Annotated in this window: 57 protein-coding genes and 1 pseudogene (2 of these 58 running past the window's edge); 24 read left to right on the top strand and 34 right to left on the bottom strand. The window is 54.0% G+C overall.

The window, feature by feature from the left end; all coding sequences use genetic code 11:
- From RT52_RS01420 to RT52_RS01410, 3 genes are all read right to left on the bottom strand, one after another.
- Window positions 1-933: the 5' portion of a FecCD family ABC transporter permease gene (locus RT52_RS01420; RefSeq protein ID WP_051690236.1), read on the bottom strand. Its footprint begins 87 nt before the window's first position; 933 of the gene's 1,020 nt are visible here — the first part of the coding sequence; its start codon is at window positions 931-933; the stop codon falls past the left edge of the window.
- A 4-nt stretch (window positions 934-937) separates the two neighbouring features.
- A complete protein-coding gene (locus RT52_RS01415) occupies window positions 938-1,954 on the bottom strand; it encodes an iron-siderophore ABC transporter substrate-binding protein (RefSeq protein ID WP_034805758.1) in 1,017 nt (338 codons plus the stop codon).
- A gap of 174 nt (window positions 1,955-2,128) precedes the next feature.
- Window positions 2,129-2,722: an FMN-binding negative transcriptional regulator gene (locus tag RT52_RS01410; protein ID WP_034814591.1), complete on the bottom strand. Its 594-nt coding sequence runs from the start codon at window positions 2,720-2,722 to the stop codon at window positions 2,129-2,131.
- An 89-nt stretch (window positions 2,723-2,811) separates the two neighbouring features.
- Between RT52_RS01410 and RT52_RS01405 the strand changes: the two genes are divergently transcribed.
- Window positions 2,812-3,498, top strand: coding sequence for a haloacid dehalogenase type II (locus tag RT52_RS01405; protein ID WP_034814590.1), 687 nt, complete (start codon window positions 2,812-2,814; stop codon window positions 3,496-3,498).
- Here RT52_RS01405 and paiA read toward each other — a convergent pair.
- Together paiA and RT52_RS01395 are read right to left on the bottom strand one after the other, a co-directional pair.
- The gene (paiA, locus tag RT52_RS01400) at window positions 3,473-3,991 is read right to left on the bottom strand and encodes a spermidine/spermine N(1)-acetyltransferase (RefSeq protein ID WP_034814589.1); all 519 of its coding nucleotides are present in this window, start codon (window positions 3,989-3,991) and stop codon (window positions 3,473-3,475) included. The genes RT52_RS01405 and paiA overlap by 26 nt on opposite strands.
- A 13-nt stretch (window positions 3,992-4,004) precedes the next feature.
- Entirely contained in the window at window positions 4,005-4,457 is a 453-nt protein-coding gene (locus RT52_RS01395; protein ID WP_034814588.1) for a MarR family transcriptional regulator, read from the bottom strand.
- Window positions 4,458-4,600: 143 nt separating this feature from the next.
- On the opposite strand from RT52_RS01395, the gene RT52_RS01390 reads away from it, so the two are divergent.
- Together RT52_RS01390 and RT52_RS01385 are read left to right on the top strand one after the other, a co-directional pair.
- Window positions 4,601-4,957, top strand: a complete 357-nt coding sequence (locus tag RT52_RS01390; RefSeq protein ID WP_034814587.1) for a DUF2200 domain-containing protein — start codon at window positions 4,601-4,603, stop codon at window positions 4,955-4,957.
- The gene (locus tag RT52_RS01385) at window positions 4,957-5,379 is read left to right on the top strand and encodes a DUF1801 domain-containing protein (protein WP_034814586.1); all 423 of its coding nucleotides are present in this window, start codon (window positions 4,957-4,959) and stop codon (window positions 5,377-5,379) included. The genes RT52_RS01390 and RT52_RS01385 overlap by 1 nt, the downstream gene beginning before the upstream one ends.
- A 32-nt stretch (window positions 5,380-5,411) precedes the next feature.
- Here RT52_RS01385 and RT52_RS01380 read toward each other — a convergent pair whose 3' ends face one another.
- Window positions 5,412-7,121, bottom strand: a complete 1,710-nt coding sequence (locus RT52_RS01380; protein WP_034814585.1) for a methyl-accepting chemotaxis protein — start codon at window positions 7,119-7,121, stop codon at window positions 5,412-5,414.
- A 207-nt stretch (window positions 7,122-7,328) separates the two neighbouring features.
- On the opposite strand from RT52_RS01380, the gene RT52_RS01375 reads away from it, so the two are divergent.
- From RT52_RS01375 to RT52_RS01365, 3 genes are all read left to right on the top strand, one after another.
- Window positions 7,329-7,970 (top strand): TVP38/TMEM64 family protein, encoded by a 642-nt coding sequence (locus RT52_RS01375; RefSeq protein ID WP_034814584.1) that lies wholly within the window; start codon window positions 7,329-7,331, stop codon window positions 7,968-7,970.
- Window positions 7,971-8,075: 105 nt separating this feature from the next.
- The gene (locus tag RT52_RS01370) at window positions 8,076-8,804 is read left to right on the top strand and encodes a polysaccharide deacetylase family protein (RefSeq protein WP_034814583.1); all 729 of its coding nucleotides are present in this window, start codon (window positions 8,076-8,078) and stop codon (window positions 8,802-8,804) included.
- 133 nt (window positions 8,805-8,937) lie between these two features.
- Window positions 8,938-10,467 (top strand): methyl-accepting chemotaxis protein, encoded by a 1,530-nt coding sequence (locus RT52_RS01365; RefSeq protein ID WP_034814581.1) that lies wholly within the window; start codon window positions 8,938-8,940, stop codon window positions 10,465-10,467.
- A gap of 33 nt (window positions 10,468-10,500) precedes the next feature.
- On the opposite strand, the gene RT52_RS01360 is transcribed toward RT52_RS01365, so the two are convergent.
- A complete protein-coding gene (locus RT52_RS01360; protein ID WP_034814579.1) occupies window positions 10,501-11,361 on the bottom strand; it encodes an SDR family oxidoreductase in 861 nt (286 codons plus the stop codon).
- A gap of 147 nt (window positions 11,362-11,508) precedes the next feature.
- Between RT52_RS01360 and RT52_RS01355 the strand changes: the two genes are divergently transcribed.
- Window positions 11,509-11,943 (top strand): Rrf2 family transcriptional regulator, encoded by a 435-nt coding sequence (locus RT52_RS01355; RefSeq protein ID WP_034814578.1) that lies wholly within the window; start codon window positions 11,509-11,511, stop codon window positions 11,941-11,943.
- Between the two features lie 21 nt (window positions 11,944-11,964).
- On the opposite strand, the gene RT52_RS01350 is transcribed toward RT52_RS01355, so the two are convergent.
- On the bottom strand, window positions 11,965-12,801 hold the full coding sequence (locus RT52_RS01350) for a Cof-type HAD-IIB family hydrolase (RefSeq protein WP_034814576.1): 837 nt from the start codon (window positions 12,799-12,801) through the stop codon (window positions 11,965-11,967).
- Window positions 12,802-13,123: 322 nt separating this feature from the next.
- Between RT52_RS01350 and RT52_RS01345 the strand changes: the two genes are divergently transcribed.
- Both RT52_RS01345 and RT52_RS16300 read left to right on the top strand, forming a co-directional pair.
- Window positions 13,124-14,056, top strand: coding sequence for a TerC family protein (locus RT52_RS01345; protein WP_034814574.1), 933 nt, complete (start codon window positions 13,124-13,126; stop codon window positions 14,054-14,056).
- A gap of 45 nt (window positions 14,057-14,101) precedes the next feature.
- Entirely contained in the window at window positions 14,102-14,275 is a 174-nt protein-coding gene (locus RT52_RS16300; protein WP_156028760.1) for a hypothetical protein, read from the top strand.
- A 107-nt stretch (window positions 14,276-14,382) separates the two neighbouring features.
- Here RT52_RS16300 and RT52_RS01340 read toward each other — a convergent pair whose 3' ends face one another.
- Window positions 14,383-14,886, bottom strand: coding sequence for a DUF305 domain-containing protein (locus tag RT52_RS01340; protein WP_156028759.1), 504 nt, complete (start codon window positions 14,884-14,886; stop codon window positions 14,383-14,385).
- 156 nt (window positions 14,887-15,042) lie between these two features.
- Between RT52_RS01340 and RT52_RS01335 the strand changes: the two genes are divergently transcribed.
- Genes RT52_RS01335 through RT52_RS01325 form a run of 3 tightly spaced genes read left to right on the top strand, consistent with a single transcriptional unit; the run spans window position 15,043 to window position 18,619 of the window.
- Window positions 15,043-16,527, top strand: coding sequence for a UDP-N-acetylmuramoyl-L-alanyl-D-glutamate--2,6-diaminopimelate ligase (locus tag RT52_RS01335; protein ID WP_051690234.1), 1,485 nt, complete (start codon window positions 15,043-15,045; stop codon window positions 16,525-16,527).
- A gap of 20 nt (window positions 16,528-16,547) precedes the next feature.
- Window positions 16,548-17,225: a response regulator transcription factor gene (locus RT52_RS01330; RefSeq protein ID WP_034814571.1), complete on the top strand. Its 678-nt coding sequence runs from the start codon at window positions 16,548-16,550 to the stop codon at window positions 17,223-17,225.
- Window positions 17,225-18,619, top strand: coding sequence for a sensor histidine kinase (locus RT52_RS01325; RefSeq protein WP_034814569.1), 1,395 nt, complete (start codon window positions 17,225-17,227; stop codon window positions 18,617-18,619). Before RT52_RS01330 ends, RT52_RS01325 begins: the two co-directional genes overlap by 1 nt.
- Window positions 18,620-18,652: 33 nt before the next feature.
- Here the strand turns inward: RT52_RS01325 and RT52_RS01320 are convergent, their stop codons facing one another.
- Genes RT52_RS01320 through RT52_RS01310 form a run of 3 tightly spaced genes read right to left on the bottom strand, consistent with a single transcriptional unit; the run spans window position 18,653 to window position 22,167 of the window.
- Window positions 18,653-19,075, bottom strand: coding sequence for a hypothetical protein (locus RT52_RS01320; RefSeq protein WP_156028758.1), 423 nt, complete (start codon window positions 19,073-19,075; stop codon window positions 18,653-18,655).
- A gap of 39 nt (window positions 19,076-19,114) precedes the next feature.
- Window positions 19,115-20,077 (bottom strand): F510_1955 family glycosylhydrolase, encoded by a 963-nt coding sequence (locus RT52_RS15960; protein ID WP_051690233.1) that lies wholly within the window; start codon window positions 20,075-20,077, stop codon window positions 19,115-19,117.
- Between the two features lie 59 nt (window positions 20,078-20,136).
- Window positions 20,137-22,167 carry a heavy metal translocating P-type ATPase gene (locus tag RT52_RS01310; RefSeq protein WP_051690232.1) on the bottom strand — a complete coding sequence of 677 codons (2,031 nt, stop codon included), beginning with the start codon at window positions 22,165-22,167 and terminating at the stop codon, window positions 20,137-20,139.
- A 108-nt stretch (window positions 22,168-22,275) separates the two neighbouring features.
- On the opposite strand from RT52_RS01310, the gene RT52_RS01305 reads away from it, so the two are divergent.
- From RT52_RS01305 to RT52_RS01290, 4 genes are all read left to right on the top strand, one after another.
- Complete coding sequence (locus RT52_RS01305) at window positions 22,276-23,775, top strand: multicopper oxidase family protein (protein WP_034814563.1); 1,500 nt, start codon at window positions 22,276-22,278, stop codon at window positions 23,773-23,775.
- Window positions 23,776-23,801: 26 nt separating this feature from the next.
- Entirely contained in the window at window positions 23,802-24,374 is a 573-nt protein-coding gene (locus RT52_RS01300; RefSeq protein WP_034814562.1) for a YdhK family protein, read from the top strand.
- A gap of 208 nt (window positions 24,375-24,582) precedes the next feature.
- Window positions 24,583-25,284, top strand: coding sequence for a peptidoglycan DD-metalloendopeptidase family protein (locus RT52_RS01295; RefSeq protein ID WP_245175443.1), 702 nt, complete (start codon window positions 24,583-24,585; stop codon window positions 25,282-25,284).
- 199 nt (window positions 25,285-25,483) lie between these two features.
- A complete protein-coding gene (locus tag RT52_RS01290) occupies window positions 25,484-26,644 on the top strand; it encodes a sensor histidine kinase (protein ID WP_081852630.1) in 1,161 nt (386 codons plus the stop codon).
- Window positions 26,645-26,685: 41 nt separating this feature from the next.
- On the opposite strand, the gene RT52_RS01285 is transcribed toward RT52_RS01290, so the two are convergent.
- Window positions 26,686-27,591: an AraC family transcriptional regulator gene (locus tag RT52_RS01285; protein WP_245175442.1), complete on the bottom strand. Its 906-nt coding sequence runs from the start codon at window positions 27,589-27,591 to the stop codon at window positions 26,686-26,688.
- Between the two features lie 229 nt (window positions 27,592-27,820).
- Between RT52_RS01285 and RT52_RS01280 the strand changes: the two genes are divergently transcribed.
- Window positions 27,821-28,900, top strand: coding sequence for a sensor histidine kinase (locus RT52_RS01280; protein ID WP_051690231.1), 1,080 nt, complete (start codon window positions 27,821-27,823; stop codon window positions 28,898-28,900).
- A 148-nt stretch (window positions 28,901-29,048) separates the two neighbouring features.
- Window positions 29,049-30,131, top strand: coding sequence for a GGDEF domain-containing protein (locus tag RT52_RS01275; protein ID WP_034814558.1), 1,083 nt, complete (start codon window positions 29,049-29,051; stop codon window positions 30,129-30,131).
- Window positions 30,132-30,183: 52 nt separating this feature from the next.
- Here RT52_RS01275 and RT52_RS01270 read toward each other — a convergent pair whose 3' ends face one another.
- The 7 genes from RT52_RS01270 to RT52_RS01240 form a co-directional block, all read right to left on the bottom strand.
- Window positions 30,184-30,864 carry a glycerophosphodiester phosphodiesterase gene (locus RT52_RS01270; RefSeq protein WP_034814556.1) on the bottom strand — a complete coding sequence of 227 codons (681 nt, stop codon included), beginning with the start codon at window positions 30,862-30,864 and terminating at the stop codon, window positions 30,184-30,186.
- 1 nt (window position 30,865) lies between these two features.
- Window positions 30,866-32,173, bottom strand: coding sequence for an ABC transporter substrate-binding protein (locus RT52_RS01265; protein WP_034814555.1), 1,308 nt, complete (start codon window positions 32,171-32,173; stop codon window positions 30,866-30,868).
- A 15-nt stretch (window positions 32,174-32,188) separates the two neighbouring features.
- Window positions 32,189-32,998, bottom strand: a complete 810-nt coding sequence (locus tag RT52_RS01260) for a carbohydrate ABC transporter permease (RefSeq protein WP_034807295.1) — start codon at window positions 32,996-32,998, stop codon at window positions 32,189-32,191.
- Window positions 32,995-33,900: a carbohydrate ABC transporter permease gene (locus tag RT52_RS01255; RefSeq protein ID WP_034807297.1), complete on the bottom strand. Its 906-nt coding sequence runs from the start codon at window positions 33,898-33,900 to the stop codon at window positions 32,995-32,997. The genes RT52_RS01260 and RT52_RS01255 overlap by 4 nt, the downstream gene beginning before the upstream one ends.
- Window positions 33,897-34,988: an ABC transporter ATP-binding protein gene (locus RT52_RS01250; RefSeq protein ID WP_034814553.1), complete on the bottom strand. Its 1,092-nt coding sequence runs from the start codon at window positions 34,986-34,988 to the stop codon at window positions 33,897-33,899. The genes RT52_RS01255 and RT52_RS01250 overlap by 4 nt, the downstream gene beginning before the upstream one ends.
- Complete coding sequence (locus tag RT52_RS01245; RefSeq protein ID WP_245175441.1) at window positions 34,985-35,572, bottom strand: glycerol-3-phosphate responsive antiterminator; 588 nt, start codon at window positions 35,570-35,572, stop codon at window positions 34,985-34,987. Before RT52_RS01245 ends, RT52_RS01250 begins: the two co-directional genes overlap by 4 nt.
- Window positions 35,573-35,835: 263 nt before the next feature.
- A complete protein-coding gene (locus tag RT52_RS01240) occupies window positions 35,836-37,323 on the bottom strand; it encodes a cryptochrome/photolyase family protein (RefSeq protein WP_034814549.1) in 1,488 nt (495 codons plus the stop codon).
- A gap of 74 nt (window positions 37,324-37,397) precedes the next feature.
- On the opposite strand from RT52_RS01240, the gene RT52_RS01235 reads away from it, so the two are divergent.
- Window positions 37,398-38,021 carry a class I SAM-dependent methyltransferase gene (locus tag RT52_RS01235; protein WP_034814548.1) on the top strand — a complete coding sequence of 208 codons (624 nt, stop codon included), beginning with the start codon at window positions 37,398-37,400 and terminating at the stop codon, window positions 38,019-38,021.
- 114 nt (window positions 38,022-38,135) lie between these two features.
- Here the strand turns inward: RT52_RS01235 and RT52_RS01230 are convergent, their stop codons facing one another.
- From RT52_RS01230 to RT52_RS01205, 6 genes are all read right to left on the bottom strand, one after another.
- Window positions 38,136-41,447, bottom strand: coding sequence for an Ig-like domain-containing protein (locus RT52_RS01230; protein ID WP_034814546.1), 3,312 nt, complete (start codon window positions 41,445-41,447; stop codon window positions 38,136-38,138).
- 119 nt (window positions 41,448-41,566) lie between these two features.
- On the bottom strand, window positions 41,567-41,845 hold the full coding sequence (locus tag RT52_RS01225) for a hypothetical protein (protein WP_034814544.1): 279 nt from the start codon (window positions 41,843-41,845) through the stop codon (window positions 41,567-41,569).
- 57 nt (window positions 41,846-41,902) lie between these two features.
- A complete protein-coding gene (locus RT52_RS01220) occupies window positions 41,903-42,952 on the bottom strand; it encodes a C45 family autoproteolytic acyltransferase/hydrolase (RefSeq protein ID WP_034814543.1) in 1,050 nt (349 codons plus the stop codon).
- A 151-nt stretch (window positions 42,953-43,103) separates the two neighbouring features.
- Entirely contained in the window at window positions 43,104-43,556 is a 453-nt protein-coding gene (locus RT52_RS01215; protein ID WP_034814541.1) for a hypothetical protein, read from the bottom strand.
- Between the two features lie 11 nt (window positions 43,557-43,567).
- Window positions 43,568-43,990 carry a 3-hydroxyacyl-ACP dehydratase FabZ gene (gene fabZ, locus RT52_RS01210; RefSeq protein WP_034807311.1) on the bottom strand — a complete coding sequence of 141 codons (423 nt, stop codon included), beginning with the start codon at window positions 43,988-43,990 and terminating at the stop codon, window positions 43,568-43,570.
- 13 nt (window positions 43,991-44,003) lie between these two features.
- Window positions 44,004-44,255: a DNA-directed RNA polymerase subunit beta gene (locus RT52_RS01205; RefSeq protein ID WP_034807313.1), complete on the bottom strand. Its 252-nt coding sequence runs from the start codon at window positions 44,253-44,255 to the stop codon at window positions 44,004-44,006.
- 199 nt (window positions 44,256-44,454) lie between these two features.
- Here RT52_RS01205 and mscL point away from each other — a divergent pair, with 199 nt between their 5' ends.
- Window positions 44,455-44,832 carry a large conductance mechanosensitive channel protein MscL gene (gene mscL / locus RT52_RS01200; protein ID WP_024370817.1) on the top strand — a complete coding sequence of 126 codons (378 nt, stop codon included), beginning with the start codon at window positions 44,455-44,457 and terminating at the stop codon, window positions 44,830-44,832.
- 24 nt (window positions 44,833-44,856) lie between these two features.
- Here the strand turns inward: mscL and RT52_RS01195 are convergent, their stop codons facing one another.
- From RT52_RS01195 to RT52_RS01185, 3 genes are all read right to left on the bottom strand, one after another.
- Window positions 44,857-45,954 (bottom strand): glycerate kinase family protein, encoded by a 1,098-nt coding sequence (locus tag RT52_RS01195; RefSeq protein WP_034814539.1) that lies wholly within the window; start codon window positions 45,952-45,954, stop codon window positions 44,857-44,859.
- A gap of 63 nt (window positions 45,955-46,017) precedes the next feature.
- On the bottom strand, window positions 46,018-46,800 hold the full coding sequence (locus tag RT52_RS01190; RefSeq protein WP_034814537.1) for a flagellar hook-basal body protein: 783 nt from the start codon (window positions 46,798-46,800) through the stop codon (window positions 46,018-46,020).
- A gap of 11 nt (window positions 46,801-46,811) precedes the next feature.
- Window positions 46,812-47,585 (bottom strand): flagellar hook-basal body protein, encoded by a 774-nt coding sequence (locus RT52_RS01185; RefSeq protein ID WP_034814535.1) that lies wholly within the window; start codon window positions 47,583-47,585, stop codon window positions 46,812-46,814.
- 182 nt (window positions 47,586-47,767) lie between these two features.
- Between RT52_RS01185 and RT52_RS01180 the strand changes: the two genes are divergently transcribed.
- Both RT52_RS01180 and RT52_RS16105 read left to right on the top strand, forming a co-directional pair.
- Window positions 47,768-48,028: an AbrB/MazE/SpoVT family DNA-binding domain-containing protein gene (locus tag RT52_RS01180; protein ID WP_029334276.1), complete on the top strand. Its 261-nt coding sequence runs from the start codon at window positions 47,768-47,770 to the stop codon at window positions 48,026-48,028.
- Window positions 48,029-48,063: 35 nt separating this feature from the next.
- Entirely contained in the window at window positions 48,064-48,429 is a 366-nt protein-coding gene (locus tag RT52_RS16105; protein WP_081825854.1) for a type II toxin-antitoxin system PemK/MazF family toxin, read from the top strand.
- A gap of 55 nt (window positions 48,430-48,484) precedes the next feature.
- Here RT52_RS16105 and RT52_RS01175 read toward each other — a convergent pair whose 3' ends face one another.
- Window positions 48,485-50,419, bottom strand: a complete 1,935-nt coding sequence (locus RT52_RS01175) for a sensor histidine kinase (RefSeq protein ID WP_034814533.1) — start codon at window positions 50,417-50,419, stop codon at window positions 48,485-48,487.
- Window positions 50,420-50,610: 191 nt separating this feature from the next.
- Here RT52_RS01175 and RT52_RS01170 point away from each other — a divergent pair, with 191 nt between their 5' ends.
- Both RT52_RS01170 and RT52_RS01165 read left to right on the top strand, forming a co-directional pair.
- The gene (locus tag RT52_RS01170) at window positions 50,611-52,419 is read left to right on the top strand and encodes a sensor histidine kinase (protein ID WP_034814531.1); all 1,809 of its coding nucleotides are present in this window, start codon (window positions 50,611-50,613) and stop codon (window positions 52,417-52,419) included.
- Window positions 52,400-53,179 carry a response regulator gene (locus tag RT52_RS01165; protein WP_034814529.1) on the top strand — a complete coding sequence of 260 codons (780 nt, stop codon included), beginning with the start codon at window positions 52,400-52,402 and terminating at the stop codon, window positions 53,177-53,179. Before RT52_RS01170 ends, RT52_RS01165 begins: the two co-directional genes overlap by 20 nt.
- 37 nt (window positions 53,180-53,216) lie before the next feature.
- Here RT52_RS01165 and RT52_RS01160 read toward each other — a convergent pair whose 3' ends face one another.
- The 4 genes and pseudogenes from RT52_RS01160 to RT52_RS01145 form a co-directional block, all read right to left on the bottom strand.
- Entirely contained in the window at window positions 53,217-53,975 is a 759-nt protein-coding gene (locus tag RT52_RS01160; protein ID WP_034814527.1) for an SDR family oxidoreductase, read from the bottom strand.
- 160 nt (window positions 53,976-54,135) lie between these two features.
- Window positions 54,136-55,122, bottom strand: a complete 987-nt coding sequence (gene mreB, locus RT52_RS01155; RefSeq protein ID WP_034807334.1) for a rod shape-determining protein — start codon at window positions 55,120-55,122, stop codon at window positions 54,136-54,138.
- A gap of 75 nt (window positions 55,123-55,197) precedes the next feature.
- Window positions 55,198-56,500 (bottom strand): annotated as a pseudogene (murA, locus tag RT52_RS01150) (UDP-N-acetylglucosamine 1-carboxyvinyltransferase).
- 245 nt (window positions 56,501-56,745) lie between these two features.
- Window positions 56,746-56,825 carry the final stretch of a DUF1146 family protein gene (locus RT52_RS01145; RefSeq protein WP_034807340.1) on the bottom strand. Its footprint extends 139 nt past the window's final position, so only the last 80 of its 219 coding nucleotides appear in the window; the start codon falls outside the window, past its right edge; it ends in the stop codon at window positions 56,746-56,748.

Here is a 56,825-nt window from a genome sequence, read left to right as displayed (position 1 = left end):
GCCCGGGCTACCAAGCAGGCGTCCCGTCACGTCCGCGAACGTGAGCAGAATCGCCCCGGCGAGCGCTGACATCGGGATGACGAACCGTTCGTCTGGCCCGATCGTCAAGCGAATCAAGTGTGGCGCGAGCAGTCCGATGAAACCGATCGGTCCTGCAAGTGCCGTCGCAGCCCCACATAAAATCACACCGGCGAACGAGGCAATCAGTTTGAGCGTGCCGATGCGGACCCCGAGTCCTTTAGCGAGCTCTTCCCCGAGCCCTAAAATATTCAACGACGGGGCCGCGAGGATGGCGATGACGATTCCGACGATAAAGAACGGCAAAAACGTCATAATCGAATCCATATTGCCGGCACCGACGCTCCCGACTTGCCAGAACCGGAACTGGTCCATGACGTTCGAGCGCGGGATCATGATGGCCATGACGAGCGAGGACAAGGCCGCACTCGTCGCCGCCCCGGCGAGGACGAGCTTGAGCGGGGTCGCCCCGCCCCGACCGAGCGACCCGATGCCGAACACGAAGACGGCCGTCAGGAGCGCCCCGACGAGCGCGAACCAAATGTAGTCCGACGACGATGAGATATTAAAGAACGCGATCCCGACGACGACGAAGAGGGCCGCCCCCGTGTTCACCCCGAGGATGCTCGGGTCGGCAATCGGATTTCTCGTCACCGACTGCATCAAGGCGCCCGAGACGCCGAGCGCCGCCCCGCACATGAGACTAAAAATCGTCCGCACGACGCGCTGTCGGATGATGTCCGCTTCATACGACTGAACAGCCGGACGGAATAAACCGTCAAGCAGTTCATCCCATCCGACTGTCCGTGAGCCGAAAGCAAGTGAAGCGAGCATGCAGACGACGAGCAAGACGAGCGCCCCCATCAAGATGAGAGGAAACCGTTTCGGCGAATGCATCTTCTTCAGCTTATTCATTTGTTCACTCGACTTTCTCGAGTGCTTCCGAGACGAGTTTCACGTACTCATCGATCGTGTATTCAATCGAGAGCGGTGACGGTGTGCCGGCTGCCGCAAGCGGCGTGTTGTCTTCGATCAAGACGACCGACCCGCGTTCGATGGCCGGTACTTTGCTGTAGAGCGGGTCCGCTTGAAGTTCTTTGAGCGTCTCTTCGTTCCCGTAGACGACGAAGAGGTCAAGGTCGTTCAAGATGTCGGCGTTCTCTGAGCTGAGCTCGAGGTAAAAGCTACCTTCTTCGAGTTGATCTTTAATGTTTTGCGGGTACTCCATGCCGAGCTCTTCGATGAAGGCACCGCGCGGGTCACCTGTCGTGTAGATGTAGAACTTCGACAAATCGCCAGGGCTCAAGGCGACGAACGCCCCTTTCTTGCCTGCCATGTCCGGTACTTCCGCCGCTTTATCCGCGATGAGCTGTTCTGTGTCGGCAATCAACTGCTCGCCTTCTGCTTCCATGCCCATCGCCATCGCGTTGTAACGAACCGTGTCTTGCCATGAAGAGACCCAAGGCGTCTCTTGGTACGCGACGACCGGTGCGATTTGCGTCAACGTGTCGTAATCTTCTTGCGTGATGCCTGAGTAAGCCGCCAAGATGACGTCCGGCTGTGAGTCGGCGATCGCTTCAAAGTCGAGGCCGTCCGTGTCTTGATAGACGTTCGGGTTGTCTTCACCGAGTTCTTCTAGCTTTTCTGCTGTCCACGGTAAGACGCCGCTACCGTCTTGAACACCGTAGTTCGCAGCCGAGAAACCGACCGGCACGACGCCAAGCGCGAGTGCGACGTCTTGGTTCGACCAGCCGACCGTCGCGACGCGTTCTGGCTTCTCTTCGATGACCGTCTCACCGAGCGCGTGCTTGATTGTGATTGGGTAGCCTTCTGCTGACTCTTCATTCTCCCCCGTCGTCGCAGGTTCTTCTGTGTTCGAGCCGCAACCGGCGAGCACGAGCATGAACATTGAGACGAACAAGAACATATGTAACATCTTCTTATGCTTTTTCACGTTGTAATCCCCTTTTTCTCTTTTATGACGATGTATCACCGACACTGATAATCATTATCATTTATGAGTATAGGATGAATCCGGGACCGCTGTCAATCTGAACTTCAAGATATTCGACGTGAAACGAAAAACAGCCCATGTCAAATGACACAGGCCTTACCGTTTTTCGCGCATGACGTCCGCCATCGGACAGCCTTCCTGTTCGAGCTCGGAGACGATGCGCGCATAATCTTGATCGTTCCGATTTTGACTCAGCTTGAACGCCGCCTCGATTTCCGAGACGTCGATTCGAAAGCCGACGACACCGTATTTTTGACGCTTGACCGGTTCCGACAGCTCTTCCCAGACGACGGCGTCTTCCCGCTCACCTTCATGGTCTCGGAGCAGGCCGGCCAATTCGTCTTCGAGCTCCGCCTCGGTCATGATCGTCGCCTTCCCGTAGAGATGGACCGCCTGATAGTTCCACGTCGACACGTCCTCATGGCCGTACCACGACGCCGAGACATAGGCGTCCGGCCCTTGGACGATGACGAGCACCGTCTGTTGTTCAATCGTTTTCCATTGCGGATTATGTTTGGCGATATGCGTCGTGAACGACAGCTTTCCTTCGGCCTCATGCAGACGGAGCGGCACGTGCGTCGCAATCGGCTTCTGACCGTCAGACGTGACGATGGTGCCGAACGGATGGGCTTTTAGAAAGGCGTGGACTTCCTTCGGGTCGTTCACGGCGTACTGTTTTGGGACGTACATCGAATTCCTCCTATCTAGTTCCCACTCGTCTAAGCCACGTCAACTAGGGTAAAGAGTAGATGACGCTACATGACTTGAGGAGGGATATTATGAAACCACAGATTAAAGCATTCGTGTTCGATGTGTATGGGACCTTGTTCGACGTCCAGTCTGTCAAGGCGGCGTGTGACGAACAATTTCCCGGGAAAGGTGACCAGATCAGCCAGGCGTGGCGGACGAAACAACTCGACTACTTCTTCACCCGTCACATTATGGGGCGCTATGCCGACTTCTCGGTCGTCACGCGCGACGCCTTGCGGTACGCCCTGTCAACGGCCGACGTGACGTGGACGCCTGAAACCGAGGATACGTTGATTGCGAAGTACGCCGAGCTGTCACCGTACGATGAGGTCGCAGGTGTGTTGAACGAACTCCACGGAAAACAGACCGTCGTCCTGTCGAACGGGACGGACGCGATGCTCACGGCGCTCATCCATAACGCCGGGTTCACCGACCTGTTCGACGAACTCGTCAGCGTCGACGGTGTCAAACAAGCGAAACCGTCACCGGCCGCGTATATGCACTGGTTCAAAAATAGCGGACTGAAGCGGGACGAGGTATTGTTTCTATCCTCGAACGGTTGGGATATCGCCGGTGCGAAAAACTTTGGGTTCCACACGGCGTGGATCAACCGCGACGAGAAACCGCTCGACATGCCTGACCTGGCCCCGAACGCCGTCTATGAAGATCTATCCGGAGTATTGGAATGGGTCACGGACGAAGCGGCTTGGCCATAATCAAGTCGACTTGCGCGTCGTCCCCCATATAGAACGTGTGCGCTCCCGTCTGGACGAAGCCTTGCTTTCGATAGAAGGTGAGCGCCTTGTGGTTATGTTCCCACACACCGAGCCAAATCTCCCGTTTTTCCAGCTCGTTCGCGCACATGACGGCCTGGTCATACAACGCCTTGCCGACGCCACTTCCTTGGAACTTCCGTCGCACATAAATCCGTTCGAGTTCGAACGCCTCCTCGCCCATGGCCTCGGTCTGGGCGTTGTTGGCGTTCACTTTTAAATACCCTGCCACTTCCCCGTCGAGCATGGCGAAAAAGAACTGTGAGCCCGGATTTGAAAGCTCCTCTCGGAGTTGCGGCACGTTGTACGCCCGCTCGAGATACGCCGCGAGATGTGCCGGGTCGTTGTCGGCTTCGAACGTCTCCGTGAACGTCTCGATGCTGATGTCTCGGAGTGTGTCGACGTCTTCAAGTGTACAAGCTTTGATGGTGACCATCTGGCTTCCCCCTTTAGTATTCTCGTTTGTGACCTCGCTTGACCGCTTCCCAATCCCCTTCAATGTTATGACGGACCCGCCTCAACAAACGGAGGAGTTGCTCGGCTTCTTGATCCGAGAGACCAGCGAGCGCCACGTCCGTTGAATGGTCATGCTCGCGGAGGATGAACGGATAGACCGCCTGTCCTTTCTCGGTCGGATGCAGTCGCTTGATCTTCTTGTTGTGCGGGTCGTCGACTCGTCGAATGACCCCTTCCCGCTCAAGCTTTTGAATCGCGCGCGCCGCCGTCGAGCGGTCGACTTTAATCAGTTCGGCCAGCTTTTCTTGGATGATGCCCGGCTCTTCGCAGATTCGGACGACATAAAGATATTGCCCTTTCGTCAGCTCGAGCTCTTTGAACTCGATGTTGCTGATCGAGTCGAGCGCACGGGCAATCATCCCAATCTCTCGTAGATGGTCTCTCATACAATCCTCCCGAATGTTGTATTTACACTACATTATCTTCAGTTTAACTCACTTTATTGCATTTGCAATAAAATTATTTTCGTCTCTTATCGTGCACAATATGAGAAAATAGAGATATCATTCCACGAAACGAGGGGAAGCTTATGGCACACCGCATTTACACGACGAGCTTTGCGAGCGTCTATCCACATTACGTCGCGAAAGCCGAACGGAAAGGCCAAACGAAAGCAGAAGTCGACACGATCATCCGCTGGCTGACCGGCTATGACGAGGCCGGACTCGAGCAGCAACTCGCGGCCGAGGTCGACTTTGCCACGTTCTTCGCCGACGCCCCACACATGAACGAAAACCGCACGCTCATCAAAGGCATCGTCTGCGGCGTCCGTGTCGAGAACGTCGAGGAGCCGCTCATGCGCGAAATTCGCTACCTGGACAAACTCGTCGATGAGCTCGCCAAAGGCAAAGCGATGGCGAAGATTTTACGAGGAGGCGACGTCTGATGGATTATGCGACACTCGTCGACGACAAGCGGCTCGACGCCTTCATCCGCTTGATTGATGTCATCGACGCGAATCTGCCGGACGGTTTTGAAAAGACGACTGACGGCTCGGGTGTCCACTACGTCGTCCCGCTGTCGATGTATCCGTCCGGGTATCACGTCACCCCAGGCACCCCCCTCCCGTTCTTGAGTGTCATCGCCCAAAAGCGGCATCTCGCCGTCTATCATATGGGCGTCTACACGGACGAAGCGTTGCTTGATTGGTTCAAACGACGTTACGCCGAAGACGTGCCGACGAAGCTCGATATGGGCAAGAGTTGCATTCGTTTCAACAACGTGAAGCACATCCCGTACGAGCTGATCGGCGAGCTCGTCTCGAAGATGACCCCGGCGAAATGGATTGCTGCATACGAGTCACGCTAAACAGGCAGGTCGATGTCCGACCTGCCTGTTTGTTATACGGTGAATCGCTTCGTCATCTGGCGCATCTCGTCCGCCATGTTGGAAAGTTCTTGCGCCGAGGCCGTGATCTCTTCCATCGACGCCATCTGTTCTTCCGTCGCTGCCGACGTGTTCTCGGTCTCGCTTGCGGTCGTCTCGGTGATGCCTTGAATCTCATGCACCGAGGTCAAAATCTCGGTCGCACCGGCCGCCATCTCTTGAACGGCACTCGACACTTCCTCGACTTTCTGTCCGACTTCTTCAATCGCTCGCTTGATGTCTTCGAACGCGACACCTGCCTGTTGGACGTTCGTGACGCTATGGTCCATCTCACTCTCGACGACGTGCATCGTCTGGACGGCTTGTTTCGTCTCCGTCTGCGTGTCGCCGATCAAGCTCGAGATTCGTTTCGTCGCGACAGCTGATTCTTCAGCGAGCTTCCGAACTTCGGATGCGACGACGGCGAATCCGCGCCCGTGGTCGCCGGCCCGTGCCGCTTCGATGGCGGCGTTCAGGGCGAGCAAGTTCGTCTGTTCGGCGATGCCGGAGATGGTACTCGTGATGCCGCCAATTTCTTGCGAGCGGACGTCGAGTTGACCGATGACCGCCTGCAACGCCTTCACTTTCTCGTTCATCGCCTCGAGCTGTGACTCGAGCGTCTCAATCAATTCATTGCCGGTATCGACTTTTTGAAGCGCACCGTCTGACAGCTCGGTCATCTGTTGCGCACTGTTCGAGACGTGATGAATACCGCGCGTCAAGTCGGTGATCGTCCCGTTCGATTCTTTCACGCGTGTCAACTGACGCATCGATCCAGATGCGATTTCTTCCATCGTCACGGCTACCATCTCGGTCGCCTTCGTCGTCTCTTCGACGTTTGTCTTCAAATCGTCAGAGGACGTGGCCACGCGTGACGACGTCTCGGTCACTCGCTGAATCAATTCGCGTAAGTTGTCTTTCATTTGATTGAATGACGTAGCGAGCGAACCGAGTTCATCGCGTGACGAATAGGTGCTTTCAACCGTCAAATCGCCTGCACCAGCCCGCCCCATGAGTGTATTCAGTTCACGGACGGGACGGACGACGAGTCGCGTGATGTATACTCCGAGCGCGATCGAGGCCAAGGCACCGATTGCGACGAGGATCCAAAACAATCGAACCGACTCTTCCCGGCCCTGTTGCATCGCAACGCTCGCCGCTTCGGCCTCTTGATTGATGTCGTCCATGACGGCCGCGGCCGTCTCGACGAGGTTCATGCGGACCGGCCGCAACTCGCTCAAATACACGCGATAGGCCGCTTCATTCTCATTACGGAGCGCCGGTTGTAAAACAGCTTCCGTTCCTTCTAGATAGGCGGTAATCTCGTTGTTCAATTTTTCGACTTGCTCAATCACCGTCTTATCCGTCGAGGCGAACGTTTCATTGAACACTTGCAAGTTTGTGCCAATATTGTTCCGTCGTTCGGTGATGTCGGCCTGTAACTCCTCGTTCCGAGCCACATCGGACGTCAACATCAATTCAAGTAAATATCCATCTAACGCACGATTGTCCGTGCGAATTTGACCGAGCGCTCGAATCGGCACTAAACGTTCTTGATAAATCTCCTCACCCGCATCGGCCATTCGTCCGATGAACATATGACTGAGCGCGGCGATGATGACGAGTGTCGCGATGAAAACAGCGATCAGAACCGTAAATTTCTTCGACATACTTAAATTCTTCATGATCATCCCTCCCACACGCTTTATCGTATGAAAGAGCCTTATTGTGAAGGAAGATTGCACATGCATTGACCTGTTTTTACGAATCCGCAGATTGATTTGCACATTCCGCGACAATTTGTAAGCCAGTTCACGAACATATACGATTTACATGCGGTACGCTTGAAAAAACTGAGTCTCCGTATTCGGCTGAAGAAAGGAAGAAGCGGCGTGCCTCGCTCAATTAAACTCGGCTTGTTTCTCGTCTTGTTCGGAATCGTCTTTTATATTACACACGTCCACTATGAATTACGTCCATCTGACATCCGGGACCTCGTGTTGTCATTCGGTTGGTGGGGACCTCTTGTATTCATCCTAATTTACGCGGTCGGTCCCATCATCTTCTTGCCGACGTCTGTCCTCTCACTTGGTGCTGGGCTCGCGTTCGGTGTCTGGCCCGGGGTGTTATACATCATCGTCGGGGCGACCGCGGCCGCTATGACCGGCTATGTCATGGCCCGTTTATTCGGGCGATCGGTCCTTCAGGTCGAACGATACCCTTGGTCTGAGAAACTATTTTCCCAGATGGAGCGACGAGGCTTCCTCTATGTCTTTGTGTTGCGGCTCATCCCGCTCGTCAGCTTTGACTTGCTCAGCTACGCCGGCGGGATTGCAAAAGTCCGCTTCCGTTCGTTTCTTCTCGCGACCGTGCTCGGGATGATTCCTGGGACACTCGCTTACAGTTTCTTAGGGGCGAGCCTCGCCTCTGGGAGCGTCACGACCATCTTCATCGCTGCCCTCGTCTTCGTGAGTCTGCTCGGGGTCACCTACTATTTCCGAGAGCCGGTCAAACGTTGGCTCGGGCTGTCTTAATCTGATTTCCTTTTCGTAAAAAGAAGCGATTGAACCGTCTCCCTTCCTTGCCGTACAATCGAGAATGGAAATGAGAACCAATTCGAGTGAGGAGACACGATTCTATTGAGAAAATGGCTTGTATCATGCCTATTGCTTTGTCTATTCGTCAGCTTGGCTTTGCCTGCTTCAGCTACGGAGAAAGCGATCCGCCACGACGACAAACAGTTCGTCTATATGACATTTGACGACGGCCCCCGTCCCGAGACGCTGTTGTTGCTCGACGTATTGAAGAAACATCAAGTGAAAGCGACGTTCTTCATTCTCGGGAAGCAAATCAAAGGCAACGAGGACGTGTTGAAACGAATTATCGCCGAAGGCCACGCCATCGGACTGCACAGCATGACGCACGACAAGAAGGCGTTCTTCAAGACACCGAAGTCCGCCGTCACGGAGATGAAGCACGTCCAGCAGCTCATCTTCCAAACGACCGGGGTGAAGACGAACGTCATACGCGTGCCGTATGGCAGTGTGCCGCATATGACGAAACCGCACCGCGACGCCATGGCGAAAGCCGGATTCCTCATGTGGGACTGGAACGTCGACAGTCTCGATTGGAAACGAAAAGACGACCCGCGCCTGCTTCAGTTCGACACGATTCAAAAGGTGCGCGCCAATCGCGCGAGACAAGTCGCCTCGGTCGTCTTGATGCACGACCAGTCGACGTCCGCGGCCTCACTCGACTATATCCTTCGTCATTTGAAGCGAGAGCAATACGTGTTCACGACGATCACGGACACCACGCCGCCGTATAACTTCTATAACAAATGGAACACGAATACGTCACGAAAATGAGCGAGAGGCCGTGAGCCCCTCGCTTCTTTCAGCTTCCTGTCTCATCCGATATGTAATTTCAATCAACATTCGGGATGTTCGTCCGATAATAAAGTAGCCATATCGAACTACTAAACGAATGTGAGGAATCTGTATGAGTTCAACGAAACGCAATCAATTGATGCTCGTCACGACGCTCGTCATCGTCTTGACGTCCATCACCGTCCACCTGCTCCACCGCTTCACCGATTTCGCTTACGCGTACACCGTGCTCCGAAACGGCGTCACCGGCTATCCGTATCCGGTCGCGGCGTGGGCATTGTTCATTATCCCAATCGCCTTGTTCGGCTTCATGTTGGTAAGCAAACGGCGACACCCTCGCGCGTTTCCATACTGGATGATGCTGACGTTGACGTTCGCGAGCATCTCGACCGTCGCCGGCGGGCAAGGGCTCGTCGAGTATCACTTCTCCATCTTCGTCGTCTTGGCGATCTTGTCGTTCATGCGCCGCATCGACTTGATTGTATACAGCACCCTCATCTTCGCCGTGCAGCATTTGGCCGGATACTTCTTGTTCCCCGAGATCATCTGCGGGACGAGCGATTATCCGTTCAGCCTCTTGCTCGTCCATGCCGTCTACTTGGTTTTGTTGAGCGCGGTACTCGTCACGCAGATTCATTTCAGAAACGTGGAGTCTGCCCGCGTGAAAGCGAACGAGGACGAGACGAAGCGCCTGCTCGACAAAGCCGTCGCGGACGCGAGCCGTCTCGTGACGTCACTAAAAGAACACGCCGCCGAACTCGAGGCCGCCGCGAGTCAATCGCTCGAGTCAGGTGAACAGATCGCTGTCGCGGTCGACCCGATCGTTACGCATGCGACCGATCAACAGACATCGATGACGCAAGGGGCGGACGAGATTCAAGCGATTCGCTCCTTGACCGCCCTCATCCAAGAACGGATGGCCCAGACGGCAAGCGCCTCGTCGCGCATCGCCTCGGACGCGGTCGCGGGTAACCGTGACATGCAGCGCATGGAGGCGAAAGTCGAAGAGATTATCGGTGAATCGACGCGACTCGATGACGTCGTCACGACGATGTCGAACCGTTCGAGCGAGATTCAAGCCATCTTGCAACATGTCGAGACGATCTCGGAACAGACGAACATGCTCGCCTTGAACGCTTCAATCGAAGCAGCACGTGCTGGGGAGACCGGACGTGGATTCGCCGTCGTCGCGGCAGAGGTCGGGAAGCTCGCCGTTCAATCCCGCGAGTACGCATCTGAGATGACACGCGTGCTCGGTGGATTAATGGAGGATACGACGGTCGTTCGCGACTCGGCGAAGCTATTCAAACACGCGACCGAGAACTGCCAAAGTGTCGCGTCGGACGTCACGGCCGTCTTCACCCGACTGACCGAGGATGTCTCTGAAATCGATGCACAAATCACGTCCATCCAAGAGACCCGTCAACACGTGACGGCGCAAATGGAAGCTCTCGAGACACGGCTCGCCTCGACGAAAGTCGCCGCGAACGAACTTCAGTGTCAAATCGAGCACGTCGCGTCAGCCACGGAAGAACAGGTCGCGATTCAAAAAGAACTGAGCCACATGTCGGACCGGCTCGCCTCGACCGCGGGTACGCTCGACGTCGTGACCGGACAGCTCGAACAACGCGCCAACACATAAAAGCAAGCCGCGACTTTGCCGTCGCGGCTTGTTTTATAACGTATCGACCAATTGTTTAAGCGCTTCTTTTAATGGCGTCACCGGCCGGCCGAGTAAAAGTTCGAAATCGTTTGACTCGACCTCGAGCGAGCCGTTGCGGATGCTGTCTTGAATGCCGACGACGATCGGGATGGCCCCTTCCGGCACGCCGGCGCCGCGCATCGCGCCTTCATACGCCTCAAGGCTCACTTCTTGGAGTTCGACGTCTCGTCCGATGACTTCCCCGAGCGCCTCGACAAGCTCGGCTTGTGTATGGAGCGGGCCCGACAGTTCGAAGATGTCTTGCTCGAAATCGTCTGCTAGGAGCACGTTCGCCGCCGCCTCGGCATAGTCCTGTTGGAGCGCCCAGCCGACTTTCCCGTCACGAGCCGCCGTCACCCACGGGGCACCAGCGAGGACGCCTTGGATGCTTCCGAGTTCGTTCTCTAAGTACCAGTTGTTGCGCAGGAACGCATGCTTGATTCCTGTCCGTTCTATTGCGCCTTCCGTCTCAACGTGCGGCGGTGCCATCAAGTTCTGACTCTGCTGGGCATCCGCGAGACTCGTATAGGCGATGAACTTGACCCCTGCTGCCTCTGCGGCTTCGACTGCGTTCGCATGTTGGCGGATGCGGGTGTCGTTGTCTCCGTCTGCTGAGATGATCAGGAGTCGCTCGACCCCTTTGAACGCCGCTTCGAGCGTCTCCGGCTTGTCAAAGTCGCCATGACGCACGTCGACACCTCTTTCCTTCAATAGCGACGCTTTCTCTGGGTTGCGGACGCTGACCGCCACTTCACTCGCCGGTACTGATTGAAGTAAGACGTCGACAATCTTTGAACCGAGTTTCCCGGTTGCCCCTGTGACTAAGTATTTCATGATTCATTTCCTCCCTTTAACCTGTAATCAAATCAGTTACATGTAATCATCATAGTTACAGCATCTTCGTTTGTCAATTGTTTGTTCCCTGTTATACTGAAGATGTAACCAATTCGCTTACACGACGGTGCAGAAAGGTGGTGGCTTATGTCAATCAGTAGCCGTTTCGCAGTTGGCATTCACATCTTGACGTTAATCGAGTTCAACAAGGACGGCGTCACCTCGTCTGACTATTTAGCCGGCAGCGTCAACACGAACCCTGCCTTGATTCGAAAAATCATGGCCATGTTGAAAAAGGCCGACTTGATTGAAGTGAAGCCCGGTGTCGCCGGGGCCAAGCTCACGAAAGATTTGACCGAGATCTCGCTGTACGACGTGTATCGTGCCGTCAGCGTCGTCGAGGAGAACGAGTTGTTCAGCATCCATGACAATCCGAATCCGGCGTGTCCTGTCGGTCAAAACATCCAAACGGCGATTGAACCCATTTTTATTCAGGCCCAATCGACGATGGAATCGGTGTTGAAGCATGTATCGCTCGCCGATGTCGTGAACGATGTCGCCACGAAAAGCCAAGCAACCTGAAGAGAGGTTGCTTGGCTTTTTTTAGATGAGTCGATACTTTTTGAAGCTATTCGCAAGCCCGTCTTGATCACACGAGTCCGTCACGTCGTCCGCAACGCGCTTGACCTCGGGTTTGGCGTTCCCCATGGCGACACCGACCTTCACGTATTCAAGCATTTCAATGTCGTTCAACCCGTCCCCATAAGCGAACGTCTGCGAGCGGTCGAGCCCTAGATGTTCAAGCAGCGTCGCAATCGCCGTCGCTTTGTTGACGCCCGGGATGGACAGTTCCCCGCTGTTGGCCCCGAATACGGCGACCGTGCTTGGGATGACGGTGAAGCGGGATGCGAACTCTTGTTGGATCACGTCGAGCGGGACGGATGAGCCGAGGAACGAGATTTTATTCACGTCGGGACGGACGAGGTCGACCCCTTCCCTCATCGCGTCATGGAATGGCTTCAAACCGCGCTCAATTGTCGCACTTGCTTCCGGATTGTCCGCCATCAACTCGTCAATCATCCTCGCCACGCGCGCCTTGGCGTTCCCACCGGCGAACAGACCGTCGTTCGACTCGAGATAGAAGTCGATGCCGTGCTCGGTGAAGAACGAGATGAGGTGGCTCAAATCATCGACGGAGACTTGTTGATGGTATAATACTTCCTCCTCAAGCTCGATGTAGCCTCCGGCTGCTCCGATGATTCCGTCAAAACCGACATCGAGAATGTCCGAGAAGAGTTCGGCCTTCGAGCGCCCGGTCGACAAAAAGACGAGATGACCGTTCTGTCGCGCCTGTCGGACAGCCTCTTTGGCTGATTCTGGGATGTTGCCGTGGTCATCGACGAGCGTGCCGTCGACGTCTAGAAAGATGATGTGTCGCATAATATCCTCCTTTTTTGTCCTGAAAACAAGAAAAACCTAAACCAGACGCAACACGTGCGCCCAGTTTAGGTTTTGCCTGATGATTCAGTAACAATCCTGATGTATACTCTTTTCCCCTCAAGCATACCGCTCGCGCATTTCCTTTGTCAAAGCTGTCGTTGTTGCCGCACGTCGGCGCGATTTATTCTATTTTATTTCGTTTTTTACACTATGAACCCATTCGGAGTGTTTTTTCATAGAATCATTTTTTGTTGACTTCAAGTTCACGAGAACTTAAATTATAAATATAGAGTTCATGTGAACTCAAAAAGAGGAATCGTTGTTGACCCTACTCATTGGGTTTTTACTGCTCGTACTTGTCATGCTCGCACTTGATTTAGGGGTGTTTCACCGGAAAGCCCACGAGGTGTCCATGCGCGAGGCATGGACATGGACGTTCGTCTGGATCGGAATCGCCATCGCCTTCGGCGGTTGGTTGTTCTACTCGCAAGGCAGCACGGTCGCGACCGAATATGCGAGCGTCTACTTCATCGAGAAAGCGCTCGCGATCGACAACGTCTTCGTGTTCTCACTCGTCTTCGCCTACTTCGCGATCCCGCTCAAGTATCAGCACAAGGTGTTGTTCTGGGGCATCCTCGGTGCGATTTTCTTCCGGGCCGTCTTCATCGTCGCCGGCGTATCGCTCTTGGAGAACTTCGAATGGGTCTATTACGTGTTCGGGGCGTTCCTCGTCTATACGGGATGGCTGATGTATAAGAACATCGGGAAAGAGGAGTCGCTCGAAGAAAACAAGACGCTCCGCTGGCTCGAGCGTCGCTTGCCGCTCACACAAGACATCTCGTCTGGTAAGTTCACGAAACGAATCAACGGCAAGCTGTTCTTCACGCCGCTTTTCATCGCGCTCCTCTTCATCGAGCTCTCGGATATCGTCTTCGCCGTCGATTCGGTCGCCGCTAGCTCCGCCTACTCGCGTGACCCGTATATGATCTTTTACGCGAACATCATGGCGATCCTCGGGCTTCGTTGCCTTTACTTCGTCCTCGCCAACTTGATTGACCGCTTCTACTACTTGAAGCACGGCCTCAGCTTCATGCTCGTCTTCATCGGGACGAAGATGGTGTTCGGTGATGTGTACAAGATGCCGATTTGGATGTCGCTCGGTGCGATCGTCGTCGTGATTCTAATCAGTGTCGCCTATAGTTTCTATAAGACGAAACCTAACGAGGAAAGCATGCGTATAAGAGAGACGAGTTAACGTTCAGTTGTAATGATTTCGTCTATGAAGAAAAGGTGGTGCGGCATGTTTGACCGAATTGGTGATTTGAGTATCGGGCTTGTATTCGGCATCGTGTTGACGCTCTTGTCCGGTAGCCTGATCGGGCTTGGCGTCGGTTCCTTGCTTGGTATTGGTTTTGCTGTCGCCCCGAACTTGTCAAAACGCCGTTCGCGAAACGACATACCACAAGCTCGCTAAATAAAGTTCGTCTTTTTCTATGTTTTCTTCGTAAACCACTACTCGAAAAGCCGTCGGTCCAGTCATGACCGACGGCTTTCTGATTGAAATATGATGGACGGGTCCCCTTATTCACTCCTGTCCGTCTTGGCATGCACTTGCATGTCAGTTTTAGCTTGTTCCTCTTCTTTTTCCAACTCTTCAATCAATCGCTTCATCTCGGCAATTTCCCGTTCTTGCGCATTGATGATTTCTTCCGACAGTTGCTTCACTCGCGGGTCTTCGATTTCCGCCCGTTCACTCGTTAAAATGGCAATCGAGTGATGTGGAATCATCGCTTTCATCCAACTGACGTCATCGACCGTCGTCTGACTCCGGACGAGCCATAGCGACAATCCGAACACGAGTGCGCTCGTCCCTAAAATGATCGCATTCAGCTTCTTGTTTTTGTACATCCCCCACATGAAAAGCAACATGACGAACGCCATGACCGATCCCATAATGAGCGCCATGTAAAGTCGTGTCTGACTGAAAAAGACGTGGTCGAGTTGAAACACGTTCAAATACATGAGCCAATACATAAGAAACGTTGACACGCCAATCATGACCCCAAATTTTACGTATGGATTCAAACGGATTCCTCCTTTGTTTTGCATGGTTAATACTATGTTTCCACTGTTTCTGAATCAAAAACATGAGCTATTTTCACGTTTCTTCGATTTCACTTCTTTTTCACAAACGACGGCTATACTGTCAAAATGGACTCACTAGGAAAAGGAGAACGGCTCGTGCTCAACACTTTACAACACTTCATGGCAAGGCTAAGCCAGATTGTCACGTGGACGTATTTGGAACGTCCGAATGAAACGTTCATCGAAGGGATTGCTTTCTCCTCGAAAAAAATAAAAAAAAATAATTTATTCGTCTGCATAACCGGACACCGGCATGACGGACACAACTTCATCGATGAAGCCATCGCAAACGGAGCCATCGCCATCGTCGCGGAACGACCGATCGATGCGCCTATACCCGTCATTTATTGTCGAGATACTAAAATCGCTTTGGCCGAGCTCGCGGCAACGTTTTATGACGAGCCTTCTAAACGTTTACGTGTACACGGGGTCACGGGGACGAACGGGAAAACGACGACGACCTCGCTTGCATATCAACTGTTCACTTCCCTCGGAACGAAGGCCGGATGGATTGGGACGCTCGGGATTCAATACGCCGGTCAGACGTTTACGACACCGAACACGACACCCGACCCGTTGACCGTCAACCGTCATCTAGATGAGATGGTCAAAGCGGGAATCACCGACTGCGTGATTGAAGTCTCCTCTCAGGCGATTGCCGAATCCCGCATCACTGAACTTTCTTTTCAATCGGCATCTTTTCTGAACCTGACCCACGATCATCTCGACTATCACGGGTCGATGGAATCCTACGCGGAGACGAAAGCCCGCCTGTTCAAACAAGTTACGGCGAACGGCCATGTCTTCCTCAACCGAGATGACCCGTTCCATGTACAGATGGACCACGCGACACCTGGCGACGTGAAACGAAGCTACTACAGTCGACACAACGCTTCTGTTGATTTATTTAGAAAACTCGACCACGACCGATTGTCGATTGCGTCGAAAGGACAATCCATCGCCGTCACACCTCCGTTCACGGAGACGTACAACCTCGACAACCTGCTGTGCGCACTCGGAATCGTCCTCGCGACCGGGATATCGCTTGAAGACGCCGCACCGCATCTTTCCTCTCTTCGCTTGCCGAGCGGACGACTCGAACGAATCGAAGGAATCGCTTCTCTCGCCTATGTCGACTATGGGCATACGCCGGATGCGATTCAAGAAGTCGTCACGGTGTTGACCGAACGTCATACCCGCGTCCTCGTCCTGCTCAGCGCCGCCGGAGAGCGGGACCGCTCAAAACGCAGCAGGATGACAGAGATCGTCTCACAATCGGGAGCGGACTATATGTTATCGGTCCACGACCCGAGAGGCGAGGCTCCGCAACAGATTCTTGACGATTTGGCGCCAGGGCGCACCGCTCCCCCGCCGCTGTCCGTTCATCCGATCCGGCACGACGCCATCCGTGCGTTCGCCGAACGGCTCCCGGACTATGACTGTGGGGTTATTTTTGGAAAAGGACATGATCGAATCGAACGTGTCGACGGCGAACTGATCCCGTGTGACGAACCTGCCATCGTCCATCGTTTCTACCCGCACGAAAGGGAACCGGGGGACGCATCACGAACTGAACGTTGAGGAGAAAAAGGAGGGCATGCATGAAGATACTGATTGTGGATGATGAAATGAAGATGCGCCGCCTGTTGCGGCTTTTTCTCGAAAGCGACGGCTACACGTGTCTCGAGGCGAGCGACGCGGCCGAAGCGCTCGAGCTCATCGCCGACCGTCCTGAGTTGGTCTTATTGGATATTATGATGCCGGACGTGGACGGCATCACCCTCTGTCGTCAACTGAAAAAACGGGACGCAGAGTTGCCCGTCGTCTTGTTGACGGCGCGTTCCGATAGCGAGACGACGATTCGCGGCTTAGACGCCGGGGCCGATGACTATGTGACGAAACCGTTCGATGGGAACGTGTTACTCGCCCGGATTCGTGCCGTGTTACGCCGTAGCCGTGTCACAAACGTCAGCTATGGCCCGCTACGATATGATGAATCGAGCGGCCGTGTGCTCTATGAGGAACAAGAGATCGTCCTGACCCCGAAAGCGACGGCGATTTTAAAATTGTTCCTCGAACATCCGAACCGATTATATAACCGCATGGACTTGTACGACCTCGTCTGGCCGTATTCTTCAGAATCCGACCCTCGGACCGTCGATGCCCACATCCGTATGATTCGGGACAAGCTCGGGGAGGCCGGTTTTCCGATTGACGATTATTTGAAGACCGTGTGGGGACGGGGCTATCGCTGGGTCGAGGGGCGGGACGTGCCGTGATGCCTTGGCGAAATAGTCTCCCGTTTCGAATCAGTCTCGTTTTTTTGTTGACGACGTTACTGATTGAAAGTGTCTTGTTCATGCTTTTGTATCATACCTTGCTCGGGGAACGGGTCGTCGAAGAGATTGACCGGCTCGAGTCACGGGCCGAAAGCCACGCGAGTGTATTGGCGATGAGTTTTGATGAGGAGACGATTTCACATGTCGCGACGATGGAAAGCGAGACCGATACGAAAGTCGCCATCGTCGCACCGAATCACGAGCTACTCGACACGTCCAACCGCTTCCCCACCGTCTTGTCGACGTTCATCCAGGATTCCTCGGACCAGGCTGCGCTCGATCAGACGGTCGTGCTCGAAACGGACTGGGAGAACAAGCCATATCTCGCCGTCCGGACGCCGATTGAGTCGATGGATGAAGCGACACGCTACGGTTATGTATACATGTTCCTGCCGACAGAAATCATTCACGGGATCAGCCATCGCTTGCAGCTTCGTTTCCTCTATATCACCGCCATCGCGCTTATCGTCACGGCATTGACGTTCCTTTTGCTCAGTCGACTAATCTCCAACCCGATTCAGCAACTGCGCCGTGCGACCGAGAACGTGTTGACGCGACCGGGTGAGTTGACCCTCCCGACCTCGCGTGTCGATGAGATCGGGGAACTCGCCCGCTCGATCGAATCGATGTCGCTCGAGCTGGCGCATCTAAAAAAAGAGCGGAATCAATTCCTGTCCGATCTCGCCCATGAGATTAAGACACCGCTCACGTATTTACAAGGGTATGCGGAAATCGCGTCCAAGCCTCAAACGCCCGTCGCTTTGAAAGAACAGTCGATTCAAACGATTTTAGAGGAGAGTCAAGCGTTAACCGAACTCGTCGAGAACGCGTTTCAACTCGCCCAACTCGATGAGAACACGTTCACGCTTCATAAAGACGAGATCATCCTTTCCGAACTGTGTGACGATTTGACGCGTGTCCTCACGTCCATGTTCCGTGTCACACCGATTGTATTTGAGAGCCGCATTTCGATTTCATCCGATGCGTCGCTCCGGATCGACCACAACCGAATCGTTCAAGTGTTCCGTGCGCTCGGACATAACGCGATCGTGCATAGCGAGGCGAGCCACGTCGCGCTTGATGGCGTGTTGACTAAAGATACGATCACGTTCACCCTCCAAGATGACGGCAAAGGGATCCCTGAGGCAGACTTGCCTCATATCTTCGAACGGCTATATCGCGTCGAGAAATCGCGTTCAAGACGCACAGGAGGAAGCGGGCTAGGGCTCGCCATCGCGCAACAGATTATCGAATATCATAAAGGGACGCTTCGTGTAGCTTCGGATTGCTCAGGTACGACTTTCACGATCGTACTCCCACTCCAAACAAAATAGCCGTCGCTTGTGCGTACAAGCGACGGCTATTGCTTATGGGTTCGGCCAGATGGCCACTTCATACGTTCCCCACGTCGGTTCAAGACGCTCTAACGCGGCATACATGATTCTCGGGCCATACAAGGGAACGAGCACCAGCTTTTCTGATGAATAGTTGACGACAACCGCCTCATCTAACGTAGACGAGATGAGGATGAACTGCCGGACGTGATGAATCCGTCTCGCGATATGGCGTTCGAGCTGATTCACGACTTCGAAGAATTCGACGTCAGAATAATGGGACCCGATGCGTTCTTTGAATCCCTCGAAAATCAAATCATCATCTCGAACGAGGCATGTCGCCATCCGGACGACTACATGGGCGAACGACTGTACGTTCATCCCGCCGAGCTCGAGGTCATAGATTTCAATCCGCCGTTCTTCCACCTCGTCACCTCTCTTTCCAACTGGTTTCACATCCATTTCCCCTCAACATGTGAAAGAGTTGTGAAAGCGTCACTTCGCCACGCCCGCTTGAAGAAGCACCGACCAGTTACCGTCTTCAAACAAGTAGACGCTATTGTCAGAAGTAGCGAGTAAGAGGCGCTCCTCTTCAATGGCGAGCTCAATCGGCACCGCGTCCGCTTCTAGATTCGGCAACGGCAGCACCGTCTCACCTTCGTCCTGACGTAAGACGAGTTCATAGTCGGACGCATCTCGCACATAGGCGATTGTCGGACCCTCCGTTGCGGCGAGGAGGATGTGCTCGCCTGAGATCAACGTGTCGAACGTATCGCCTCCATCGTCTGAGACGAGCATCCCGTTCGGGCCGTACACATACATACGTAGCGGTTCAGTGGCGTCAGCGAGAAGACCGGCAATCCCGTGACGAGCGGTCCCTTCCATCTTCATCGGTTCAAACGTCTCACCTTTGTCGAGCGAACGGTAAAAGCCTGGTCGCAACTCACTTGTCGGCTCTTCGAGATAAACGTATAGACTTTCGGACGTATAGCCTGCGCTCATATGGTGAAAATCCGCCTCCCCTTCTAGCGAGCGAACTTCGAGCGTCTCGCCTCGGTCGGTTCCACGGACGACACCGAGAGGATTTTTAAATGCGGATTGACGTTCGGGGTGACCGCTCGCATAAAAACCATCCTCGACAAGCTCAAAACCCATATAATCGTGACGGTTCGACATCAATTCGTACCAGCCATCATCCCGATACTCCATCAGTCCGTGGTGCGTCGCAACGACCGGACGGGCATCGTCCTGCCAAAACCCGGCCCCATGGATGTGCGTGATGGCCACGTCGGTCTCGACTCGTGTCCAATTGTCGGCTTCGTCTTGCTGTGCCTTTTGTTCCGTCTCGACCACAGGCGTTTCCTGTTCAGTCGCCGTGTCATTCGGTGGCGTATCCGGTCCACAAGCGGTCAAAAATACGGTCGCCAACAGAGTTGGCAAAATCAACTTTTTCTTCATTTGTTCTTCCTCCATCTTCAGCATCGTTTTCAGTTTAACGTCTAAAAATGAAAGAATTGTTAAATCCGAAGCGTTCTTGCATTGAGCGCAACGATGACGGTACTGAGGCTCATTAAGACCGCACCGACGGCAGGCGACAAGATAACACCGAGTGGGGCCAACACGCCTGCCGCAAGCGGGATGGCGACGATGTTGTAACCGGCGGCCCACCACAAGTTTTGAATCATCTTGTTGTACGTGTTGCGAGACAAGTCGAGAATCGACAGCACGTCTTTCGGGTTGCTCCGGACGAGGACGATATCGGCCGTTTCGACGGCAACGTCGGTGCCGCTCCCGATAGCGATCCCGACGTCCGCTTGGGCCAAGGCCGGTGCATCATTGATGCCGTCCCCGACCATCGCCACTTTGCTTCCATCGGCTTGGACGGTTTGAACTTGCCGTGACTTATCGTCCGGCAACACTTCGGCGTACACTTCCTCGATATGAAGTTGCGACGCTACCCAATCGGCGACTTTCCGATTGTCCCCCGTCAGCATGATCGGGCGGACGCCCCGGTCTTTCAATGCACGGACCGTCTCCTTGGCTTCATCGCGGACCATGTCCGCCAAAGCAATCATACCGACCAAATCCCCGTCTCGAAGCGTGAAGACGACGGTTTTGCCAGCGGTGGATAATCGATTGAATGCCACTTCATCAATCGCTAACTCATGCTCCCGAATATAGCGGGGACTGACGATTTGGACGTGTGCACCGTCCACGCGACCTTCCAGTCCGACGCCCGTGATCGAGGCGAAATCGACAACTTCCGGCAACGTCAACTCGCGTGCTTCCGCTTCCCGAAGAATGCCCCGAGCGAGCGGATGTTGCGAGGCCGTCTCGACCGCGGCGGCCAGACGTAACACGTCCTCTTCTGTATAAGCGGACGTGGCTTCAATGTCCGTCACCCCGAAGTCGCCTTGTGTCAACGTGCCCGTCTTATCAAAGATGACTGCATCGAGGTGACGCGCCTCCTCGAACTGAGTCCGGTTTCGAATCAATAGCCCGCGCTTTGCCGACAAGGACGTCGAGACCGCCACGACGAGCGGAGACGCGAGGCCGAGGGCATGGGGACATGAGATGACCATGACGGTAACCATTCGTTCGACGGCCGTACTGACTGGATAACCAAGGGCGACCCAAATGACGAACGTCAGCACACCCGCTCCGATTGCCACATAAAACAATAGCTTGGCGGCCCGGTTGGCTAAGTTTTGCGTTTTCGATTTAGATTCCTGCGCCTGTTTGACCAAATCGATGACTTTCGCCAAATACGTGCTCTCTCCCGTGTTCGTAGTGGAAATCGTCATACTACCTTCTTGGTTGATCGACCCTGCAATGACGACGTCCCCCGTCTCTTTTTCGACAGGCATCGACTCCCCGGTCAACATCGACTCATCGACCGTCGTCCGCCCGTTCAGCAGTTCTCCGTCGACAGGAATCTGTTCACCTGGTTTGACGAGAATCATATCTCCAGTAGCGATTGCTGACACCGGAACGTCTTCAATGTCGTTTCCGCTGATGCGGTGCGCCACGCTCGGTAACAAACGAACGAGCTGTTGCAATGCGTTCGACGCGCCCATAATGGAGCGCATCTCAATCCAATGGCCGAGCAACATGATGACGATTAACGTCGCCAACTCCCAAAAGAAGTCATGTCCATGCCCATATCCGAACACGATGGCGACACTATAGAAGTACGCGACGCTGATGGCAAGCCCGATCAGTAGCATCATCCCTGGATTCCGTTGACGCAACTCGTCGATGCTGCCTTTCAAAAACGGCCATCCTCCATAGACGTACACGATTGTCGCCAACACGAATAACGTCTCCTTTTCATAAGGAAACGTGAGTTCGAAACCGGCCCACTCTTGAATCATATCTGACAAGATGAGAATCGGGATCGTCAGCCCTAACGAGACGAAAAATCGACGCTTATACGCTTCAATCATCCCTTCATGTCCGCCGGCATGCGCGTCATGCGTTTCTCCGTGTTCATGATGAGATGATGCGTGGTGTGAATGTTCCACGTTACCACCTCCTATGTATACCATATACCCCTATGTAGTATATAAAAACTTATTTTCTCATTTAACAAAAATTTCATAACTTGTTGGTATAACGGAGTAGGCGCTCATTTTTAGGCGAAAGGGTGATGCCATATGAACCGTTTAATAAAATGGATCATCGCGATGGGTATCGTAAGTATCGTGATTGGGCTGACCTTCCTTTTGTTCACGTTTGCCCCGGGTCGCGGGATGATGGGTGACGGCTCATTCATGGGCGGGTGGAACGACGGCGGCATGATGCACGACAACGGCAGCATGGGACGCGGGAACACCGTCGATCTCGTCGCGTCGAACGAGCCGACTCAACCGCTGCCGATCCCGAAACGACTGCAACCCGACCGCGTCACGGACGAGGCGCTCTATTACACGGTTCGTGCCGAACGCGGCGAGCACCGATTCTTCAATCAGGGCGTCAGTAGCGAGACACTTGGTTACAACGGGAGTTTGCTCGGACCGATGATTGAGTTGCCTACAGGAAAGACAGTTTATATCGATACAATCAATCAACTCGATGAACCGACCTCTTTCCATTGGCACGGTCTCGTCATTCCTGGTGAAGAAGACGGCGGTCCACATCAATTGATTGCCCCGGGCGAGCAAAAGCGAGCTCGTCTCGATATTGACCAACAACCAGGCACGCTTTGGTTCCACCCACATCCGATGGGTGCAACGGCCGAACAAGTATACCTCGGTCTGGCCGGACTTCTTTATGTAACGGATGACATGTCTTCCAGTCTGCCGAACGAATATGGCGTCGACGACATCCCGCTCATCGTCCAAGATCGTCTTTTCACAGACGACGGTCAACTCGATTACAATCGCCAGATGAACATCGATGGCACGATTGGAGATACGCTGATCGCGAACGGTGCGATCAATACGACGTTCGATGTGACGACGAAGACGTTGCGCGTCCGCCTCGTCAACGGGTCCAACGCACGGAACCTCGACTTCTCATTATCGAATGGAGCATCGTTCACTCAAATCGCGACCGATGGCGGCTTAATCGACCAACCCGTTTCACTTGAGACGTTGAAGCTCACACCGAGCGAACGCGCCGAGATTTTAATCGATTTTTCAGACCTTTCGCTCGGAGACGAGCTCGCCCTTGAGGCGGACGGGATTTCGTTCACGACATTCACGGTGCGCAGCAAAATCGTACAGAACAGGGACTGGACCGATGCTTTCAGGGAAGCTCCGGTCGCTAACGAATCGAGCGAAGCTGACCGCCGCCTTACTTTATTCGGGGTGAGCCACATGGTGACGATTGACGGCAAGCAGTTCGACCCGGACCGAATCGACATCAATGTGCAACAAGGTACGACCGAGGTGTGGGAGATTTATAATCGAGATGACATGATGGGCGGAATGACCCATCCGTTCCACATCCACGGTGTTCAGTTCCGGATTCTCGAGCGGGACGGCAAGCCGCCGCCCGATAACGAACACGGCTGGAAAGACACGGTCGCCGTCGCACCAGGAGAGCGCGTCAAAATCAAAATGACGTTCAGAGAGTCAGGGACGTTCATGTATCATTGCCACATCCTCGAACATGAAGAAAATGGGATGATGGGACAATTGAACGTGAAATAATCATATTTTACTTGGAGGGAACAGCGATGAAATGGAATAAGAAACTTGGCGTAATGACGATGGCACTTTCACTCAGCGGTTTGCTCGTCGCTTGCGGTGAAGACGACACGACGGATAACAACACGCACATGAATGATCAGATGGAAGAGACGATGGACCACGGGGATATGGACATGTCCGGTTCTGGTGACGTGCCGGCAGGACTTCAAGATGCCGAGAACCCGACGTTCAATGTCGGAGATCAAGCCGTCATCAGCGAAGCCCACATGCCAGGAATGGAAGGGGCTGAGGCGACCATCGTCGGCGCCTATGACACGGTCGTCTATAGCATCTCATATGACCCGATGCATGGGGGCGAGCGCGTACGTGACCACAAGTGGATCATCCACGAAGAAATTGTCGATGCAAAAGCTGACGCTTATGAGCCAGGTGATGAAGTAACGGTCGATGCCGAGCATATGAACGGCATGGGCGGCGCGACCGCAACGATTGACTCTTCTGAGGAGACGACAGTTTACATGGTCGATTTCGAACTGGACAACGGAGAACGTGTCACAAACCACAAATGGGTGACCGAAGACGAACTGTCCGCGGAGTGAAGAAACAACCACCTTCATATGGAACGTTCACAGCGAGCTTGCCCAATTTGGGCAAGCTCGCTTTTAGAATGTCAATATATTTTTTTGAAATATAAATGAAATATTAAAATATATTTTTGATGATAAAATTTAAATTATCAGGTTCGTTATGTCGCATATACCACTTTCTCACATCGAAGGGATTTACATAAAAATGAAAAAGAAATTAATGACAATTGCATTAAGCGCGCTACTCACCGTCGGCCTTCTCACCCCTGTCTCGACACCGGTCGAAGCGTCGACCTATTACAAAGCCGAAGTGACGACGAACATCTTGAACGTCCGATCGGGCCCGAGTACGGCGTATCCGATCGTCGGCACGGCCAAGCTCGGTCAAACGTTTTCAGCGCAACACACGACGGCCTCGTGGACGAAAATCAACTTCAACGGCACGTCCCGCTACGTCTCGAGTGCATTCATCAAACCATACGCGAGCACGACGCTTCAAACGTCGTCGACGACGAAGCTCCTCATGCCGACGAAAGGCACGTTGACGCAAAAGTATGGTCCGGCGAGCGGCATTTACGGCTACACGTTCCATAATGGGATTGACCTCGCAGCAGCGAAAGGCACTCCGGTCATCGCCGCGTCTGGCGGACAAGTCATCGTCGCCCGCAACGCCGGCGCCTACGGGAACCACATCATGATCACGCATCAATTGAACGGCCAGTCGTACACGACCGTTTACGCCCACCTCGATCGCTTGAACGTCGTTCAAGGCCAGACGGTCTTACGCGGCGCGACCATCGGCACGGTCGGCAACACCGGCAACTCGTTTGGTAACCATCTTCACTTCGAAGTACATAAATCGCCATACGTCTACAGCAGTAGCGCACCGGCGAGTAGCCTCAATCCGTATAACTTCTTTTGACACCTCCCCTCCATCCCGCATCGGATGGAGGGTTTTTCAATTCGTCCCGGATTGAAGCCGAAATTGATTGGTACTTTATTGTGACTATTGGTTTTGGCTTCATTGACGTATAATGGAAATCAAAAGATAACTATTTTCAAACGGACGTTTCGTCTTCATATATGTGACAGAGTTAACAAGAGTGAAAGGAGGTTCGCTTATGGAACGTAAGCAGTTCTATCCGTCGCGTCGGCACCATCACCGAAATGGAGGAAAACGACCACTCTCCGCCAAACGCACCCGGCCGCCCCACAGTTTCCCGATTGCTTCGATCGTCGAAGAGGCGCAAGACGCGATCTGTTATATCGACTTCACCCGCAACCACCTCTATTCGAACGAAGAGTTGCGCGCGATGTGCCCAGCGATGGTCACCCGCCGTTTCGAGGACGTTACGGCGCTCACCGCCTTCTTTTTCGCGCGCTTCGAAGAGAACGGGGCTGACCTTGACGCAATCGCCCCGGTCTGGCAAGAGATGCTCGACAACCGCTTCCTCGGTTGCCCGAACATGGACGCCCACCGCCTTCATCTCGGGGAACGGGTGATTCAACTCATCTTCAACTTCACGAACACGCCGCGCGGTGTCTTCATCATGTGGCGTGACGAGACGGAGACGATTCTGTTCGAGGAACAAAAGGACGCCTTCCTCGCCGAGCTGTCACACGACTTCCGGACGCCGCTCACAGCCATCAACGGCTACGCCGAGCTGCTCATGTATCGGCACACCGACGACGAGAAGACGCACGCCATGCTCACGCTCGTGAAACAAGAGGCCGAGCGGCTCGAACGGCTCGTCGACAACTTCCTCGACTATCAGCGCGTCTCGTATTCCGAAGAACTGTTGACGCGGCAACCGATTGATTTGTCGCGACTGCTCGAATCCATCGTCTCGAGCTATGACGCGACGTCGGCCAACCATCGTGTGACGCTGTCGACGCCTGAGTCGGCCACAATCGAGGCCGACCAAGACAAGCTGCTCCAACTCGTCCACAATTTGGTCGGCAACGCCATCAAATATTCTCCGAACGGTGGGACGATTGACGTCTCGGTCACCGATGAGGACGGGACGCTCGTCTTATCCGTTAAAGATTCTGGTATCGGCATCCCGGAGGAGGCGCTGCCGTATATCTTTGACGAGTATTACCGTGTCGACTCCGACGCCCACCGTCCGATTAAAGGGACCGGGCTCGGCCTGCGCATCTGTAAGCGGATCGCCGAGGCGCACGGTTGGGGCATCCATGCCGATTCGGTTTACGGGGAAGGGACGACGTTCGCGATTTACCTGTATTCGCCCATTGCGACGAATCAACCAGTGCACGACTAAAGGGATGCGGCGCGGCCACATCCCTTTCCTGTGTCTTCCTTTTATTCGCTCGATGTCCCCGTACGTTGGTGACGGATGTCCGCACGAGGCGACATTCCGAACAAGCGGGCGTATTCTCGGCTGAATTGCGACGGACTTTCATAGCCGACTTGAAACGCCGCTTCTCCGATATCGGCCGACTGCATCAAGAGCAAGCGCCGCGCTTCTTGCAGACGCAGCTGCTTTTGATACTGGAGCGGACTCAACGTCGTCACTTCTTTGAAGTGCCGATGGAGAGACGAGACGCTCATGTTTCCAACTTGGGCGAGCTCTTCATTGCGCAATACTTTGGTGAAGTTGCCCATGATGTAGTCAATCACACCCTTGATTTGGAACGCTCGACTGCCTTCAGACGATAGATGCGTCAACACATCGCCGAACGGGCCTTGTGACAATAAATAGAGCAGCTCTTTTTTATAGAGCGGGGCGAGTGTGGCAATATGCTCAGGTTGCTCGACGAGTTTCGTCAATCGCAGCGTCACATCACGCAATGCGTCATCACTCTCACCGACGAACAATCCTCGACGCTCGATTTCCCCGTCAACGAACCGATCGGTCGGGTGACCGATTGCGTCAACTAAGTCGTCTAGCGTGAATTCGACCATGATGGCGATGTACGGTGTCTCTGCTGTCGCCTCAGTCACTTGGCCGATGACCGGTAAATCGACCGAGGCGACGACGCTGTTCCCCCCTTGGTATATCAGTTTCTCATCACCGAGCAACACTTCTTTCTCACCTTGGAGCACGAGACAGTAGGACGGTTTGTTCACCCGAGAGATGGGGTCAGACACGACAGACTGATGGATAAAATATAATGACGGTACTTCCATATGATGAATCCCATCACCTGCGATCCCGCGCTGGACGATATCAATCATTTCTTGAATTGACGGTTCGATGAACGTCACGCTCCCTTACATCATTTTTATTAGTATACTGCATCGTTCATAGATGTGGACATTCTTCACGAACACGTTGAGCGGATTAGGCAAGTATCCGATTGAATCGAACTAACATGACGTTAGGACTAGACGCTATAATGAATAAACCTGATGTGCCTACACATAAAGACAGAAACCGACTGACCTGAACCACGTCATGTCTCACCTACATATTTGATGGAAAGGAGACTGCACGATGACCGAACATCGCCCTACCTCACACGATTTGCACCAAAATGCCGAAACGACCAGGCCATCTCCCATATTTCCTTTCATCAATCAAGCAATCGATGCGATTTGTTATATCGACTTGGTCGAGTTTCACTTTTATGCGAACGACCGCTTGCACCAACTTTATCCCGCGCTCGAATCCACTGCATTCCCGACTCATACGGCACTCGCCGACTACATTCAATCAGCATTGTTACGGTCCGGCTGTTCGAGTGAACAGGCGACCTCGTTTTGGGACTTGACGTGCTCGACGTCTGCCGATGATGGCGAACAGACCTTACCAATCGACGGCCGCGCCATCACACTCTCGTTCCACTTCGTCCATCCACGTTCCGGCGTCTTTATCGTCTGGCGTGACATGACGAATGAAGTAACTGAAAAAGAACAACACGATGCGTTTATGACAGGTTTTTCACGCGAAGTGCAACATCCAATCACACTCATTTCTAGCTATACGGAGCGGCTATCACGCAATCGTGACCTCGACCCTGTCTCAAAAGATTTGTTGCATGTCGTTCGCCGGGAAGCGGAACGGTTGGAGCATCTGCTCACGAGCTTCCTCGCTTATCAACAGCAAGCCAGGCATGACGACTTGACGGTGACGACGTTTTTGCTCGACCCGATTCTCCAAAAGATGTGCGCCCACTATAAAACCATCTCACCGTTTCACGAGATTGCACTGTCGATTGCCGAGCCGCTCGTGATCAAAGCAGATGAGCAGCGCCTCTTGCAGCTACTGCATAATTTGATCGGCAACGCTATCCGTCACTCGCCGGAAGGGGGCACGATTCGACTCGGTTTGACACGAGTGGAAGGTACGGCTGTCCTCAGTGTCCACGACCCAGGCCTCGGCATTCCGCCCCACTTGTTGCCACACCTCCTCGACAGTCGCGGGTCTGACGATTTTGACCTCGGTCTCTTGTTTTGCAAACAGATCGTCGAAGCGCACGGTTGGAGCATCCATGTCGAATCGGTTTATGGAGAAGGAACGACTTGCTTCATCGAACTGCATACGCTTGATGTGGAAGCGATGAACGAGAAATAAATTGTAGAGAATATTTTCTACTGAATCCGAGACAGGTGCGTCATCCGTGTGATGACGCACCTGTTTTTCGTTATTTCGGATTAAGAATTGACATTTTTTAACGGTCTGTTACGTTTTAAGTATAGTGTTTTTCAAAGGAAGTGACATTTTGCCGTTTACCGCTCTTTTATTGAACGCCTCCGTGGCGTTCACAGGCTTCTACTTGATTTCAAAACTGTATCATTCCGATCGCTTTGGGTCCTTTCGATTCCGGGGCTTCTTAATCGGACTAATGACCGGGGGACTCGGGCTGTTCCTCATGATGAACGCGGTCCAAGCGAACGAGGAAGTACGCGTCGACTTGCGCTATTTGCCGCTCGTCCTGCTCGCCTTTTACGGGGCCCGCTTCCCGCTCTTAATCGCGACCGTCATCATCGCAAGCACCCGCTTTCTGTTCGGACTGACCGACCAGGCCGTCGTCGCATTCATCGCCACCTTCGTCATCGGCGTCGGCATGTGGTGGATTCATCGGCACGTCCATCGCCTATTGTTGCAAAGCATGCTGTTACACGTCTGGGCGCTCGTCATCACCTCGATCTCGATTCTCATTAACCTCGGATGGAACACCGCTTACGTCGAAATTGTCTTGACGTTCTGGGTCGTCGGACTGCTCGTCGGGACACTCGCGAGCCTGCTCGCCATCGACTTAGAACAAATGACGCGACGTTCCAAGGAGTATAAACATTCAGCCGAACGCGACCATTTGACCGGTTTGTTCAATCGCCGGATGTGGGAGGAGCGGACGACATCGCTCGTGTCCGAGAGACGAGCGTATAACGTGCTCGCCCTCGATATCGACCACTTTAAACACGTGAACGATACATACGGTCATCCGAACGGCGACCTCGTCTTGAAACGGTTCGCCGAACTGTTGAAGGTTGAGACACGGGCCCATGACGTGGTCGCACGAATCGGTGGCGAAGAGTTCGTCATCCTCATCTATGACTTGTCTCCCGAGAAAGTGGTCAAAGTCGCCGAGCGGATTCGGGAACGGATTGCGGTCGAGGCGTTCGTTCTGTCGGACGGGACATCGATTCGAATCAGCACCTCGATTGGCATCGCCCACGGGAGCGCCTTGCCGGTCGAGTCGATGAGCAGTATCGCTGACAGTGCACTCTATGAAGCAAAAGACAAAGGACGAAATCGGACGGTGGTGCGACGTGCCAACGCACACATGCTCGTTCCGAACTAACGAAAAGGAGGTCTGTTCATCGCAACCCGATGAGCGGACCTCCTTTTCACCATTATCGGATGACCGCGAGCCGTTCGACTTCATCCGTCATGATGGCGTCAACTTCGGTCGTGTCCGGGAGCTCGTTCGGATCATTGATCGTATAGAGCCGCGTCACGATCCCGTTTTCGCTTAATTTCACCGCGTCCGCTGTCCCGACGAACGCGGGCTGGGCGTGGACGGCCTCGGCTTTGATGCGTTCGACGAATCCGACCAAGTCGGGATGCCCTTCCCCCGTCAAGACGGCGATCCTCGCCTCGGGTGCGACGTCGCGCAGTCGGACGAGCGTGTCCGGATTGAACGACGAGAAGACGACGCGGTCGGCGAGTCCGAACTCTTCGGTCGCGAGCCAGGCGAGTTGCTCAATCCCTGAATAGTCGAACCGGCCCGTTTTCAACTCGACGTTCACCGTGACGTCATGTGCCGCGACGAGGGCGAACACTTCCTCGAGTGTCGGGATGCGTTCCCCTTCGCTTCGAAGCTGTCGAATTTGTTTCAATGTCATGTCTTTCACATAACCGCTCCCGTCCGTCGTCCGGTCGACCGTCTCGTCATGGATGACGACGAGGCGGCCGTCTTTCGTCCGTTGCACGTCGAGCTCGATGCCGTCGACGTAAGGAAGCGCCGCCTCGAACGCGCGGAGCGTATTTTCCGGATGCTTGGCGCTATACCCGCGATGAGCGTACAGGTGCATCTTATTGCCCCAAGGTGGAAGTCGTCTCGTCGGCCGCACGCTTCAACGCGTCCTCGACCGACACACCTTGATACAAACTCTCCATCGCATTGACGACGCTTTGACGTGACTGCGGGAACGACGAGATGAGCGCGCCTTGCGTCGCCGGCGACGTCTTCGTCTCGCTCAATTGATCGACCGTCACTTTCAGCTGCGGGTACTCGGCCCACACGTCTTCGACAATCGGCTCGTTGTAGGCGTCCGGGTTGATGGCGAAGTAGCCGGTCTCGACGTGCCATTTCGCCTGCGCTTCTTTCGAGGCGGCAAATTTCATGAACTCCCACGCACCTTGTTTCGTCTCGTCGGCGATGCCGTCACCCATCCAGAGCGAGGCGCCCCCGATGACGACACCTTCGCGGTCCGCCTCGTTCGGTACCGGCAAGTATGACACGCCGACGTCAAACGGTGCGTTGTCGACGACCGTCCTTACACCGGCCGACGAGTCGAGGTACATGGCCACGTTGCCCGACTGGAAGGCGGCACGCATGTCGTCCCAGTTTTGACCGACGTTCAAGAACGTCTTCTCGTCGTACATGTCTTTAATCAAGTTGAAGGCGTTCTGTCCCTCTTCCCCGTCAAACACCGCTTTCGTCGGAGTACCGCTGCGACCGTTGTCGTTGTCGACGTAAAGCCCGCCCTGTGCGGCGACGAGCTGTTCGAAGAACCAGCCGTAGTTGAGGATTGTGAAGCCGGTCTGGCCTTCACCCGTCAGCGCTTTCGCCGCCTGTTTCAATTCGTCATACGTGCGCGGCGCTTTCTCTGGGTCGAGCCCGGCTTCTTTGAACGCGTCCTTGTTGTAGATGAGCACCGGCGTCGACGAGTTGAACGGCATCGAGTACTGCTTGCCGTCGACTTGATAATAGCTCAAGATGTTCTCTTCCCAGACGCTCGTGTCGAAGTTCTCTTTATCGATGAACTCTTGGACCGGTGTGATTTTGTTCGTGTCGATCATATACTTCGTTCCGACCTCGAACGTCTGCATGATCGCCGGGGCGTCCGCTGAACCGGCGACGGCGTTGAACTTCGTGAGCGCCTCTTCATACGTCCCTTGGAAGATCGGTTTCACTTCATAGTCGTCTTGTGAGGCGTTGAAGTCGTCGACTTGGTTGTTGAGCGCGGTCTCTAAGTCCCCGCTCATCGCATGCCAGAACACGACTTCCGTCTTCCCGTCTGCGGTCGCCGAGGCTTCCGGCGCCGCCTCCTCGCTGCCACACGCCCCGAGCAATAACACCGAACTGGCCAACCCTGCGAATAATGCTTTTTTCTTCATGTAAACTTCCTCCTTTTATTTGATTGCGCCTTGCGTCAAACCTTCTTGCAGTTGCTTTTGTCCTGCGAATAAAAGTAGTAGTGTCGGGATGATGATCATGACGACGGCCGCCATGACGACGCCCCAGTCCGAGGCAATCTCGTTCGACTGCATCTGTTTGATCCCGATTTGCACCGTTCGCGCCTGCTCCGTGTTCGTCACGAGGAGCGGCCATAAGTACATGTTCCATGTCGTCAAGAAGCTATACACCGACAACGTGACGAGCGGTGTCTTCGAGACCGGTAAGACGACGTTCCAAAAGAAACGGAAGCGGCTGATGCCAGCGATTTGGGACGCCTCGTACATCTCGTACGGAATCGTCTTGAACTGTTGTCGAAGTAGGAACGTCCCGAACGCGAGCGCGAAGAACGGAACCGACAACCCCCACACCGAGTTGAGCCAGCCGAGCGACTGCACGGTCAAGAAGTTCGGTACCATCGTCGCTTCCCACGGCACCATCATCGTCGCGAGGAACAGCATGAAGATGAGCGCTTTCCCTTTGAAGTCGATGAAGACGAACGCGAACGCGGCGAGGCTCGACAAGACGACTTGCCCGACCATGACGAGGAGCGCGACGACGAGACTGTTGACGAGATACGTCAATAGCGGGATCCGGTCGAAAGCGGCGACGTAGTTTGCGAGCGACGGTTCTTGTGGGATGAGGTTGCCTTTTAACACCTCGCTCCCGTCCATGAGGCTGATGGAGAACGCATAACCGATCGGGAACAGCATGACCGCTGCGCTCAAGACGAGCAGCGTGTATACGAGTGCATTTCGCATCGTCATTGGTAATGCACCTTCCTTTCGACGAGCTTGAACTGGAGCCACGTCAACAAGAGCACCGTCACGAATAAGAGCACAGCCTGCGCACTCGCCCCGCCGACGTTGTAGTTGATGAACGCGTCCTTATAGATGGCGTAGACGATGACGTTCGTTGAATTCGTCGGACCGCCTTTCGTCAGCAAGTCGATTTGCCCGAACGTCTGGAAGGCGTTGATGAGCGAGATGATGCCGACGAAGAAGAGTGTCGGCGACAGCATCGGGATCGTGATGGCCCGAAGTTGGGTCCAGTAGTTCGTCCCGGCGATGTCCGCACTCTCATAGAGCGTCCGGTCGATATTTTGCAGGCCGCCGAGGAGAATGAGGAACGTGAACCCGACGTTCATCCAGACGGTCGCGAGCGACACGGACAGGAGCGCATATTGCGGGTCGAGGAGCCACTGCACCCCGCTCGCCCCGACCGCTTCTAAAAAGCGGTTGAAGATACCGATCGACGGGTTATACATGAACATCCAGATGACCGATGACGCGGCGACACTCATCCCCATCGTCGCCGAGAACGCCGTCCGAAAGAACCCGATGCCGCGCAGTTTCTCGTTGGCAAGTAAGGCGAGGCCGAGCGCGATGAGGATCGTGAGCGGCACGGTCAACGCGACGAACCCGACCGTCGCCTGGACGCTCTGCCAAAACGTCGCGCTCGTGAAGAGCCGGGCGTAGTGCCCGATTCCGACGAATTCGAGCGGCGTCCCTTGCGTGTCCGTCCGGAAGAAGCTCAAGTAAATCGTCCGGAGAAGCGGATAGACGAGGAAAATCCCGAACAGCGCAATCGACGGCGACAAGTACAACAGCCCGCTCACCGCGTCCGAAATCCGTGTCTTGACGCGTTGTCTCGGCAATGCGACCGTCATTGGAACACCTCCAGCGCCTCGAATAGTTTCGGCTGACGCGGTTCGATGCGGTCACCGCTCGCGTCAAAGAGCGACATCTGTTTCGGGTCGACGTAACAGGCGACCTTCTCCCCAATCGAGAGCGGCCACTGCCCCGACCATTTGGCGAGCCATTCCGTCCCACCGACATCAAAGGCGAGAATCGTCTCCGTGCCGAGCACCTCGATGTTTTTCAACTCGGCGTAGAACGTGACCTCGTCATGGGCCGGTAAAATCTGCTCCGGACGGACGCCGAGCGTCGCCGTTTCTTCTGTCGTCATCACGTTCGGCTGGAACTGACGCCCATCCGCGGCGACGAAGCCTTTGTCGCTTCGCTTCACCGGCACCAAGTTCATCGGCGGCGAGCCGATGAACGAAGCGACGAACGTGTTCGCCGGCTTGTTGTACAAATCGAGCGGCTTCCCGACTTGTTGAACTTCCCCTTCGTTCAACAGCATCATCCGATCGGCCATCGTCATCGCCTCGACTTGGTCGTGCGTGACGTAAATCATCGTCAAGTTCAGCTTGCGTTGCAGCTGCCGAATCTCCGAGCGCATCTTGGCACGGAGCTTGGCGTCAAGGTTCGAGAGCGGCTCGTCCATGAGACAAATCGGCGCCTCGGTGACGATGGCCCGGGCCAGGGCGACCCGTTGCCGTTGTCCGCCCGACAGCTCGCGCGGCTTTCGCTTCAAATAGTCGGTCAACCCGAGCGTCTCGGCGGCCGCATGGCACCGTTCGCGCTGCTCGAGTTTCGTCAGCCCTTTCGTATGTAGGCCGAACGTGATGTTCTTCTCGACGGTCATATGCGGATAGAGCGCATAGTTTTGGAACACCATCGACAGTTGGCGCTCGCTCGGTTTGAGCTCGTTCGCGGCGACACCGTCAATCCGGAGCGTCCCCGCCGTGATCGACTCAAGCCCGGCGATCATCCGGAGCATCGTGCTCTTGCCGCAGCCGGACGGTCCGACGAGCGCGAAGAACTCGCCCGCCTCGATCGTGACGTCGATGCCGCGGATGACCTCGGTGTCACCATACGACTTTTTGATTTGTTGCAATTGAATCGACTTCATATGATGTCCTCCTTCATTCCTTGTGACGCCCAGAGCCGCTCGTCTCCCGTCGATACGGCAAACGCACCGTGCGATAGCGCTTGATGCACCTCGATCGGCTTACGAATCATGCCGCCCGTCACGATTGGGAACTGCACGCTCCCGGCGACGTGCTCGATGACGTTCGGGATGAGACCTGGCATGAGTTCGAGCGCGTCCGGCTCGTGGTCGTTCGCCATCTTGATGCCCGACGTGACGGCGTCCGAGTCGACTAAAAATAAGCGCTGTACCGTCATGAGCCCGGCGCGTTTCGCGTGCTGGATGACCGACGCCTTCGTCGTGACGATGCCGTCGGCGCCGACGCGTTTCGCCAAATAGTCGATGCCATCCCGGTCGAGGCTGATGCCATTGATGCGCTCGGCATGCAAGAAGACGGTCTTGTTCTCCCGTTTCAGATGTGACACGTAGCGGTCGAGCGTGCTGAGTGTGCCCATCATGAGGAACGTCGTCGTGACGTCCGATTGAAGGAACTTTTCGAATTGTTTCGGCGACTTGATGGAGGCGATCATCTTCTCCTCGCCGATCGTGCGAAGTGTTTCATTCACTTGACTCACCCTTTCCTAGAAAAAAGGACCAACAGAAACTAGACGTCAATGACGTAGTGGCTTCTGTTGGTCTCTCGAATGTTCTACCGATTGCTATTCACTTGGCATGAGGGGTCTCACAAGTCCTATCGTAACGGACGAATGTAAAGCATCTGTGAAGCGTGTGCAAAAGTTTGTGAAGTGTACGTAAAAAATCGACTCACAAGGAGTCGATTCATCCATAATCAATCTCAATCGATAGCGCCAATCCTTCACCAGCACAATTACAAGGAATCTTTATCTTTAAGCGTCTGTCTCGCCTTCGCCAAAATGTCGGCTTTGACGTCGTCATCACGGCCTTGCCAGTTCCGGAGCATCATCTTCATCCGTTGGTTGTCCTTGAAGCGATCCTGATGTTTGTCGATGAAGTGCCAATACAGGGCGTTGAACGGACAGGCGTCTTCCTCGGTCGTGTGTTTCGGGTTATATTTGCAGCCTTTACAGTAGTCGCTCATCCGGTCGATATACTTGCCGGAGGCGATATACGGTTTCGTCGCGAGCTTGCCGCCGTCCGCGTGGAGCGCCATCCCGAGCACGTTCGGCAAGACGACCCAGTCGTAAGCGTCGATATACATCTCATTGAACCAGTCACTCGTCTGTTGTGGCGAGATCTCGAACAGCGTCGCGAAGTTGCCGAGCACCATGAGCCGTTGGATGTGGTGGTTATGCGCCCGCTCGATGACCGGCTTCACACTTCGATGGATACAGTGCATGTCTGTCTTCGCGTCCCAGAACGAGTCGGGCAAGTCGCGCTCGTGCTTGAACGTGTTGACCGACTCATAACCGGGCATCGACGCCACATAGACGGCCCGCATGTACTCCCGCCAGCCGAGGATTTGTCGGACGAACCCTTCGATTGAGGCGAGCGGCGCGTCCGACGCGCACGCGGCCTCGACGACTTCATGCGGTGTTAGGAGCCCGATGTTGATGGCTGCTGACAACAGGCTGTGCGACATCTCTTGATTGTCCGCCAGCATCGCGTCCTGATACGGACCGAACGTCTCGAGACGCTCCTCGATGAAACGCTTCAACGCACGTCGGGCCTCACTGCGCGTCACCGGCCAGACAAACGGCCTGATGTCCCCCGGGTTGTCCTTAAAATCGCGCTCGACTTTTTTGATCACGTCTTTCGTGACGGCGTCCGGGCGGAAACGAATCGGTGCTGGGAACGTCAGCCCGGCTTTCGGGGGTTTGCGGTTATCCGCATCGAACGACCATTTCCCGCCCCGGGGTTTCCCATCCTCGAGCAGTACGTCAAAGCGTTTGCGCATCTGGCGGTAAAAGCGGTCCATCCGCCACGGCTCACTGCCAATCGTGTCGATGGCCTCTTCCTTCGTCAAATAGAAGAGCGGCACGTCTGTGTGTTCGACGAGCGTATGCTTCTTCCCGAACTGCTTCAACTTCTTCTCCATCGCGGCGTCGGTGACGGCCGTGTAATGGATCTCTGCCGGGTCGTATCGTTTGAAGTGGTCGTCCCATGCGTCTTGGAACGAGTCGGCCTCGTGATAGTCGACGGTGAAGCCTTTATCGCGCAATTCGTCCGCAAAGTGACGCATCGCCGAGAAGACGAGGACGAGCTTTTGTTTATGGTACGTCCGCCACATCGCCCGTGATGTCGCCTCGATCATGACGATGACATCATCATCAGCCACATGGTCGAGCATCTCGAGTTCGTGGGATAGCTGGTTGCCGAATATCCAAAATGACCGCATCGATTCAACTCCCCTATTCAAATGGTTATGCTACACTCAATCTACATCTACTCGATTCGGAAAGGAATGGTTCGATGCGCTTCAAGCGTCTTCAAACATGGATTGATAGCCAGTACGAGAACCCACGCGGCATCGTCGGAACGTATATCGGCGAGAAAATGGTCCGCCAACACCGAGTCGAAGTCGATTGGACGATTGACCAACTTTTGATTCAACCCAATGTCCGCGTCCTCGACCTCGGTTGTGGTGCTGGCGATGCGCTAGCGCAAATCCTTCATCGTTTTGATTCTGTGCATGTGACCGGACTCGATCGCTCTAAAACCGTCGTCCGCTCGGCGTTGAAACGGAATCAGGCAGCGGTGAAAGCCGGTCGCGCTAAAGTCACCGAAGCCGATTTTAGGAGACTCCCGTTCTCGGACGCACAGTTCGACCGTGTCTTCAGCATCCACACGCTCTACTTTTGGGAAGACGTGAACGCCGTGCTTGCCGAAATCGAGCGTGTCCTTGTACCAGGCGGCTCGTTCGTCATCACGTATTGTGACGGGAAAGGTGACATCACGTGGGACGGTATCGTGTCTATCGTTCGAGAACAGTTCATCCCGGCCGCTTCGGCGCTCGGCCTGATTGACGTCGTCGAGACGCGTGGGCCCGATTCGCGCGATTATCATACGGTCGCCATCATAGGAAATAAATCATAAGTCCACTAGTTCATTGCTGTTTAGTATGTTCCCGCCAGGTAAAAATTCATGCGTTACATATAGGGATGAGCATAAAAAAAGTTTCCCGGGACATAATAGTCCCGAGAAACTTTTTTAACGTTGTACCGTCGTGTTGATGCGCTCTGTGGCATAACCTGAACGCGTCATTTCGACCGTCAACATATTGCCTTGCCGTTGTTTATTCACATACGCTTTGAAGTTCCCTTTCGCGTCGACTTTGACAGCCTTCCCGACCTTCGATGCACCGTTGTACACTTGTACGGTCGCACCCGGATGCCCTTTGCCCGTTACATAGATGTGACTAGAGCGAAGCGTATTCACACTGAACTGTTTGAAGACATACTTGATCGTCTCTTTTTTCACCGGCGACTGGTTGCCGGCAGCATCTTTCACATGAACTGATACGACTTTCCCCGGCAACCATTTATTGATTTTAAATGCATATGACCCCGTACTCGTCGCCTTCGTCGTATACGTTTTCCCGTTATACGAGATGAAGACGGTCGCCCCTTTTTCCGTCTTACCCGACACGTGCGTCGAAGTAGCCTTGATTTCATTGACAGATGGAGCAGTCGGCGCCGTGTTGTCTTTCGCGTTAATCGTCGTCGTCTGCGACTTCCCGATTTTCGGAATCATGACGAAGCGTAGCTTTTCACCTTCGTTATACGCACGGACGAGGTTCACGTCAAATTTCCCTAAGCCGTCGACCCCCGTATAACCGAGTCGAGTCGTCCCGCTCCACACTTCGAGCGTCGCATACGGGTCGCCGTTTCCGGTGATTTTACGGACACCTTGTTGGAATTTGACGTTCGAGACCGCTTTTGTGACGTATGGTTTTGTGATTACTTTTGTCATCTCATACTTAACCGTTTTATCTGGGTTGATAAGTTTAATGGTCACGGTCGCTGGTAAGGCGATGTCGTTTGGCCACGTGATCACAGAACCAAACTGCGTATACTTTTGTGTCTTGCCGTTCACGGTAAATTCGTAATGGTTTTGGTTCATATACTCATTTTGCATATAGAACCAAACCTTTTGACCGCCATCTAGACGGATGTCTTGAATCTTCTCTCCATTCGGCGAGATATAGCCGTATCCTTTGTTACCCGCTTTATCCGTCGCCGTGATTTTTACTTGCCCATATTTTTGAGCCACGACTGGATCGGTCGTCTTGATTGTGAACATCCCCGTGCTCGAGACGACGACAGGCTTGTCTTTGTCGCTTCGATACGTGAACGTCACGGTCGACCCCGGTTCGGTCTTCCCGTAAATCAAATGTTCTCCAGCTAGGACATGTTTCTGTAGAATGACGCGTGGCGCCGTCGTATCTTTCACCATGATTTTATTTCCACCAGAAGGGTTACCAGCCAAATCTTCCGCATGAATGATCAAGTGTGTGATACCGTCTGTCTTCAGCCCAGAAACAGGCAACATCCCGCCAAGCGAGAAACCAGAACTGAGAGGCTTATACGGTCGAATTGGGTTTACCTTATTTTTTCGGACGATTGTATTATTTTTGTAGTAGACAATCTCGAAGTTACCGACGTACTCATTCGCATCAAACATGAGCTCTTTTGCGTCCTCAGAAAGAATATTATAGATCTCTAACATCGGTCGTACCGTATCTTTTACTTCATATTTGAACGTTTGATCTGCCTTACCTGAAACACTGACGAGAACATTAATCGTTTTCACTTTTTTCAGGTCGACGGCAAACTCAAATTTCCCTTGGGCATCTGCCTTCACTTCTTTGACGACACCGCTAGTGAATTTGAGTGAGGCGTTTGGTTCCGTCGTCCCTTTGAGTAACGTCGTATCGTTCGTTAAGTCAGGGATGAGCGGCTTTTGAATCGCGTCGAACTTTCCTTCCACCCACTCCGATACACGACCGTCTTGAAGGACGGTCCGAATCATGAACGTGTCGTTTACTTCCAGTAAGATAGAGGGATTGTTCAAGTCGGCTTTCTCCAATAACGATCGTCCGTCCGCTTTCTCGATTTTCGCTTCAAACGTGAGCGATTGGTTCGGATAATAAAACGATGGGACGCTGATGGCAACCCGGTCACTCTGCATCTTCAAAATCGGTGTCGGTGCCGGACGATTGTCCTCGGCGCGAACCGCCCACAGCGGATTTCGGTAGTCGTACTCATCTAAGTAAGAGACGGTAAAGTTCACACCATACAGTTTTGGCAACGGAAAGACGATGTCACCATTTGTGTCACTGTTTGCGCGGAAACGGATTTGTCGATAACCGGCTCGACGATCCTCATATGTTACGATGAACGTTTGATTCGGGGTCGCCTTCCCAATCAATTGCGCGTCGTCAAGGTCGAACATTTTTGTTTCGAACTTAATCGTACGAACATCGCGTTTCACGGTCACTTCTTTCGTGAAAATCGTCGCGTTTTCTTGTTGAATCGTGAACGTGCGCTTCGATTGGTCGTTCTGTGGATAGTAACAGCCGAAATAACCGACCTCGTCACTGACCGTACACGTCTCACCGTCGAGAGAAATCACCGAATCTGGGAGGGTCACTCCTCGGAACTGGGTGAACGACTCCTCGATCACGAGCAACGGCTTCTCCATCGTCGCTACGAATGCGGGCATTGTGAACGCCTGTACCCCTTCAGTCGTCTGATTCAAATGAGCGGCCTGCACCGTGTACGTCTGATTCTGATAAGCGCGCGGCTCCCATCCCGTGAACGGGAAATCAAATTGACCGGTCGCATCGGCTTGGCCAGTTTTTACTTCGTGTCCGACTTTCACGTTCACATAGACGTAAGGCAACGTCTTCCCGGAGACGCGCAACGTCTCGTGCGGTGGTGCATCCAACTGAATGATATCGGCTGTCGCAGCCGTCGCCGTGTACGTTTGGATTGGCGTCGACGCCTTCTCCGGGCTACTGACATACACACTCACCGTGTCCGCCTTGTTTTTCGGGATCCGCAACTCACCAATCGCATCTCTCACTCTTCCCTCGTAGGTCGCGTGAATCGTATGGTTCGGATGGGTAAGGAATACGAACTCGTTGTTGATCATCCCGATGAATGTCGCACCTTGTGGTTTGACCGGAGTCGCCGGAGCTTCAGGTTGACTCCGTTCTGTCACGTCAATCAATTGGTCAAATCCGTATGCATCACGTTGATACACTGCGATTTGTCCAGTCAGTGCTTTGTCGAACGTATATGTATAATTTTTTGAGGCATCACTCTTCGTACGAACAATTTTTTCATTCGCTACGATGGTGACGTCCTGATTGGGTTGATCCGTGGTTCCTGTCACGACGTTCGGGTTCGTCTCGGTTTTTATCAACGTCGCTGCTGACGTCTGATGGGGCGGAATCATCGTTCCGACCAGCATCATTAACATGAAAATTGTAAAACTTTTCTTTATACGTGCAACCATCTTTCTTATCCCCTTTTGGTAATATCTGATTAAACAATAAAAAATATAGCACGATTTTCTATAAACTAGTCACCACTTTCAAAAAGAAGGTCAATAAAAAAAGAGCCAGACAAGAATGTCTAGCCCCGGCTCTTCCGCGTCACCGCCACTCCGCCAAACCCACTGATGATGGCGATATAAAAGCCTAAGTCATAAAACCAGCCCGTGTTGTTCACTTCATAGACGCGATACGTGTCGTTGAACAGCCCGAGAATCAAGGAAATCGGTGCGATCCAGCCGTGCCAAATGCCCCAAAAGAAACCGGCCGGATCGGTCGTGTACGTTCCGTCGCCCGGCACGCATCCACCTAGCACGATGCTCATACTCAAGATGATGGCCAATACTCCGATTCGTTTCATATGAATCCCTCCTATTATCGTTATTCCCCGTTTTCACTAAAAAGGCACTGACCGAAGTCAGCGCCACAATTGGACCGTGTTGGCGAACTCGATATCGGTCGCAATCTCGCCGTCGAGAGCGTGAAAGTCAAAGTCCTCGCCGTCGAGCCACTTTTGGAAATCGAAAATGACCGGGTCGCGGTCGCCGCCAAGGGCGAACCACGTCTCGAGCGTCTCCGGGAAATAGGCCGCCGTATGGATTGTGCCGGCCCAACTCTTGTAGAGCTCCGAGAAGACACCCTTGTCCGAGTCGTTCATGAGCCGGAACGCGCTCTCGGCGTCTTGGACGATATGTTGATACATCTTGATTTCCATCATCCGGCGCGTCGAATCGTCGAGATGGTAGCGGTTCTCATGTTGCAACAACTCGAAGTGGTTCGTGCAGATGTTCGACTCGCGGACTTGGATGTCGCGCGGTGTCGCCTCGACGACACGCGTCTTTGATGACTTGTCATGCACGACATATGTGAACGAGCCACGGTGCGGAATCTCTTTCAATAAGTCGACCGCCTCCTCGACCGTCGCGCACGTCTCGAGAATCATCCGGCCAATCATCTGACAGACGAATCCATCACCAGGACGCCGACGGTTGATGAAGTTATAACCCATGGCGAGCCCTTTCTCGTTCATGCCATCCATCCGTCCGGTGACGCGCGAGACGGGGCCGATGACGGCGTAACCATCGTCCGGCTGGAACACGTTGTAGCGACCATCGTACGTCATCGGATGATAGTCGTAATTGCGGACGAGGAAATTGTCGCCCGTTAAAATCGAACAGCCGCTGACCGGGTTGTTCACCCGGAAGTGACCGAAATGTAAGAGCGTATCGGCGAGAGTCAATTCGAGCTCATCTTGGAGCCCGAGCAGTTCTTCCCAAATTTTCGGGGCGAACCGGTCGAACGCCTCTTTTGCCTCGCGCTCGTCAATCTCAAAACGTGGGACCCGGAGTTTCCATTGGTCGGTCCGGTTTTCGAGCAGTTTGCTTCGTTTTATATAGTTCCCTTGAAAGCGGCCAAAATCATAATGACTGCCGCGAAATTGTGTCAGTTCACTTGAGACGCGTTGCATGCAAAAACCTCCCTTGCGCCCATTATAGCGGACGCGTGGGAGGTCTGTCTGAGATGAACCTGTTCACAACTTGAGCTGTCGGCTCGGAGTCGCAAAATCAATGGGGGCGTATACAAAAACGGATGATTTGTCGAAAATCATCCGTTTCACTTCATTCATTTGTCGCGTTCACGACTTCAAGCGGGATCGACACTTCCGTTTCCCCTTCTTCAGCGATATGGAAGAGCGGGAGTGTCTCTGGCACGAACAAGTCCGGGTTCAAATCGACTTGATACACGTACGTTCGGACGTCCCCTTCACGCTCGGCCGTCAGTTCACCGAACGGGATCGGGACACGATTGCCATCGACTTCGTAGCTGATGACCGTCGTCGGTTCGAGACGACGGTCTTCGAGCATGCGAATCGTGAACAACATCGTCGAGCTGTTCGCTCGCTCTAGAGAGACGGCGAGTGCCTCGGACTGTCCGGCCCGTTTGTCGATCAATGACTCATCGACGTTTTGTTCGTAGACGATGTTCTCTTCGGTCGCTTGCTCGGTCTGCATCTGTTGACAGCCGACGACCGTCATCAACCCGAGCACGAGCGCAATGACCAACACACGCATTTGACTCCCCCTCACTGCAGGGCGAAAGTCAGTTCAGCAACACAGGCGACTTCACCATCGACCGTCGCCACGGCCCGGCCTTTTCCAATCGGGCCGCGCACTTTCAAAATCTCGACTTCGAGACGCAATTGATCGCCCGGGACGACTTGGCGCTTGAAGCGACACCCGTCAATCCCTGCGAAGAACGCGAGCTTGCCCCGGTTCGCTTCTTGCTTGAGCATCGCGAACGCGCCGACTTGTGCGAGTGCCTCGACGATTAAAACGCCTGGCATGACGTTATAGTCCGGAAAGTGTCCGTTGAAGAACTCTTCATTCGCCGTCACATTTTTTAGTCCGACGGCCCGTTTGCCTTCTTCGACTTCGAGAATGCGGTCGATGAGCAAGAACGGGTACCGATGCGGGATTACTTCTTTAATCTGTTCAATCGTGTACATGGTTCCACCACCCTTATGAGGTTAGCCAAAAATCGGTGATATGGCGCCACGTGTCGATGTTGAACACGTCCCTCCACTCGCCGCCGCCAATGACGCTGTACCCGATGATGGCTCCAATCGCGAGCATCGCGACAGCCAATATGAGGACAACGATGACGCGCAGCAAGATCGGGAAACGGCGGTTGTTCGACAGACGCTTCCGTTCTGTCCGCTGTTTCGACTCTTTTTCTTCCGAGCCCTTCTGTTCTTCGTTCGCCACGTCCATTCATCCTTTCAGCTCATCTGATTATAACATATTAGTACCAGGTAATAAAACTGTTCCATGAGTTCTCTTTTAGTGTAACGTATCTAGAAATGCCGAACAAGCGCCCGGGCCTAGAGACACCGAACCGAAAAAAAGAATGTTGCTTTAACGAAGGATATGCTACCGTGAGAGTATTCATTTATCTAGGAGGCATCATGCTATGTGGAAAGAATTTAAAGAGTTCGCCATGCGCGGCAACATCATCGACCTTGCCGTCGCCTTCATTCTCGGAGCCGCCTTCACGGCCATCGTCAACTCGCTCGTCAACGACATCTTCATGCCGCTCCTCGGCATCTTGATCGGTGGCATCAACTTCTCGGACCTATCAGTGAGCGTGCTCGACGTCGACGTCGCGTACGGGAACTTCATCCAGGAGATCGTCACGTTCCTGCTCATCGCCTTCGCCTTGTTCATGATGGTGAAAGTGATTAACCGCTTGAAGCGAGAGAAAGCCGTCGAAGAGACGCCGGAACCGGAACTGTCGCGCGAAGAGCAACTCCTCGCCGAAATCCGTGACTTGTTGAAAGAACGTCCATGACCAAAAGCCTGAACCCGTCGCGGTTCAGGCTTTTTTATCGAGCAAGCGCACGATTCGACGGACGGCGTTCGTCAGAAGCGATTCCGCGTCCCGCATCGCCTCCTCGAGCGTCATGACCCGGGAAACGATGGAGAACACCGCCTCGATGCCGACATTGGGTAACGCGACCATGTCCGACTGTCCGGTGAATACGAGCGTCGGTACGCCGTGTGCATGGGCGAGCCGCGCGAGTCCATATGGGGCTTTCCCGTGCAGCGACTGTTGATCGAACTTGCCTTCCCCCGTGATGAGCCAATCGGCCGTCCGTAGTCGTTCTTCCAAGTCGGTCCAACGCACGACTTCTTCAATCCCGCTCACATACGTCGCCCCGAGTTGATAGAGCGCAAACCCTGCCCCGCCTGCCGCGCCGGCACCCGGTAAAGTCGTCATGTCGCGCGCGAAGCATGTGGCGTATCGTGCGAGTTGTGCCTCATAGCGGTCGATGTCGCCTTCGGCCAGCCCTTTTTGCGGACCGAACACGGCCACCGCCCCCGACCCACCGAGCAGCGGGTTCGTCACGTCCGAGACGACACGCCATTCCACTTCTCGCGCTTCCGGCATAAGGTTCGACCAATCGACGGATGCGACGCGACCGATCTGGTGGGGCGAGCTCCAGAGCTCGTTTCCACGACTGTCATAAAATCGGACGCCGAGCGCCTCGAGCAGCCCTTTCCCTCCGTCGATCGTCGCACTGCCGCCAAGCCCGATTGTGATTCGCCTCGCCCCGCGCAGAAGTGCCGCCCGCAACTGCATCCCGGTCCCGTACGTACTGTAACGCCAAGGGTCGAGCGTCTCGACGAGCATGAGCCCGGACACCTCGGCGAGTTCGATGACCGCTTCACGCGAAGACTCGGACCAGCCGAATCGTGCCTGACGCACCACGCCGTCGAGCCCCGAGACCGAATCGGTGACGACTTCGCCTTCCGGATGCGCCGCGAGCCAGGCGTCGAGAAAACCTTCACCCCCATCTGACACGGGTACAGTCACAATGTCATGCCCTTCGAGTGCGCGTGCCACGGCCGCGTTCGCCTCAACGCTTGAGATCGACCCTTTGAACGAGTCCATCGCCACGACAATCAACATGTCATCCCCTCCTCACCTTTAGTGTAACGTAAAAACCGCTCCTCCGAGGAGAAGCGGCGTGACTTATGGACGAAGTGATGTGACGAGTCCCATCATCTGATCGCTCATCGAGAGTGCCCGGGAGTTCATCTGATAAGCACGCTGGGTGATCGTCATATCGGTCATCTCTTTCGTCAAATCGACGTTCGATGACTCGAGCGTCCCTTCGATCAACAAGTTGCCGAGTGGACGGTCGACTTCGGTCTGAAAATCGGCCGAGTAGATGTTGTTCCCCATCGGGCGAAGTTCCGACGTGTTGCGGACCTCGACGATATCGAGACGTCCAAACTGTTGTTCGACCCCGTTCACGCTGGCGACGACGACGCCGTCTTGACGGACGCGATGGTTCGTCGCTTCGTTCGGCATCGTGATGCGGTTGCCGTCATCACCGAGCGTCGCGTTCCCGTTCACATCGACGAGCGTCGTCTCGGCACCGACCGACAGTTGCAGGTTGCCGTCCCGTGTCACGCCCGGACCGTTCGGCGTCTCGACGACGAAGAACTGTCGGCTCGCCTTCAAGAAGACGTCGAGCCCGCGCTCGGTCGCTCGAATCTGTCCGATATTGAACTGTTGCGAGATATCGGCGACATGCCCCCCGACCCCAATGCGAATCCCGTTCGGCGTGTCGCGCCCGACTTCGAACTCGGGACGCGGCTGATTGTTGTACGCCTGTGACAAGAGCGACGCGAAGTGTCCTTGCTGGCGCTTGAACCCAATCGTGTCGACGTTTGCGATGTTATGGCCGGTCACGTCGAGCTGACGTTGCAACTGCGTGAGCGAGTTGACCGAATTATAAATGGACTGCATACGTTTCCTCCTTATCGAACCCGAGCGATTTCGATGGCTCGCTCGGCACTCTTGTCATACGCTTGGACGACCTTTTGGTTCGCCTCGAACTGACGATACGTCATCATGAGGTCGGCCATCGTCTGGTCGAGATTGACGTTCGCCTCCTCGATGAACCCTTGTTGGAACGTGACCGGCGCGAGTGCGGGTGCATCCCCGTTCACGCGGTAATCGTTCCCGACTTGCTCGAGCGTCGCCAAGTCATCGACTTGATAGGCACCGAGCGTCGCCACGTTCTCTCCGAGTGACGTGATTTGTCCGTCCGCAGACAGTGTGAACTCGCTCGACGGCAGCTGGATTCGCGCGCCGGCGTTCGACAAGACGTATCCACCGTCAGCTGAACGAAGGAATCGCTCCTCGTCGACTGCGAAACGGCCGTTCGTCGTGTAAAGCGTCTCGCCGTTTTGTTCGACCGCGAACATCGGGGCACCGGTGAATCCGGCCGGCGCCTTTAAATAGACGTCCGTCGGGCTGCCTGTTTCCGAGATGCTACCGGCTGAGAAACGCGGCATCGTCTCTTGAAGATAAACACCGGTCGAGAGCGTCCCAACCTGACCTTGTACCCGTGAGCGTCCGTTGCCGGGGTTGCTCACTTGGGCGAGCAACATCTCAGGAAATGACCGAACGACCCCGTTCGATGCCTTGAATCCAGGCGTCCGCACGTTGCCGAGGTTGTTGCTTAAAATCTCTTGCTGGCGTTGCAGCGCGTTCATCGCACCGGCCGCCGTATATAGTCCGCGTAACATGATCGTCTTCCTTTCGTCCTCAAACGTGTTCTACTTTCTTTATCGTACCAAACGAAGGAATCATTCACCGTTTTTTGAAAAAAAGATGAAGAACAATTATGATTTATTTATGTTCGGTAGTAGATAATAAATAATATGATATAATTATTTTATAATCGTATTTCATGAAGGAGGAACGTGCCATGGCTCGTCGAGTTACAAATGACCGCTCTAAAGTCGTCGTGAGAAAAGTAGGCGGTTCAAAAGGCGTAACGTTACCAAAGGCGCTTTCTGCGGACATTGGAGATCAGTTTTACATTCAACAACATCATGACGGAACGATCATCCTTACGCCTTTAGAAAAACCAAAAATCCTGAAAAACGTATTTGCTGATGTGAATGAAGAGACGTATGCAGATTTATACGAGGTCATCCTTGAAGAAGTAGGCAAGGAAGCAGAGTAAACACATCACGTTTCTTTTGGAAGGAAGCCAAAAATATGTCATCTTCATTGAATAAATTACAGCGACCCCTCGTCGGAGAGATTGGCTATATCGATTTTGACCCAAGCGCCGGATCTGAAATTCAAAAACGGCGCCCTGCGATTGTGATTAGCCAAAATGATTTCAATCGAACTGGATTTTGCATCGTTTGCCCAATCACCCATACTGAAAGACCTTTGTTTGTTCGTATACCCGATGGATTACCAGTAGAAGGTTACATTAACGTCATTCAAGCCAAGTCAATCGACTGGAGGGCCCGACGGTGGAAACGAACGACGACGTGTCCAGTCGAAGCGTTAGAACAAGTTCAAGAAATTGTAGCCGTAGCCATTCTAGGTGAATGTTCGATCATTCGAACTTAGGTTTGCCTGAGATATACAAAAACGAGTTCGTCTCCGCTTGAGAGACGAACTCGTTTTACGATTCGACGATCGGCAATTCGACGACCATCGTCGTCCCTTTGCCCGATTCAGATTTTGCATAAATCGTTCCACCGTGAGATTCGACGATCTCTTTACAAATGGCGAGCCCAAGGCCGGTGCCTCCAATATTGCGGCTTGCTTCACTTTGTACGCGGTAAAACTTCTCAAACAAGCGTTTGGCATCCTCTTCTGATACGCCGATTCCTTCATCTTCGATGGCGACCCGGATGACGTCGTCATCGCATTCAACGTTGACGGTGATATTCCCGCCGTCGGGTGAATATTTAATCGCATTGTTCAGGATATTCGAGAACACTTGACGAAGGCGAGCCGGATTCCCGGAAATTTGAAGCGACTCGTCACAGTCAAAGTGGAACATGTGCAGCTCCGTCGAGCCGGCATATATCTCGAGCACATCTGACAACATCTCATATAGACTTTCGATTTTGAAATCTTGTTGGTCGGCGCCTGCTTCCATCTTCTGCACGTCAAGTAAATCCGTGACGAGCCGCTCGAGGCGCTTCGTCTCACTATTGATCATACTCAAGTAGCGTTTCCGCTTCTCCTCGTCGACGTGGCGCGTGGCCAACAGTTCGGTGAATCCGAGGATGGAGGTGAGCGGTGTCCGTAGTTCGTGCGAGACGGTGGCGACAAGCTCCGTCTTCAAGCGATCGATTTCAATCTCTTTTGTGACGTCACGTGAGACAAACATCAAACCGAACCGTTCGTCCTTCAGTTCAATCGGTTCGGCGTACATCCGTACGATACGTCTACCCTGTTGCATCGAGTACGTAAACGTCTCATCGAATATTCCCTCGCGTCGAGCTCGATTTGTAAAGCGGAGCAACGCCTCCCGATCGTCGATATGGCTCATGAACGGCTCATAGAACGTCTCGATTGGGTAAAGACTTTGACGATGTTCATACGGGACCGGCTGGTCATACAAATCGAACAGCGCCTGGTTACCGTACATCTTGCCGTTGCTTAACTCTTCAAACACGATGGAATCGCGCATCGTGTGTAAGATGCGGGCCGTCTTCTCCCGCTCTCGTTCAAGCGCATCGTGTTGCCCGATGAGCGAGCTCGACATCTCGTTGAACGCCTTCGACAGCTGACCGACTTCGTTTTTGAGCGGTTCGATTGGAATGAGTGCCGCATGCGGGTCGAGCGCGAGCCGTTCACTGTTCGAGATGAGCGCCTGCAGTTGTTTCGTCAAACGGACGACATACGGCTGCAAACTCACGAACAGAATGAATACCGCACCGAGTAAGACCATGAGCCACATCCACTGTGCGCGCGCGAGCTGTTCGGACAGCGATTCACGAAGCGAAGTCTCTTGGAAATCGAGGTCGGCCCGATAATCGGTGAAGACCGACTCCATGTCGACGATGCTCGCGCTCATGTCGGCCGCACTCTTCGAGTTCAATTTGAAACGTGTCTGATTCGACGTCGCATTTTTCGGCATGAGTTGGCCGACGGTCGCCATCTGAAGGAACGGTTCATCAATCTCGCCATTCGCTTTGGCGATGACGTACCGTTCCAGCCCTGGCATGACACGGGTCGTATAAATCGTGAATAACAGCCGAGCGTCTTTTGCGAACGTCTTCTCTTCTTCATTGACGGCCCGCTCCTCGAACCACGTCGTCTGTTCATCGATTCGCGTCTGGGCGCTCCGCACCTCGTTCAAGAGTGCGTCTTCTCCGAGCAGGACGTGACCGCGCATCTCGTATTGCATCGATTGCCACGTCTCGAACAAGTCCGTCGCGCGCGAACGCTGTTCACTGATGCGCTCGAGTTCGACGGTCGTCTCTTTAATCGCTTGTTGTGTATAAAAGTATGTGCCTAGCGACGTGAACGTAATCAAGGCCACGAGCACATAAAAGATTGTCAGCACTTGACGGCTGATTCTTGCTTCAATCCAACGTTTCATGGTTCGCCTTCTTCCCTTTAAGTGTTTGCTCCTCTATTCAAGCCTCCCGCTATTCAAACGGGACGTTTTCGTGTACGATTAGGTGACATTCGTCACATCCGTTCAAGACAGGCCTCGGCCTTTTGACGGAATGTGATAAGTATACCGTTGTCTTCTCACAAGAAACTCACAAGTCTGAAGGGAATGTGCCCATGACCCGTAAACATATTGGGCTGATGCTCGTCATCATTCTCGTCGCCATCACGAGCGGATTAGTGCTCACGCGCGGCCAGACGATTGACAGCACGGCCACCGTCACCCGGGGTTCGGCCGATTTGACCGAATCGCAAGTGACAGAACACATCACCCGGCTCGACGGAACGTGGCGTTTCCAATCGAGTCTGCTTGACGCCGTCGACCGACAATCTTATCGTAACGTCCCCCATGTCACGCCCCACGCCACCGCGACGTATGAGGTCGATGTTGCGTTACCTCCCGGACAATATGCACTCCGTGTCCCACAGAACCATCCACACGTCCGTATCCTCATCGATGGCGAACCGGCAGATCCTGTCTATTCTTCCGTCAAACAAGGAGACAGACAGGCGTATTTAGTCCTGCTCGACCCACATTCATCCGACTTCCGCCTGACGATGCAAGTAAGCGGATCAACCGGCCGACCGACCGGGCTTGAGGACAGTCTGTTAATCGGTCCAGTCAACAACATGCTGACGCTGCAAAATGAACTGTTCAGCTACGACTTCGTGAACGTGTTGATCGCCTGCTTGATCTTCCTGTTTTACGCCATCGTTTCTGTCTTCCACCGGAAAGAATCGATTTATTTATACGGGGCGGGGTTCTTTTTCTTGATCGCTTTGTCACTGTTGACCCGCGACCAAATCGTGTTTGAATTCATCCCGGTGATGGCTTATGTCGTCGCCCATAAAGTCAGCCTCATCGCCGTCTTGCTCAGCGTCTGTATGCTCATCGAGTTCGCCATCCGGCTCGAACGTGTCCCGTACGAACGGTTCTTGCGGCTCGCCACATACCCGCTCTACGTCTTAAGTGCTGTCGCCATCATCATCCCATACGCGGTGCATGGCTGGTTCGACTACGCCGCCTGGATTTACGTCTTGTTCATCGCCTTCTTTTGGACCGGCCTCAACATCAATTGGCTGTTCGAGCGCAAATCGACGGGCTACCCGCTCGAGTTCCTCATCTTCACGTTGGCGATGATTATCGGGTACATCGGACAGACGATCAATATTCTGATCCCACATCCGAACCAAGACACGTACACGAGCATCTTATCGCTCATTTATTTCGTGCTCATGTTCACGTTGTTGCCGGTACACTTGTCGACCGACAAGCGGCAAAAGCAAGAAGTCCAGACGTTCGCCGCTCAGAGCGAAATCTCGTTCTTCAACGCGCAAATCAAACCGCATTTTCTCTATAACACGTTCGGGAACGTCATCGCGCTCTGTTATACGGCCCCGAACGAGGCGGCACGACTGCTCAGCCACTTGAGCACATACGTCCGCTTCATCTTCGAGAACGGTCGGACCGATTCGAACATCACACTCGGGCAAGAACTCGAGATGATCGACTCGTATCTGTCCATCGAGCAGACCCGATTCAACGATGCCTTCACCATCATCAAAGACATCGATGACAGTCTATTCAACGTGGAAGTACCACCGCTCCTCATCCAGCCGCTCGTCGAGAATGCGCTACGACACGGTCTGATGAGAAAAGGTGGCAACAAACGGCTCATGTTAGCGGTACAAGACCTCGGATCGGCGATTGAGGTCCGCATCGCCGACAACGGTGTCGGCTTCGACCCGAAACGAACGGCCATGCCGACGAGCGGGATTGGCATCCCGAACGTCCGCAATCGCATCGCCTATGTACCGAATGCCACATTCACACTACAATCGGAAGTCGGAGTCGGCACGAACGTCCTTATCCGCCTTCCGAAACGAGAAAGGATGAACGTCCCGAATGCGCACGATCTTGATTGAAGATGAACAGCACTTATTGCGGATGATGGAACGCATCGTCCAAACGGAGCCGAACTTGAAATGGATGGGCTCGTTCCACGACCCGAAAGAAGCCCTCACTTTTTTAAACAACCAAGACGTCGACCTTGTGTTTCTCGATATCGAGATGCCGCATATGTCTGGTGTCGAACTTGCGAAACAGTTGCCGAAGACGACACAAGTCGTCTTCACGACGGCGCATAGCCAGTATGCGGTCGAGGCGTTCGAATTACAGGCGACGCATTATTTGTTGAAGCCGATCACGGAAGATCAGATTCATGCGTTGATGCCGCGCGTCATGAAGCGGTATGAGTCGATTTTACATTCAGAGCGGCACCGGACGTGCACGATTCAGTGCCTCGACCATTTCTCCGTCAACACGCAGGACGGCGACCTCGTCAAGTGGCCGACGCAAAAGACCGAAGAGTTGTTCGCTTACTTGATTTATCATCGTGATAAGGTCGTCAACAAATGGCTCATCGCTGAGACACTCTACCCAGAGATTGACGAGCCGCAGCGCGCGCTCCATAACGTCTACAATCTCGTCTATCGCTTGAAGAAGACGCTCGCCGATTACAACTTGAGCATCTCGGTCCAAACGATTAACAACGGGTACTCGCTCCGTCTCGATGAGGCGTGCACATGTGATTACTACGCATGGCTCGATGCCGACCCGAAACCGATGCCAAAAGAAGAGGTGGCCGGTCGCCTCTTCGTCGACAAAGACTATACGTGGCACTGAAAAGGCGCTTCTCCAATGCATCTGGAGAAGCGCTTTTTCATCGTCCGGTAAAGCCCCCGTCGACGTGCAAATGTTGACCGTTGACCCACGCCCCGTCCGGTCCCATCAAGAACGCGACGAAGCGGGCCGTATCTTCCGGCGTACCGACGCGTCCGTGCGGGAAGAACGGGACGAGATGATCGTGTAACGTGTCATCAATCCAGCCCGAGTCGGTCGGTCCCGGGTCGAGGGCGTTCACCGAGATCCCGTAGCGCCCGGTCCCGTTCGCGAGTGCCGGTGTGATGGCGATGAGCGCCCCTTTCGTCGCGATGTAGGCGAGATTGTTCGCGTCCGGTCCACCCGACACCATGAACAAGATTCGTCCGTCGTTTAGCCCGGCTCGTTTATATCGCTCGATGAAGGCGAACGTGAGCCCGAGCGTCCCCTCATTGTTGACGAGGTAGTGCGCGCGCAGCGTCTCGGTCGTAAATGAGTCGACGTTTACGTGGCGCTCGAACGTCGCATTGTTGATGAGACGACTCGGCACACCGAGTGTAGCCTCGATCCGGTCGAGCAACCCTTCTGCGTCACCTGACGCCAAATCGTACGCCTCATGGGCCACACGTGCGCCTAAGGTCTGTAACTCATCGACAAACTGATGAATGAAATCTGGCTCTGCCCCGACCCCGTCCGTCCCGTCAAACGGGGTCCAGTGCGTGAGATAGAGGTCGTGTCCTTCTTTCGCAAGCTTTCTGGCGATTGCCGCGCCGATGCCTTTGTCGCGGCTGACACCGGTGATTAATGTGAGTGGTCGCATGATGTTCCTCCGATTCGTTCTGATTTTAGATCCCTCATTCATTCACAAATCGGTGCCATGACGATTCCCCTCTCTCCTTTTGATAAATCTAGTGTATCAGACATTTTCCCAGGAAATGAAAAACCTGATTCGCGCGCAGAGGCGTGAATCAGGTTACGGTTTACTTCAAACGATCCAAATGTTCGAGCATGATGCCCGTGCCGTGTGCGACGCTGAGCGTCGGCTCTTCGGCGATCATGACCGGCAATCCGACACGCTCGGCGACGAGCTGATCGATGCCGTGCAGGAGCGAGCCGCCCCCTGTCATGATGATGCCGCGATCGATGATGTCGGCCGCGAGTTCCGGCGGCGTCTGTTCGAGGACGCGCTTCGTCGCCTCGACGATTTCGTTTGCCGATTCGGCCATCGCCTCACGGAGTTCTTCTGACGTGATCGTCACCGTACGCGGCAATCCACGTACCATGTCGCGTCCACGGATGTCCATCGTCTCGTTGCGTCCACCTGGGAAGACGGTCGCGATCTCTTTCTTGATCTGCTCGGCCGTCCGTTCCCCGATGATGAGTTTGTGCTTGTCTTTGATGGCACGGAGGATATCCGTATCAAAACGATCACCGGCGATTTTGATTGTCTCACCGCAAACGATGTCACCCATCGACAGAATCGCGACGTCCGTCGTCCCGCCACCGATGTCGACGATCATGTGGCCGACCGGCTTCCAAATGTCCATGCCCGAACCGACGGCTGCCGCTTTCGGTTCTACGGCGAGGAACACTTCTTTGGCGCCCGCTTTTTCAGCGGCTTCCCGAATCGCTTTCGCTTCGACCGGCGTCACGTTCGCCGGCGTACAGATGAGCATGCGAATCCCACCGAAGAAACCGCGTACTTGAATCTTTTCGACGAAGTGACGGAGCATTTCTTCCGTTGTCGCGAAATCGGCGATGACGCCGTCACGGAGTGGACGGATGGCGACGATGTCACCTGGTGTACGACCGACCATCTCGTACGCTTCTGTGCCGACGGCGAGAACTTTCCCCGTCGAGCGTTTGATGGCGACGACTGATGGCTCGTCAAGGACGATGCCGCGGCCTTTGACGTGGATGACGACGTTTGCTGTTCCTAAATCAATCCCGATATCTTTTGAAAACATGATGTATAGGTTCCTCCGTTCATTACTTCATTGAAAAGAGCGAGAAGAATCTCCTCGCTCCTATGAGTCTATTAATTAGTTGTTGACCATTTCTTCAGCGACTTCGACTGTCCCTTCGATGCGCTCGATGTCGGCACCGAGTGCTTGAAGTTTCTTGTGGAAGTCGACGTAGCCACGGTCGATATGATATAAGTCGCCGACACGAGTCTCCTCGTCGGCAATGAGGCCTGCAAGCACGAGTGCTGCACCGGCGCGAAGGTCTGTTGAGACGACTTCGGCACCTTGGAGGCGAACGCCACCTTTGATGATTGCGGAACGTCCTTCGATTTTGTATGTCTGCGTTCATGCGGCGGAACTCTTCCACGTGCATGAAGCGGTTTTCAAACACCGTTTCCGTAATGACTGATGTGCCGCCAGCTTTTAAAACGAGCGCCATCATTTGTGCTTGGATGTCAGTCGGGAAACCAGGGTGTGGCATCGTCTTCACATCGACCGGCTTCAACTCGTCCGGCGCGATGACGCGCATGCCTTCCGCTGTGTCTTCGAACTGAACACCCATCTCTTCCATCTTCGAGATGAGCGGGCGAAGGTGCTCACGCTCTGCCCCGATGACTTCGATGTCGCCGCCTGTGATGGCGCCTGCGACGAGGAACGTGCCCGCTTCGATGCGGTCCGGGATGATCGAGTGCTCGGCACCGTGGAGCTTCTCCACGCCTTCGATGCGAATCGTCTCTGTACCGGCACCGCGGACGTGTGCGCCCATACCGTTCAAGAAGTTCGCGAGGTCGACGATTTCCGGCTCTTTCGCGACGTTCTCGATGACCGTCGTGCCTTCAGCGAGGACCGCCGCCATCATGATGTTCTCTGTCGCGCCGACAGATGGGAAGTCGAGGTAAATCTTCGCGCCTTTCAAGCGACCGTCGACTGACGCTTCGACGAAACCGTTGCCGATGACCGTCTTCGCACCCATCGCTTCGAACCCTTTCAAGTGGAGGTCGATCGGACGTGACCCGATCGAGCAACCGCCCGGCATCGCGACGCGCGCGTGACCGAGACGAGCGAGAAGAGGACCCATGACGAGGATCGAGGCACGCATCTTGCGAACGTACTCGAGTGGTGCCTCGTCTTTGATTGTGCCCGAGGCGTCGACTGTGACTTCGTTGTTCGCTTCATCGAATGCGACCTCTGCACCGAGGTGGCGTAGTACTTTGTTAATCGTGTATACGTCGGCGAGACGTGGTACGTTTTGAAGTACCGATTTTCCTTCGCTCGCCAATAGAGTGGCAACCAATGTTTTGAGTACGGCGTTTTTTGCTCCTTCTACACGCACAGTACCTGACAATTTACGTCCTCCACGGACTACAATCAAATCCTTCATATCTCTCTTTGTCCTCCAACTTCGTTAATTTTGTGTTCTATACGTCGATATCCGCAACTTCCGGATGTGGTTATGTCGATTGCTATGATGGTTTGTGAAACGTGACGTCCTTCATCAGGTTTGAATCAAGAATAATAGCAATAAAATAATCTGATGAAAAACGGCATGTCAGACGAGTTTATCCTACACGATAAACATATAGGAATCGTTACAGCAGGATTACAGTTTGTTAATGGTTTTAAACATCACTGTAATGGTGCGAGTGCCTGGGCCAATCGGATATACTCCAAAAAGAACTGGGCGATGAGTGAACCGAAGACGACGG

The organism is Exiguobacterium alkaliphilum 12/1, from assembly GCF_000714435.1.
GTDB lineage: Bacteria > Bacillota > Bacilli > Exiguobacteriales > Exiguobacteriaceae > Exiguobacterium > Exiguobacterium alkaliphilum.
The sequence above is the reverse complement of the archived record's forward strand: the minus strand, read 5'-3'. Positions and strand labels throughout refer to the sequence as shown.

What these genes read in the sequence shown, in the direction of transcription:
- RT52_RS01355 (WP_034814578.1), top strand. Translation starts at nt 11,509, where the DNA reads ATGTCAATCAGTAGCCGTTTCGCAGTTGGCATTCACATCTTGACGTTA.
- RT52_RS01305 (WP_034814563.1), top strand. Translation starts at nt 22,276, where the DNA reads ATGAACCGTTTAATAAAATGGATCATCGCGATGGGTATCGTAAGTATC.
- fabZ (WP_034807311.1), bottom strand. Translation starts at nt 43,990, where the DNA reads ATGTACACGATTGAACAGATTAAAGAAGTAATCCCGCATCGGTACCCG.
- RT52_RS01410 (WP_034814591.1), bottom strand. Translation starts at nt 2,722, where the DNA reads ATGTACGTCCCAAAACAGTACGCCGTGAACGACCCGAAGGAAGTCCAC.
- RT52_RS01295 (WP_245175443.1), top strand. Translation starts at nt 24,583, where the DNA reads ATGACAATTGCATTAAGCGCGCTACTCACCGTCGGCCTTCTCACCCCT.
- RT52_RS01385 (WP_034814586.1), top strand. Translation starts at nt 4,957, where the DNA reads ATGGATTATGCGACACTCGTCGACGACAAGCGGCTCGACGCCTTCATC.
- RT52_RS01235 (WP_034814548.1), top strand. Translation starts at nt 37,398, where the DNA reads ATGCGCTTCAAGCGTCTTCAAACATGGATTGATAGCCAGTACGAGAAC.
- RT52_RS01405 (WP_034814590.1), top strand. Translation starts at nt 2,812, where the DNA reads ATGAAACCACAGATTAAAGCATTCGTGTTCGATGTGTATGGGACCTTG.
- RT52_RS01260 (WP_034807295.1), bottom strand. Translation starts at nt 32,998, where the DNA reads ATGACGATGCGAAATGCACTCGTATACACGCTGCTCGTCTTGAGCGCA.
- RT52_RS01220 (WP_034814543.1), bottom strand. Translation starts at nt 42,952, where the DNA reads ATGCAACGCGTCTCAAGTGAACTGACACAATTTCGCGGCAGTCATTAT.
- RT52_RS01325 (WP_034814569.1), top strand. Translation starts at nt 17,225, where the DNA reads ATGCCTTGGCGAAATAGTCTCCCGTTTCGAATCAGTCTCGTTTTTTTG.
- mreB (WP_034807334.1), bottom strand. Translation starts at nt 55,122, where the DNA reads ATGTTTTCAAAAGATATCGGGATTGATTTAGGAACAGCAAACGTCGTC.
- paiA (WP_034814589.1), bottom strand. Translation starts at nt 3,991, where the DNA reads ATGGTCACCATCAAAGCTTGTACACTTGAAGACGTCGACACACTCCGA.
- RT52_RS15960 (WP_051690233.1), bottom strand. Translation starts at nt 20,077, where the DNA reads ATGAAGAAAAAGTTGATTTTGCCAACTCTGTTGGCGACCGTATTTTTG.
- RT52_RS01280 (WP_051690231.1), top strand. Translation starts at nt 27,821, where the DNA reads ATGACCGAACATCGCCCTACCTCACACGATTTGCACCAAAATGCCGAA.
- RT52_RS01205 (WP_034807313.1), bottom strand. Translation starts at nt 44,255, where the DNA reads ATGGACGTGGCGAACGAAGAACAGAAGGGCTCGGAAGAAAAAGAGTCG.
- RT52_RS16105 (WP_081825854.1), top strand. Translation starts at nt 48,064, where the DNA reads ATGTCATCTTCATTGAATAAATTACAGCGACCCCTCGTCGGAGAGATT.
- RT52_RS01330 (WP_034814571.1), top strand. Translation starts at nt 16,548, where the DNA reads ATGAAGATACTGATTGTGGATGATGAAATGAAGATGCGCCGCCTGTTG.
- mscL (WP_024370817.1), top strand. Translation starts at nt 44,455, where the DNA reads ATGTGGAAAGAATTTAAAGAGTTCGCCATGCGCGGCAACATCATCGAC.
- RT52_RS01170 (WP_034814531.1), top strand. Translation starts at nt 50,611, where the DNA reads ATGACCCGTAAACATATTGGGCTGATGCTCGTCATCATTCTCGTCGCC.
- RT52_RS01390 (WP_034814587.1), top strand. Translation starts at nt 4,601, where the DNA reads ATGGCACACCGCATTTACACGACGAGCTTTGCGAGCGTCTATCCACAT.
- RT52_RS01380 (WP_034814585.1), bottom strand. Translation starts at nt 7,121, where the DNA reads ATGAAGAATTTAAGTATGTCGAAGAAATTTACGGTTCTGATCGCTGTT.
- RT52_RS01240 (WP_034814549.1), bottom strand. Translation starts at nt 37,323, where the DNA reads ATGCGGTCATTTTGGATATTCGGCAACCAGCTATCCCACGAACTCGAG.
- RT52_RS01215 (WP_034814541.1), bottom strand. Translation starts at nt 43,556, where the DNA reads ATGCGTGTGTTGGTCATTGCGCTCGTGCTCGGGTTGATGACGGTCGTC.
- RT52_RS01195 (WP_034814539.1), bottom strand. Translation starts at nt 45,954, where the DNA reads ATGTTGATTGTCGTGGCGATGGACTCGTTCAAAGGGTCGATCTCAAGC.
- RT52_RS01300 (WP_034814562.1), top strand. Translation starts at nt 23,802, where the DNA reads ATGAAATGGAATAAGAAACTTGGCGTAATGACGATGGCACTTTCACTC.
- RT52_RS01185 (WP_034814535.1), bottom strand. Translation starts at nt 47,585, where the DNA reads ATGTTACGCGGACTATATACGGCGGCCGGTGCGATGAACGCGCTGCAA.
- RT52_RS16300 (WP_156028760.1), top strand. Translation starts at nt 14,102, where the DNA reads ATGTTTGACCGAATTGGTGATTTGAGTATCGGGCTTGTATTCGGCATC.
- RT52_RS01180 (WP_029334276.1), top strand. Translation starts at nt 47,768, where the DNA reads ATGGCTCGTCGAGTTACAAATGACCGCTCTAAAGTCGTCGTGAGAAAA.
- RT52_RS01165 (WP_034814529.1), top strand. Translation starts at nt 52,400, where the DNA reads ATGCGCACGATCTTGATTGAAGATGAACAGCACTTATTGCGGATGATG.
- RT52_RS01230 (WP_034814546.1), bottom strand. Translation starts at nt 41,447, where the DNA reads ATGGTTGCACGTATAAAGAAAAGTTTTACAATTTTCATGTTAATGATG.
- RT52_RS01175 (WP_034814533.1), bottom strand. Translation starts at nt 50,419, where the DNA reads ATGAAACGTTGGATTGAAGCAAGAATCAGCCGTCAAGTGCTGACAATC.
- RT52_RS01310 (WP_051690232.1), bottom strand. Translation starts at nt 22,167, where the DNA reads ATGGTATACATAGGAGGTGGTAACGTGGAACATTCACACCACGCATCA.
- RT52_RS01255 (WP_034807297.1), bottom strand. Translation starts at nt 33,900, where the DNA reads ATGACGGTCGCATTGCCGAGACAACGCGTCAAGACACGGATTTCGGAC.
- RT52_RS01270 (WP_034814556.1), bottom strand. Translation starts at nt 30,864, where the DNA reads ATGCACCTGTACGCTCATCGCGGGTATAGCGCCAAGCATCCGGAAAAT.
- RT52_RS01265 (WP_034814555.1), bottom strand. Translation starts at nt 32,173, where the DNA reads ATGAAGAAAAAAGCATTATTCGCAGGGTTGGCCAGTTCGGTGTTATTG.
- RT52_RS01160 (WP_034814527.1), bottom strand. Translation starts at nt 53,975, where the DNA reads ATGCGACCACTCACATTAATCACCGGTGTCAGCCGCGACAAAGGCATC.
- RT52_RS01415 (WP_034805758.1), bottom strand. Translation starts at nt 1,954, where the DNA reads ATGTTACATATGTTCTTGTTCGTCTCAATGTTCATGCTCGTGCTCGCC.
- RT52_RS01225 (WP_034814544.1), bottom strand. Translation starts at nt 41,845, where the DNA reads ATGAAACGAATCGGAGTATTGGCCATCATCTTGAGTATGAGCATCGTG.
- RT52_RS01360 (WP_034814579.1), bottom strand. Translation starts at nt 11,361, where the DNA reads ATGAAATACTTAGTCACAGGGGCAACCGGGAAACTCGGTTCAAAGATT.
- RT52_RS01365 (WP_034814581.1), top strand. Translation starts at nt 8,938, where the DNA reads ATGAGTTCAACGAAACGCAATCAATTGATGCTCGTCACGACGCTCGTC.
- RT52_RS01350 (WP_034814576.1), bottom strand. Translation starts at nt 12,801, where the DNA reads ATGCGACACATCATCTTTCTAGACGTCGACGGCACGCTCGTCGATGAC.
- RT52_RS01190 (WP_034814537.1), bottom strand. Translation starts at nt 46,800, where the DNA reads ATGCAGTCCATTTATAATTCGGTCAACTCGCTCACGCAGTTGCAACGT.
- RT52_RS01290 (WP_081852630.1), top strand. Translation starts at nt 25,484, where the DNA reads ATGGAACGTAAGCAGTTCTATCCGTCGCGTCGGCACCATCACCGAAAT.
- RT52_RS01250 (WP_034814553.1), bottom strand. Translation starts at nt 34,988, where the DNA reads ATGAAGTCGATTCAATTGCAACAAATCAAAAAGTCGTATGGTGACACC.
- RT52_RS01395 (WP_034814588.1), bottom strand. Translation starts at nt 4,457, where the DNA reads ATGAGAGACCATCTACGAGAGATTGGGATGATTGCCCGTGCGCTCGAC.